Source organism: uncultured Nostoc sp. (genome assembly GCF_937863485.1).
GTDB lineage: Bacteria > Cyanobacteriota > Cyanobacteriia > Cyanobacteriales > Nostocaceae > Nostoc.
The window spans coordinates 13,590-66,637 of sequence record NZ_CALMFY010000213.1 but is presented as its reverse complement, the minus strand read 5'-3'; the positions used below and the strand labels follow the sequence as shown (position 1 = coordinate 66,637).

Sequence of the window (53,048 nt, the reverse complement as noted above, 5' to 3'; positions counted from 1 at the left end):
CTAGGGGTTGTCACTGATTATACTACGACGAGAGTGACAAAAGAGGGTTAAAGTTGAACAGAGAAAAAATCCCGGTACTAACAGAACTAATACCAGAGTTAAATGCTGTAATCCCCGCAACAGTTGGGAATAACGAATAGCCCATTCGCCGATGAATATAAGTTGTTCCGGCTGGCTTCGACGCAGGGAAAAACTGATCAGAGCGATGCCTACGGCGGCAAGCTACGCAACTCCCAAAGCTACAATCAAAAATACTAATAACAGTGAAGCTTTGAGCGCCTGGGTTCCAAATTGGACAAGCTCAATCGGATGCGTCAAATCAGGTAATCCGGGAATACCTTTAGCAGAAGATGACATTAGTTGATTTTTGTAGAATTTGGAGAACCAGACCGATAAAATCTCTTAAAAGTTTCTGGACAAGAGTTTTATTTGATACACAGACAGTTTAAACAAGGGCTGCGTAGGCGTAGCCAGCCGTAAGCATCGCTCTAACCCGTAATTGCTCGACTGCAACTTGGTATAAACATCAAAAGCCCGGTCTTCATGACCGGGCTTTTGAGCAGAAACAATGGGGCTATATTCCCCGAAGGTTAGTTATAGAGGTTCAGTATAATATCGATGCTCTAATAAGTGATACCACCCCGCTGTTATCGATTCCGGAAAATTCGCTAAGAATTTTTGAGTAGCCTTTATCTCCCAAAATACAGCAAGCGACTAGTGCCGCAAGGCGGAAGTCAGCCCCTTCGGGGAAGTCAAAAGTCAAAAGTCAAAAGTCAAAAGGAGCCAGTGCGTTGGGGAGCCAGCGCTAGCTTCTCCCAAAGGGAGAGGCTAGCGCCTGCCGTAGGATGCCCAAAGGGCTGTAGGGGGTTTCCCCCATGAGCGACTGGCGTCCGGCTCTGCCGACTTGTTCGCGCAGCGTCTCCGACAGGAGAAGCAACTGGCGTTCAAAAGTCAAAAGTATTATTGAATAAGCTCTTTAGAGATTTTAAATGGTTGCTCTATTTACGCCGTGGCGTACTAGTGCAGCACGGCATAAAGAACTATCCAGTTGAAAAAACCTAAAAAGCTAACTGTATAAGCTTTCTTGCTTCTTGCGCTATAGCAATCCGATTTGAAATGTGAGAAAATACGGAGATTAAAAGTACGTGTTTATAGGCATTTCAGCGATTTTATCTCTCACGAATGATTTAGGATTGCTGTAGCGCTGTTGGATCATTTTGATTAGCCAGTCTGATTGCAGCCTTCACAGCAAATCCTTTTTGGGTTAAAAATTAATTATCCAAACTCAATATACTCAATAATGGTTCCATCAGGATGCATCGCTCGCATATTAAATCCAGTAGGAACATTGTTAGGTTCCACCAGAATCACTGCACCCTGCTGAATAAGTACTTCTTTAAAATCATTGAGGGAGTCAACGAGAAATGTTGCGTGTGTACTTTTGAATGGAGAGAGTGTTTCAGCTGAACCAGCAATTAAAAGAATAGAACCCACACCTGCGAGTTCTAACTCCGCCTCAGAATATTGAAACCACAACCAACATTTTTCTGTAAAAAGGTTTTCATAGAAAGCGATCGCCTCATCCAACTCTATCGGACTTAGATAGACTCTGGTTAGTACTTTAATAATTTGCATTGCAAACTGTCTATTAGGCAGCTAGTGTATTTTATTTTGCTTATTCGGCAATCATAGTTTACTAAGATTGATCAATAAATAGCCTATCTTCAATTTGAAAAAGGTCTTCAACTCTCTGTTTACCTAGCTCTTGATCACGTTGTTCACTGTCAATCAAAATACATTTCATTTCTACACCTTTAGCTCCACAGAAGTCATCTGTATAGCTATTACCAATATATATACATGCTCAAGCATCAGTACCTAGCTTTAGAGGATGTCTGAAAACTTTTTTGTATACACCAAACGCTTAGAGATCCCTCTAAATTCACACCACTTGCTCATGGAGAGCTAATGCGGTCTTGGGCTTCAAGTAGAGGAGCCAGCCGTGTGGTGTTAGCGCAGCGTACTGCGGCATGGCAACTCTTAGAGAGGCTCCGCCAACGCTTAGAGCGACGTAGGAGCGTCGGCAGTCCGGTCTTCTCCCATTCGTGAGAGGTTAGCGCCTGCCGTAGGATGCCCGTAGGGCTGTAGGGGGTTTCCCCCAGGAGGAACTGCCGAAAGGCTCTGGCGACTTGAGCGGACTGGCGTCAAGTGGCGTGAGACGATGCCTGCCGCCCATAGCGCAGCCTCTTCTCTACCAGAAGCTGCGCCAACGAGTCCGCGTTCGCCTCTGGTCTTGTAGAAAGCATCTGGGGTTTCCCCAAGTGGAGTGACTGGCGTGGGGAGTGGAGGGATCAGCAAATATTTGATACTTCTCAGACATCCTCTCAGGAGTGTGTCAGAAGTCTGTGAGCTAGTACAACACGGCGTAAATAGAGCAACCATTTAAAAATCCTAAAAAGCTCATTCCGTTATACTTTTGACTTTTGACTTTTGAGTTTTGATTTCCGCCTTGCGGTACTAGGGAGCATCCCAATGCAAGCAAATTTACTAATGAAGCGTAGTCCAACTCTACCAGACGCTTTCCGAACTCAGAACCCGCAAGGTAGCCCAAATGTTGCAATTCACTTCATCTGTACAAAACGATTGCTTTGCTTGACTGCATTCCGTACCCTGTAGGAAGGCTCCGCCTACGCAATGACAAATTATGTTTTACACATTTGGGATGCTCCCTGTGGGCTATCTGCTAAACCTTTTTCCCCTGTGCATAAATAAAATAGTTATCTGTCACCTTCACCTCAGCCTGAAAACTTGCTTTTTTTAGCTTATCCTTAAGTTCATCTGGCTGATAAAAAATTTTGAAAATCTGGAATTCTTGACCATTATTTAACTTACGGGTTTTATATATGTTTCCGTCGTCTTCAAGGATATGATTGTTAGCCGTGGATGTCGGTTCAAAAGAAGAGTCAATGATAAATACTTGTCCACCAACGCGAACAGATTGATAAACTTTCGTCAAAAATGAATCGAGTAATTTTGGTGGCACATGAGACAGCCAAAAAGCAAAGAACACTAAATCATATTCAGAATCAGGTTGCCATGTAAATAAATCAATTAAGTGATATTCAACACTCAGTGAAAATAACTTAGAGCGATTAATTGCAATCACTTCTTCAGAGGCATCGATCGCAGTAATTTTTTTACCGATACTTAAAAGCTCCTGCGTCCAGATACCTGTTCCACATGCTAACTCTAAAATATCATCCACCACGCCAATTTGGTGTAATGTATTTTTGATAACAGCTACTTCATTAAACCACCGCTGATTGTTTTCGATACCGCGATCGTAGCGTCCTATCCTATAGAACCACTGATCATATTCGTTGGCTCTAGCACGATAGTACTCAATTTGTTGTTGAAGAATATTATCTATCATCGCCTACTTTGTGATCCGATTGAGTTTAGATTTGACACCAATAGCCATAGCTTTAAGAAAAATTTTTTATTCAGCGAATAAACTTGCTTTTTAGCCTTAACTATGTGATATTTTTATCATTCTCTAATCATACGGTAAACCAATAAACTTGCCGGAGTTATGCCGGAGGTTAGCTGAAGTCTGATATTAATTTACCCTGAAGGCAGAGTGATGATGTTGAATAAGTTCTCTTTAACCCAACTGTTGGGTATGGGTTTTGCCTTCCTCCAAAGGTTCCAACAACAAAGAATCCGCACCTTTTCCCTACTGTTTGCAGTGGGATTTAGTTTAACTTTGGCTGTCTCTGCTTGTTCTCCAAGCGCAAGCAACAATGGCACACAAGAGACAACTAGTCCTAGCCCAGCAGCTAGCGGCACTACAGTTCATATAGGTTACCAGAAAGCGTCAACTGTCCTCTATGCACTGAAGGCGAGAGGGGAATTAGAGAAAGCTTTTGCAGCTTCAGGATCTTCCGTAACTTGGTCAGAATTTCCGGCTGGCCCCCCACTCCTAGAGGCATTGAATGCAGGCAGTATTGATTTTGGTTATACCGGAGAATCACCACCTATATTTGCTCAAGCTGGGGGTGTTCCTTTGGTTTATGTTGCCTACGATCCTTGGAGTCCCAAGGCTGAAGCCATCCTGGTACCCAAGGATTCACCTATTAAAAGTGTGGCTGAACTCAAGGGCAAAAAAATTGCTTTTGCCAAAGGTTCTAATGCTAACTACCTATTGGTGAAAGCACTGGAAAAGGCAGGAGTACAGTACAGTGACATCCAACGAGTAACTCTCACTCCCGCCGATGCTCGTGCTGTCTTTGAGAGAAAAAACGTTGATGCTTGGGCAATTTGGGACCCTTATTTAGCCGCAGCAGAAGCAGCAACAGGCGCACGGACTTTAGCTGACGCGACGGGATTAGCTCCCAATCGTGGTTATTATCTGGCTGCAAAATCTTTTGTTGATGCCAAGCCGGATGCCTTGAAAATAGTTCTAGATCAGGTCAAGAAAGTCAGCAACTGGGCAAAGAATAATCCTGGTGAAGTTGCTAAATTTCTTTCCCCTGCTTTGGGTATAGATGCTCCTGTATTGGAAATAGCAGAAAAGCGGCGTGAGTATGATGTACTTCCGCTCACAGATGAAATAATTACTAAACAACAAGAGGTTGCAGATACTTTCTACAAAATTAAATTGATCCCGAAAGAAATCAAAGTTAAGGAAATTGTTTGGCAAGGCAAAGTGAATAATTCCTAATTCCTAATTCGTAATTCCTAATTTGGGAATTACGAATGATGTTACAAGCTAAATTAACAAGTTAATGATTACGACAGAAATAATGAGACACCAATTCAGTTTTACTGAAAATTGTATGTACCCGCTCCCGACAAGGAACCAACGATCGCAGATATATTCCTCGTACCTCAAGTTTATAATGCCGAGCGATTTAAATACTTTTTAGATCCATATTCAACTATTCGTAAAATCCACAAATTATTTATATGTCAGGCGGTAAATAACAAACCTAACGATGGACTAAATTTTGTAGTATGACCAATCTCAGCGTTAACCTTAACAAAGTCGCTTTACTCAGGAATACTCGAAATTTTGGTAGACCGAGTGTGATTGAAGCGGCTTTTACCTGCATTAAAGCTGGCGCACAGGGAATCACAGTTCACCCACGCCCAGACCAACGACATATCAAGCCCGAAGATGTCGATGCACTGGCGCAGATATTGACTGTTGAGTTCAACATAGAAGGTAATCCCTCACCTGAATTTTTAGAGATAGTCCGAAAAATCAAACCAACGCAGTGTACCTTAGTTCCCGATGCACCTGATGCTTTCACATCAGACCACGGATGGGATCTGGCTACAGATGGCTTTTGGCTCAGACCAATCATTCGAGAGTTAAAAGACCTCGGAGTTCGAGTTAGCTTGTTTATGGATACTGACTTAACTCAAATTAAACGTGCTAAAGAGATTGGAAGCGATCGCATTGAGCTATATACAGAACCTTATGCTACAGCTTTTCGTAATGGCAATGTAGAGTCTGTATTTCAAGACTACCAACAAGCAACACAAAAGGCTCAGGAAATTGGTTTAGGAGTCAACGCTGGGCATGATTTAAATCTACAAAACTTAGAAAAGTTCTGTTCAATTTCTGGCATAATTGAAGTGTCTATTGGTCATGCCTTGATTGCCGATGCTTTGGAGGTAGGACTATTTACTGCTGTGCAAGAGTATTTAAAAATCCTATGTTTGAATTAGATTTAAAAACTTTTCTAAATCCCAAAAGTACTTCAAAAGTTAGTATGCCAGGATCTATAATGGCAAGAAGCTAATTTAAACTCGAAGTAGCAGGAGTCCACTTCTTAAAGCTTCATCCCACAGAGACAATTTTTGAAGTTCTAGCAAAGAAAGAGGTGGATTTACAGGTAGCGGTTGCTCTTGTTGCAGAGATAGTTGCCACCACCCGACATCATGCCACTCACTAAATTTATACCCAACTCTGCAAAATACACCTACAGGTGAAAAACCGATAGCCTCATGCACAGCTACACTTGCTGGATTAGGTAAAGCGATCGCGGCAAAAACGTTGTAAAATCCTTGGAGTTGAAGTAACTGAAAAAGGGAACTATACAAGGCTTTAGCAACTCCTTTTCTGCGATGCTCAACATTTACGTACACAGATGATTCCACAGACCATTGGTAAGCGGCACGAGTCCGGTAGGGAGTAGCATAGGCATAACCTAGAAGTTCACCGTTAATTTGACACACTAGCCAAGGCATTTGCTGTTGATAGTTCTTGATGCGCCCTTGAAATTCCGTTTCACTAGGAGGTTCTATCTCAAAGGAAATCGAAGTTTCTCGAACAACTGGCGCATAAATTGCCAGCATTTTTAAGGCATCACTTTCATTAGCTAGTCTGATTGTAGCCTTCATAGCAGATCCTTTTTGGGCTAAAAATTAATCAAGCGAACTCAACATACTCAATAATTGTTCCATCAGGATGCATCACTCGCATATTGATTCTAGTGGGAATTTTATTCGGTTCCGCTAGAATCGCTGCACGCTGCTGAATAAGTGTTCCTCTAAAATCATTGAGTGAGTCAACGAGAAATGTTGCTTGTGTACTTTTGAATAAAGAGAGGGCTTCATCTGCTACCAAAGATTTCAGGCAATGCATAATTAATTTCTGGAGATATCTGATCCGAACGTGATATTATCGACGCAGATTTATAATATGTAATTTACCTCCTGAAGGCTCCGGCAAAGTATTCTATTTAATCAAAAAATAACTAACTATTTTATGGCTGCAACGAGCAACTTCCAAGATTCCGAAGTCAGACTGTTAAAGATATATAAGTTTGCCCCAGCTTGGGAAAACGAGCAAATAGTGTTTGGTGCTGCACGACCTGGATACACTAACAATAAGGTTCAAAATTGGATACAATTCATGAAGTATCAAGATATCAAGCGAGTTTGCTGCCTTCTTCCTGATCAACAGCTAGCTTATTACTCTGGACTTCTGGATACATACAAACAGGAATTTGGTAATCAGCTAGTTTGTTGGGCACCAATTGCAGATTTCCATCTATCTGATTTAGAAACCCTGACACAGAAAATACTTCCTTTCTTAATCGAAGCAGATAAGCAAAATGAGAAAGTCGTAGTACACTGCTCTGGTGGAATTGGACGTACTGGACATGTATTAGCGGCATGGCTAGTTAGTGTCCGAGGATTATCAAATCAAGCTGCAATAGCTGCTGTGAAAAGAACAGGTAGAAATCCTTATGAGGCTGCGATCGCTGCTGTGTTAAAAGGCAGAAATCCTTGGAAAGTTGTAAAAGAACTTGACGTGCTTCTGAATGATTGCCGTCTAGCAGTGCATACATAATCGGATATTTTGTGGAAGATTTATAGATATGATTTTATTTCAGAATATCTGATAAAGCTGCGACGCCGAATAGCCAGCCGTGGGCATCGCTCTGGGCACAACAACTTATGCTGTCACCATTGGCCTTACTGAATCAGGGGATGCTGGCTCAAAATGTAACACCATAATTTGCTCTGGGCGTAAACCGACAGATTCATAAGTGCGTCCATTGCGATCGCTAAATTCAACCTCAAATGCAGCACCACCAGCTAATAATTCTGCTACTGTGCCAACTTGACCACGGTACAGATTGTATTCAGGTAAATCAACTGTTAGTGCTACTACATTCAGGAACTCAATTCTACTTTTAGTCATCTTGTATCACTTCCAAATGCTTACACAGAATTAAATCATTTAGGATTGCTATAGAGCCTTCCATATTCTCAAAAATCTCATGCAAATAAAAGATTGTATAGTAAGCTATCTCATTGCCTCAAATCATAAATTTTACGAATTTATGTCTTTATATGTTTTCAAAATCCGAGCAGCAAGTTGTTTAAATTGTTCTTCAGTACCTATATTAAGAGGAAACAACTTGAGACGCTCTATTATATGAGGCGCATTCCCTATCAAAGCTAATTTGATATAAGAAAGACGTATTAATGCTACTTCACAAGTAATATAGCTAAAGTTATTTCTACCGCTTTCATTCATCCATAACACTGTAAATTTTATAATTTGGTCTCTATATTGTTCTAAATCTCTTTTAATTTCTCCAATAGTAGAATAACCTGAATACAATAGGTACTCGATTGTATCCGATTCAACCTTTTGGTTTTCTACGAGAGGTAATTTTATTTTGTTAGATATAGCTTGACTTATTTGTTTAACTAAAGGTTCTCTTTGTATAAACTCCTTAATTGACTCTATATCAATTCTTACATTGTTCAAATTATTTTGATTCATACTATCTTCTACCTGAATTTTATACTCCTCAATTGCATTGCGAAGATGTTTAAATTCCTCATCAGCCCCTTCGAGAAGTGCAGCAAGACGGGAAAATCTCCGCTGAATTGGTTGGGGAGGTGAATTTTTGCTTTTGTATCCAAGGTCATGTTCTATCTCAGCCCAAGTATGCTGAAGAATTGAACAGGCAATGCGGTATAGACTCTCTAGCTGGGCAGCAGTAGGCATACTGAACATTTCTTCGCCTGTTGACTATCCTAGCAAGTGTTTGCGATTTATTTATCAGTGATACTTCGCCCATCAATAACCTCGCCACCATTCTACTGAGTTTTCTTTTACTCTCATTCAAATTTTTACAAGAAGTCTATTGACTTCGGGCAAATATATTGAGAAGCTAATAGTTAGTTTTGCTAATTAATTGAAGTGCATCAAACTTGTGACAATACTGACGGGAAAAATAAATCGGTTAGAACCTCCTAGCGAACCAAAACCGCTGATTTTGGAAACTCAGGGACTTACACGCCGTTTTGGTAAGTTAACGGCTGTTAATAACCTGAGCATATCTGTGGAACAGGGCGAAGTATTTGGGCTGCTTGGGCCCAATGGCGCAGGGAAAAGTACAGTGATTAAGATGTTGACAACTTTACTGCCTATCAGTGCAGGGAAAGCAACTTTGGCTGGCTATGATGTGACTCGTCAACCTAATCCTGTGAGACGAGCTATCGGCTATGTCCCCCAGGCGCTCTCTGCTGATGGTAGCCTCACGGGTTACGAAAATCTCTTAATCTTCGCCAAGCTGTATGGAATACCTGCCAAAGGACGCGATCGCCGCATCTATGAAATTCTAGAATACATGGGTTTGCAAGATGCGGCGCAGCGCTTGGTACGAAACTACTCTGGTGGGATGATCCGCAAGCTGGAAATCGGCGTATCAGTTCTACATCAACCCCAAATTTTGTTTCTGGATGAGCCGACTGTTGGACTAGATCCCATCGCTCGAACTCAAGTATGGCAACTTGTGCTACAACTCTGTGCTGATTACGGCACAACTATATTTTTAACAACCCACTTTTTAGAAGAAGCGGACAACCTATGTAACCGAGTGGCGATTATGCAGCAAGGTGAAGTCGTTACCACAGGGACACCAAGCGATTTAAAAGCCTCTTTAGATAAACCAAACGCAACTTTGGATGATGTCTTTATTTACTATACAGGCGACCAGTTAACATCAGGAGTCAACTACCGTGACACAGCCAGAACCAGACGTACTGCTCAACGGTTGGGTTAAAACACCACCTACTCGCCGAGCCAATCTGATCTCTGCAATTAAAGAGCTAATTACGAAAACTCTGGCGATCGCGGAATTGGAAGTGCGTAAACTCCGCCACGATCCCACTGATTTAGTAGTCAGATCAGTGCAACCGTCATTATGGTTGCTGATTTTTGGGCAAGTGTTCTCCAAACTTCGGGAAGTTCCGACAGGAAACTTACCATATTTAGACTTCATGGCTGCTGGCATTCTCGCTCAAAGCGTGTTAAATGTAGCTATTTTCACCGGTGGAATGACACTAATTTGGGAGCGAGATTTAGGAATTGTACATAAATTCCTTGCTAGTCCTACACCCCGTCTAGCAATGGTCTTGGGCAAAGCTCTAGCATGTGGGGTACGGTGCTTATCACAGGTAGCAGTAATTTATGTATTGTCTTTTGTCTTACATGTAAAATTAAATCTCCATCCTCTAGCTTTTGGGCAAGTGCTAGTAATAGTGATGCTGGGAGCGGCTTGCTTTTGTCTTTTTTCATTAATTATTGGCTGTTTGGCAAAAACCAGAGAGCGGATGACCGGAATTGGACAAATGTTAACCATGCCGTTATTTTTTGCCAGCAATGCTATTTATCCGATCTCAATGATGCCCGACTGGTTAAAGTTTATTTCCCACTTGAATCCCTTAACTTATGAGGTTGACGCCTTACGCAGCACAATGCTAGTGGATGGAATCAGCGTTTATGGCTTTGGTTGGGATTTGGCAATTCTCTTATTAACAGTAACAGTCTTGGCGATCATTGGTGGACGACTTTATCCACGCGTAGCAATGTAATCCGTAATGGAACTAGCATCTATGACTTTGGTCGGGATTGTACAATTCTCTTATTAACATTAATAATCTTAGCCATCATTGGTGGAAAACTTGATCCACGGCTGGCGATGTAATCAGGAGAACAACAAGCCCATGACCTTGGATAAACCTACTCAAGGTGCAACTTCCGAAGAATGTGCCGCTAGGGTAATGGACACAGTTCCATTAATGATGCGGTTTATCCGAGCGGATATGCGTGCCCATAGTGCCGCCTTTTTATCTATACCTCAGTTGCGATCGCTGGCATTTATCAACCGCAATCCTGGTGCTTCATTATCTGATTTGGCAGAGCATTTAGGTGTCACCTCTGCCACAGCATCAGCAACCATAGAACGCTTGGTACAACGCGACTTTGTACAACGCATAGCTCATCCTCAAGAGCGGCGGCGGGTGCTGCTCAATTTGACTGAAGATGGAAAACACCATCTGAAGCAATCCCAAGATCAAACTCGTGCTCATATTACCGATCTCCTGAAAGGTCTTACAGAAGAACAAATTTCCAACATTGAAGAAGGCTTAACTCTACTAAAAAATGTCTTCGAGAAAACCGAACTCAAATCCCCATAAATCTGAGGTTGTACAGCACGATCCCTTTGCAGCCCTAAAGTTTCGAGACTATCGGCTATTTACCATTGGACGGCTGGTGCTGTCCATAGGGTCGCAAATGCAAACTGTAGCTATCGGCTGGGAACTCTATGAACGGACTAACTCACCTATCATTCTAGGTGGTGTGGGGCTAGCGCAAGTCTTGCCGATGATTGCTCTCACATTGATTACCGGACATGTGGCCGATCGCCGCGATCGCAAACTCATCATGTTACTGTCAGTGATGTTGCTAGCTCTCTGCTCGCTGGCTTTGGCAGTGCTTTCCTATACTCAAGGTGCAATTTTTCTAATTTACGCCTGCTTAGTATTAACAGGTGTCGCTAGGGCGTTCTCCAGACCTGCTAGTGATGCTCTGATGTGGCAGTTGATACCTGTCAGTGTGTTTACGAATGCAGCTACTTGGAATAGTAGTAGCTTTCAATTAGCCGCTGTGATTGGCCCTACCTTAGGGGGATTCGGCATCGCGTTGCTAGGAAGTGCTACAGGCGTATATGTGCTAGCAGCGATCGCCGCGTTGCTGTGTTTTATTTTAACGCTGGCGATTAAAGAGCAAAAAGGTACTCGCTCAACTGAGCCAATTTCATTCAAAGCCCTGTCAGCTGGTGCTAAGTTTGTTTGGCAGAATCACTTGATTTTAGCAGCGATTACATTGGATATGTTTGCTGTATTGTTGGGTGGTGCGATCGCGTTGCTACCCATCTTTGCCAAAGATATTTTACATGTGGGGCCAGTGGAATTGGGATATTTACAGGCAGCCAACTCCATCGGTGCTTTGACTATGGCGATTACCCTAGCATATTTACCACCGTTACGCAAAGCAGGCCCAGCCTTATTGTGGTCAGTGGTTGGTTTTGGGGTTGTAACAATTATCTTTGGGCTTTCTCGTTCGTTTTGGCTGTCTATGTTGATGCTGACCCTTGGTGGCGCACTGGATAGTATTAGCGTTGTGATTCGCCATACATTAGTTCAAATCAGAACTCCAGATCATTTGCGTGGTCGGGTTGCTGCTATTAATAGCGTGTTTATTAGTGCCTCGAATGAGTTAGGGGGCTTTGAGTCAGGCTTGACTGCTGCATTGTTTGGCCCGGTAATTTCGGTTGTGGGTGGTGGAATTGGTACAATTGTAGTAGTGATTGCTACAGCTATGATTTGGCCGGGAATTCGGAAGTTAGGGGCTTTGCAGGAGTATAAATAGAAGTACTTATCTGTTTATATAAATTGCATTCTATAGGAATCCGATTTAATTTTTGAAAAAATCTAAGTATACGTAGGGGAGCCAGCCGCGTGGGCGGTCCCGACTTGAGCGGACTGGCGTTGTGTTAGAACGGAGTCCGCAACCCACTGGCTCCCCTAGTCATATTTCCAAAATCAAATATGAGTCTTATATCAGCCAAAAAACGCCTTCAAAAGACAGAATTGTTTCAATATAAAAAGGAAAATGGTAGTATCAGATGATGAAGTTATAGCCACTATCAAATCTTACATAGATAACAAAAATTCCACCCCAGCAAGAGATAACAATCAGAATATCGTAGCTTTTGCATAGAGTGGAATTTTTGTTTAGCGAAAGTAGCACATCGCCTAATTAAAAGGTAGAAAAACCCAGAATTTTGGGATAATGTCTAACTTCAATTGCCTTGAAAGTTATGCAATTGGCACTAAGCAATCGGGAAAGGACTGTCACTAGCACCAAAATTTGCTGTACTGCCATTAGTTGGACTACCCAAATTTGAGCTGCCTTCATTTGGAATTCCATACTTAGTAGGGTCAAAGCTGTTAGACGTTGGGATCACAGAGCTACCCAAATTAAAGCTGCCTTCTTTTGGAATACCATACTTAGTAGGGTCAAAGCTGCCTTCTTTTGGAATACCATACTTAGTAGGGTCAAAGCTGCCTTCTTTTGGAATACCATACTTATCAAAGTCGAAGCTGTTAGCCGTTGGGATGCCAAAAGCGCCTCCAGGTGCGAACGGATCGCTGAGATTGCTAGCCTGACTACCACCAAGGGAGTTACCAAAAACAGAATTTGTATCAGATGCCATTAGATTTAATCCTCCTATTAGGATATAAATTTTGCTTCATTAATAAATTTCCAGAAAACACAATTTAGCTTCCTTGGTAGCTTTTTTTGTTTTTTTAATTGCTAATCTTGAGATTTATCGACTGAATTACAGAGTGTTTTGATGAAATTTTGTGAGGAAAAAAACCTGTAATTAACACTCGTTATCTCAATAAATATATAAAACTTAATTTCTTTTTACAATGAAAAATCTTTAGATGCTGATGTCAAATCTTTAGAGACTTTTACTACTGAAATTTGCCGGGAAAAATCATTTAAATTGGTATAAATCGGGCTTGACAAATGGACATAAAAAATCATAATACAATAATGCTACTTTTAAAACTTCAAGAAGCAGATTGTTCACATACCTCAAACAGTGTCTGGAGAAGGGAAGTGGTAAACCTATTCCTTACCTCTTTCAGAATTGCCAACTTAAACTTGTTAAGTTTGCTCCCCACGATGGTGGTTAGCAGCTTGTAATAATAGAGATTCTGCAAATGCGATCGCATTTGCAGATTTCTCACCAGCAGGACTTACGCAAAATCATGATAAAACGAACCGCAAAGGAGAGGCAGCGCGTTGCGGGGGTTCCCCCCGTTGTAGCGACTGCCGTCGCAAAGGACACAAAGGAATAAGAGTTTCAGAGAGTTCTTGCGTAAGTCCTGACCAGTTAACTGCGCTAGTTCTTCCCAGCGAGTGGTTAAATTATCTAAGGTAGTAACTCTTACAACGGTACGCTGCTTGCTCGGCGTTGCCATTGTTGGCTTTTTTACCTTTGCCTTGATTATATAGTTTGCTTATCCACACGGAAATGACGGTCAGCCATTGCAGCAATTAAAAGCTGGTGGGTACACAAGATGTATGACACAATCCTAATTGCTAGCTGATATACGTTAGCTAATGCGAAAAACACAGGTGTTGAACTAACCCTTTGCTATCCAACGCCCAAAAGTGAAAGCACTGGAAACGACTCTTAGAGAGCCTGTCCACTAATACCTATTGACAAAATAAAAGTATGTGTGTACAGATAAACGCCTATTCTAGGCTAAATATTTAAGTCTTATTTTTAGCGATCGCATCAAAACGGAGAGCCTAAATGTTTAATTTAAACAATACCCATATTCTATATTTTACATCAACTCCTTTTACTGGACTGGCGCTCTAGCAATGCGTTGCATGAGTTGTTTAATTAATTTACGTAGTTCAATTGAGTAATAATTTACAGTCGGCAATATTTTTTTGACAGACTGTCATTTAAATGGAAAATTTATTTTTCCAGGATTTTAGAGATTTTTAACTCGCAGTTATATACAAATGTTCTCAAGTAAGTTATTATTCTCATGATGATTTGATAGTAATTATAACTAATAAGGTTATCCATGCTTTTTCCCTTCTTGATTATGTTCCGAGAGGGCGTTGAAGCTGCACTTGTCGTGGGGATCATTGCCAGTTATCTCAAGCAAACTGGACGTACCCATTTGATGAAGTCAGTCTGGATTGGCATCGCACTAGCAACTTTTCTTTGTCTAGGTGCTGGAATTATTTTGCAAATAACCAGTCAGGAGTTTCCGCAGAAAGAACAGGAACTATTTGAAGCGGTAATTTCCATCGTCGCAGTTGGGGTTCTCACCTGGATGGTTTTCTGGATGCGCCGTGCTGCTCGTTCGATTAAAGGCGAGTTACAGTCTCAAATTGAAACTGCCATTCAGTCGGGAGATAAATGGGGTATAGCACTAGTGGGGATGGCATTCTTTGCAGTCCTGCGGGAAGGTCTGGAAACAGTAGTGTTTTTGCTGGCCACGTTTCAGCAAAATTTGGGAATTCAAGCTCCCGTGGGGGCATTGTTTGGATATGCAGCCGCCCTAGCCGTCGGTGTAGGCATCTATCAGGGTGGTATCCGCATCAACTTGAAGCGATTTTTTAAATGGACAGGAGTCTTCATTATCGTGGTTGCTGCTGGACTCTTAGCAAGTGGGGTGAGAGCTTTCCATGAAGCCGGAGTCTGGAATTCACTACAAACAGTAGTATTCGATGCTAGCGGGGTACTTCCTAAAAACGGGTTTCTCGGTTCACTTTTGACGGGATTTTTTGGCTATAACGATACCCCGACTGTCAGCGAGGCGATCGCCTATTTTGGCTATCTAATTCCTACCATGTCGCTGTTCTTCTTAGGGGATAACGCTGGACAGAAGACTACAGCAAGGCATTCCTAGCTACTTGAATAATTTTTAGGAAAATACAACAATGAAAAATGTTTTAAAGTACTCAACAATTATCTGTCTAATTGCCTTGACAGTAGCTGCCTGTGAATCCAACAAATCAGGCGATACTTCCACGAATAATTCTCCAGAAGCTAAGGTAGCCAGCGATACCTTTACTAAAAATTCTCCAGAAACTGCTTTGACTGTGACAGATAAAGGTTGCGAACCCAATCAGCTGACACTAGCATCTGGGGAAAACAACTTTGTGCTTACCAACAAAAGCAGCCAACCTTTAGAATGGGAGATTTTGTCTGGAGTGAAAGTGATTGAGGAAAAGGAAAATATTGCTCCTGGCTTCGTTCAAAAACTCAAAACCAATCTACAACCGGGTGAATATGACATGGCTTGCGGTTTACGCAGCAATCCCAAAGGGAAAATCACAGTCAAAGCAGGAGGAGGAAATTCTGAAGCCAAAGGGACTGTAGATCAAGGACAATTAGTGGGTGCGATCGCCGAATACAAAGTCTACGTCACTAAAGAAACTGACCAACTAGTGGCAGACAACAAGACCTTCACGGATGCTGTGATTGCTGGAGACGTTGCTAAAGCTACGAAACTCTATGCCCCTACTCATGTCCACTGGGAACGTGCAGAACCGATAGCGGAACTTTTCTCCGATCTCGATAAAACTATGGATTCCCGTGCTGATGACTTTGCTAAAAAAGAGGCTGACCCACAATTCACTGGATACCATCGCATAGAGAAAGCTTTATTCCAGGACAAAACTACAAAAGGCATGAAACCCTTTGCCGAAAAGCTACACAAAGATGGACTAGACCTACAAAAGCGCATTGCCACCTTGACCATTGAACCGAAAAATATGGTTGGCGGTGCTGCTGGCTTGATTGAAGAAGTGGCTGCTACCAAAATTTCTGGGGAAGAAGATCGCTACAGTCATACTGACCTCTGGGACTTCAGCGCTAATGTAGATGGTTCCCAAAAGATTGTGGAGTTATTGCGCCCCGTCATCCAAAAAGCCAACCCAGATTTATTAGCGCGTGTGGATACAAATTTCACCAAAGTTAACCAAAAACTTGCTAAATACAAAACCCCTGATGGTGGTTTTGCTACTTACGACAAAGTGAGTGAAGCAGACAAGAAAGACATGAAAACAGCGATCGCTGCCCTTTCGGAAGATTTGTCTCAGTTGCGCGGCACTCTGGGCGTTAACTAATTGATCAAGAATTCCTAGACGAGTAAATTATGTCTATTACAAAGCAACCAAGTTTACGCATTACTCCTAAGCTAGGCCGTCGTGACTTGTTAATCGGCATGGCAGCAGCAGGTGGAATAGCAGCTTTGACGACTTTGGGTTATCGTACTCTTCTGGGAACAACTCTTGACCCATCTGAAGAGGTTGTGCCCTTCTTTGGGTTTCACCAAGCAGGTATTCTTACTCCTACTCCTGCTTCCGGCTTATTTGTAGCATTTGATACAACTGCTACAAATAAAGCTGATTTAGTGCGGTTGTTCAAAACTTTAACTGAGCGCATCCAGTTTCTCATGGCAGGGGGAACACCCAAGCCGCGCGACCCTAAATTTCCACCCAGTGATTCCGGGATTATGGGCCCAGAGATTGCTCCCAATAACCTGACAATCACCATAGCTGTGGGTAACTCACTATTCGACAACCGCTTTGGACTTGGCAATTTAAAACCCAAGCGGTTAGATACTATGGCCAATTTTCCCAATGACCAGCTTGACCCAGATTTATGTCATGGGGATATACTGTTGCAATTCTGTGCCAATACTGAGGAATCGAATCTCCACGCTTTACGTGACATCATTAAGAACTTACCTGACTTGCTCACTTTACGTTGGCAAATAGCGGGGTTTCTGCCGCCGAATACCCACAAAAAACAAGGCAAATCTACGGTGCGTAACCTGCTTGGTTTTAAAGATGGGACGGCAAATCTAAATGCTAGTGACGACAAATTGATGAACCGGATCGTTTGGGTACAGCCAAACATTAGTGAACCTGCTTGGACAGTAGGGGGAAGTTATCAAGTGGTGCGGGTGATCCGCAACTTAGTCGAACGCTGGGATCGTACACCACTACAGGAGCAAGAGACAATTATTGGGCGAAACAAGGAAATTGGCGCACCCTTGGGGATGAAGCACGAGAAAGATATTCCCAATTATGATCAAGACCCTAAAGGTAAACAAATTCCTCTAAATGCTCATATCCGCCTTGCTAATCCTCGCAAATCAGAGTCGAGTTTGATTCTGCGGCGTGGTTTCAATTATTCACGCGGGTTTGACAAATCTGGACATTTAGATATGGGTTTGTTGTTTGTTTGTTTTCAAGCTGATTTAGAGAAGGGGTTTGTGACAGTGCAAAATCGCCTGATTGGGGAACCTTTGGAGGAGTACATTCGCCCTATTGGTGGTGGATATTTCTTCGCTTTACCTGGTGTCAAAGCTGAAGGAGGTTATCTCGGTCAGTCATTACTAGAAGCATCAGCGGTGTAAATTTATCTTTAATTTTTTGCCGATGATTAGTCACTGTAAATAGTAGCGATCGCCTTTGTTGTAGGCTGATAAGAGTTTTCAATTAGTGAAGTCCAGAACATTGTATGGGCAATCCATGAATTGCCTCTAGCACAGATATCTGCTTTCACCCTTTGTAGCTAGAACGAGTTTAGTAGGAAGAATTAATCGTGTCTTGTATCACTGAAAAGGTTTTGGAAAAAAACATGGTTTAGTAACTTGGAATCAAATAAGTAAGTAGGCAAGAATAAATCAAACTAAGTTACGCAATGTAAAATTAATTGAATTGGCTCGTAGTAAGCGGCTCTATCCCTATTTTCAAGGCTAGAGTCGCTTACTACAAACCTTTAATTATTCGTAAAATTATTTAGGTAACTACTTACTTGAAAAAATAGTTTTCGGAAAATCTGTGGTTAATACCATTTCTTTGTGAGGCTGCGCCAAATTTTCTTGGCTTCTTATTTCTTTCTTTCTTTCTTTCTTTCTTTCTTTGTGTCCTTTGCGTCCTTTGCGGTTCGTTCCTCATTTCGTTTGGCGCATCTTCATACAGAATTGGTATAAGTATTTAAACCTCATCTATGTTGAGAACCGTAGTTTTTGCCCTCACCATAAATCCCTCTCCCAAGTAGGCTAGGGTGTACACACAAGTATGACCAGCATAGGTTTCAATTCTAGTAGTTTCGTAGGGTGCGTTATGGACACGCCGAAATAACAAATGCGAACGCCAAATCAACAAATGCGAACGCCAAATCAACAAATGCGAACGCCAAATCAACAAATGCGTTGGCGTAGCCAGCCGTAGGCATCGCCAAATCAACAAATGCGTTGGCGTAGCCAGCCGTAGGCATCGCCGAAATAACAAATGAGTCCGCCGAAATAACAAATGCGTTGGCTAGCAAGAACCGCAGGCATCGCCATGATTGCAACAATTTAGCTTTGTCACGCCAGCGTAACGCACCCTTCTCCTATCGGAGACGCTACGCGAACGGGTTCAGCAGTCGCCTACGGAGGGAAACCCTCCTTCAGCGCTGCTTCACTGCAAATCTTTGCTAGATAAAGTTTTTCCAACTTGTGTGTACACCGTAGCCCAAGTAGGGGGAGAGGGACTTCTTTCCGGCTCCGCTTCTGGCAATATTGCCAGAAGCGGCTGGGGGATGAAGGTTTTTTCTTTTCATACGGAAAGAACTACAGTTTTCAAGGTGGATGTAGTTTAATAATGCTACCGATCAACTTGGGTTCCCACGGCGGTGGTTAGCAGCTTGTGATAACAGAGATTCGGCAAAAGCGATCGCATCACTTGCAGATTTACCACCAGCTAACTGCGCAAGTTCTTCTCGGCGAGTGGTTAAATTATCCAAAGTAGTAACTCTGACAACTGTACGCTGTTCGGCGTTATCATCGTTGGCTTTTTTACCTTTGCCTTGATTAATAGTTAGCTTATCTACGCGGAAATGCCGATCAGCCATTGCCGCAACTAAAGGCTGGTGAGTGACACACAATACTTGATTGCGTTGACTTAATTGGTGTAATTTTTCCGCGATCGCTTGGGCTACTCTTCCCGAAACTCCGACATCAATTTCATCAAATACCATTGTCCCAGCCACATCAACCTGAGAAAAACAAGCTTTCAGCGCCAGTAAAAAGCGGCTCATTTCCCCACCAGAGGCAATTTCTGTTAAAGGTTGTAGTGGTTCTCCAGGGTTGGGACTAAATGTAAAGGTAATTTTATCTGCTCCGGTGGCAGTTGGAGAAGCAGGCACTATCTCAACCTGAAACTTTACCTTTTCCATCGCTAGGGGCTTGAGTTCAGCTATCAAACGTGATTCTAAATTCGCAGCCGCCTTACTCCGCAGTTGAGTTAACTGATTACTTGCTTGGGTGAGTTTCTCAAAACACGCCTTTTCTTGCTGTTCCAAACTTTCGATAGATTGTTCGCTGTCGTTAAGTACCGCTAATTCCCCTTGAATACGTTGGTAATAAGCGATCGCTTCTTTTAGTGTCGGCCCATACTTGCGGCAAATTTGCTTTAATTCCCGAACGCGGAGTTCCACCTCTTCCAACCTGTGGGGATCGGCTTCCAAACCATCCCCATAGGCATTAATTTGCCTTCCCACTTCCATTACCGCAGCTTGCGCGTCTCTTACCAATTCCAATAGGGGTTGCAGTTGGGTGTCGTATTCCACCATGTCATTTAATGTTGCCTCACTGTCTCCCAATAAATCTGCTGCGGCTGGGATTTCATTATCGTTTTGATACAAAGCCTGATAAACTTTGTAACTCATCTGTTGCAAATCGACGACGTGATTCAGACGTTCCCGTTCTTGTCCCAACTGTTCCAATTCATCAGGTTCAGTCAGATTGGCTGTTCCCAGTTCCTGCACTTGATAGGTGAGCAAGTCGAATTGTTGCAACCGTTCCCGTTCTGATGTCCGGCGTTTTTCTAGTGCTAAATGCGCCTGTTGGTAAATGCTGAAGCTGGTGGCAACTTTATGACGTTGCTGCATCAAGCAGTCGCCGCCATATAAATCTAACCAGTCCCGGACTTGGGCAGATTGTCCCACTTGTACCGTTTGACCTTGGGCTGTGATTTCCACTAAGCGATCGCGCATTCCGCCCATAATCTGCCGATTTACCAACACGCCATTCACCCGCGATCGACTGCGGACATTACTAGCAGTGGCTGTGATTTCTCGGCTAATGACTACGGAATTTTCATCAAGTAAATCTATTTCCTGTTCACTCAACCAAGCTGCTAGGGGGGCGTTTGAGGTGAAAGTAGCTTCTACCATTGCCCGACTTGTCCCCGTACGAATCACTCGACTAGAGACTTTGCCACCCAAAGCGGCATCAATGGCATCCAAAATAATCGATTTTCCAGCGCCGGTTTCACCTGTCAATACATTTAGTCCCGCGTCAAATTCCAATTCCAGTTGGTCAATTAGGGCAAAGTTTTCAATTCGCAGGCAAAGCAACATCAAACCAAATTCTCCGTTAGGACAGATGCCGGATACTTCTAACTTACAGGACAATAAGTATGATATTTCAGCAACTAGCAATACCTACTACTATTGAACTAGTATGCCCATTTAAGTGTAGCAAACGACTGGGAACTGGAAAAAAATTATTTTAATTCCAATGCCCTGTTTGCCCCATACTTCGGCAACGCTCAGTACAAGTGCCCAATGCTCAAGCCTGAACATATTGTTACAATACTTAATGTGATCGTTCTGACTGGTGGCCTTCTTCATGATTGTTAAGACACTTCCCCCTAGTTCCCGACCGATTCAGGAGGACAGTCGCAACGGCACAAATCGCCGAGGCGAACTGGACGTTATTGATGTAGTGCCAGAAGAAAATGGTACACAAGGCTTGGTTGTCCAATCGCCAGAACTTTCAGCCGCCCAACAGCTAAGGATAATAGCCCAACCTCAGACGCTTTACGATCCCGTGGGCATAGCGGCGCATTATCAAAACAGAAAAGTGCAAGTTATCCGACGGATTTTCGCCGTCTTGGGGCCGACTCTATCCTTTGCTTTTGGGTTGTGGTCGGATAGCAAACGGGGAATTGTCGTCAAAAATAACCGCCGCCGAGCCACTCAGCTACGAGTCTTGCTGACCCAACTGGGGCCTGCTTACATCAAAATTGGACAAGCTTTGTCCACCAGACCGGATCTGGTTCCTCCCGTATACTTAGAAGAATTAACTAAGCTACAAGACCAATTACCGCCTTTTGCCAACGAAATTGCTTACCAGTTTATTAAAGAAGAACTTGGTGCCCCTCCAGAAGAGGTTTACGCCGAACTCTCACCCCAGCCAATTGCTGCGGCTTCATTGGGACAAGTCTATAAAGGTAAGCTAAAAACTGGTGAAGAAGTCGCTGTTAAAGTCCAACGCCCCGATTTAAGAGAGGGGATCACAATTGACTTGTATATTTTGCGTAACCTCGCCGCCTGGGCGCAGAAAAAGATCAAGCGGGTAAGAAGTGACTTAGTTGGTATTCTCGATGAATTAGGCGATCGCATTTTTGAAGAGATGGACTACATCCATGAAGGTGAAAATGCCGAAAGATTTTTCGAGTTATACGGTCACATCAAAGACGTATATGTACCGCAAATTTACTGGGAATATACCAATCGTCGTGTGTTGACGATGGAATGGATTAACGGCACGAAATTAACCCAGACAGAAGAAATTAGCGCCCAAGGGATAGATGCTCGTTATCTAATTGAAGTGGGTGTCCAGTGTTCCCTACGCCAACTGCTAGAACATGGATTTTTCCACGCCGATCCCCACCCTGGTAATTTGTTAGCAACAACCGATGGCAAATTGGCTTATCTCGACTTTGGGATGATGAGCGAGATTAAGCCAGCACAGCGTTATGGTTTAATTGAAGCGATCGTCCACGTCGTCAACCGCGACTTTGAAGGATTAGCAAAAGACTACGTTAAATTAGATTTCTTATCACCAGAAACTGATTTAACACCAATTATCCCAGCTTTTGCCAGAGTCTTTGCTGATGCCCAAGGAGCCAGCGTAGCCGAACTTAACATTAAAAGCATTACCGATGAACTATCGGCTTTGATGTATGAGTATCCTTTCCGCGTACCGCCCTACTACGCTTTAATTATTCGCTCTCTGGTGACGCTTGAAGGGATTGCAATATTTATAGATCCCAACTTTAAAGTCCTCAGTGAAGCTTATCCCTACGTTTCTAAACGCCTGTTAACAGACCCAGCACCGCAATTAAGAACATCATTGCAAGATTTGCTATTTAAAGATGGCAGATTTCGCTGGAATCGCTTAGAAAACTTGTTACTTAATGCGCGTAAGAGTCAAGACTACGACTTTGATTTAGTGCTGAATCAGGGGATAGAATTTCTGTCATCTGAACGCGGTGCTTTCATTCGTGACAAACTGGTAGATGAATCTGTTAACGGACTTGATGCTTTAGGTAAAAATATTTTGCATAACTTTACCTATCTGCTGCGAGAACGCGTTGGGTTGACAGCAGTTAATGAAACTCCGGCGGCGACAGTTGAGCAACAACAAACCTTAGAGCATATTAAACGTATATTGGGTATTCTCCGAGAAACACGAGGCTTTGATCCAGTACAACTTGCGCCCCAAATTGCCCAGTTATTGGTAAATTCTGATGTCCAACGTTTGGGTCAACAAATTGCCAGCCGCTTCACGCAAAAGGCTGTAGCCAGGTTAATTCGGCAATTATTGGCATCCTAGTAAAAATTATGAGTTAAAAACTTTTTTTAACTCATAAATCATTCACTCTAGCAACTATATAACCCAACTCTTCCAGCTTTTCTAAGACCTTAGTTGCACTTTGAGTATAGATATACAGATTTACTGGACAAGTAATACAGTCCAATGGTCATAAAGCCTGAAACCCCCAAGATTTCATATATACTGTAGCAGCGGCTTGCTGGCACGGCTATCTCACGCATCAGTAATGTGCTTTTAGATTGAAATACAGAAGTTACGCATAAAAATTACTGTTTTCTAAGACGTTGGCAATATGCTTTTAGAGTGAAACACATTGAGAAATCTTAAGTAATCCGCAGTTGCCTCCTCTGAATTTTCGATTAGCAGCAGATGTCCTGCCTTTGGTAATCGGATCACTTGGCTTGCGGGAATACAGCGTTGCAGCCGATCAGCTCCACGAATGTCGTAGATTTTGTCTTCTGTGCCCCAGATAGCAAGGGTCGGAAGCTGAGTTGATCGCCCCTGACACAGAACGTCATCGTACAGGTTCACGATGTCCCAAATCTGTTGATAGTGACGGTTACGAGTGATGTAGTCGTTCACTTTCTCTGTTTTAACAGAATCAGGGATGGTGGGAGGTGTGACAAACAGCAGGCTAATTTCCAGGTCAAACTGTTTTTTGGTGATTGGAATAAAGGGGTTTATGCCGTCAAAGATGGAATTTCTGAAGCTATTTGCCCAATCAGTCACACCTAAAGGTGAACCGATAAAGGCAAGGTACGCAACTGTTCCGGGTAACGCTGGCTGTAAAGGGTAGCGATCGCTCCCCCCATCGAACTCCCTGCCACATCAAATCTGGAGCGAATTCCTAACTGATTCGTTAACTGGTGCAGCAGTGCAACCTGATTCTCCAGGGCATAGTCCCTCGTTGTGAACCCAGTGCTGTTACCGTAGCCTGGTAAGTCGGGAGCGATCACCCAATAGCCCGCCTTAGACAACTGACACATCATATTGTTCCACTGCTCTTTGCTGGCAAATAGTCCATGCAGCAGTAAGATCGGTTGTCCGGTACCGACCTGGTTGTAGGACAACGTTCCATTGCTAATAGGGACGGAACGGGTGATGATCGCGCAACCGGAAGCAGACGCTGGGCTATTCACAGCAGCGTAACCCACCAATCTACATAGCACCAGAATAACGAAGATCAGCCGGAGGATGAGTTTTTTCATGGTTATTTTTAGTTCTGGAGCATAAACCTGCACCCAAGGATACATGATTTATCTGACAGACACCCGCACTGGAGGCTATGATATCATCACCGATTTTACTGTTGGAGATGATACTAGGGACTGACAAAAAATAAATTATCCAAAATTATTTGTACATTTGTAGGGGATCTTCGCCTTGCGCCCCTACGTTCGCGGAGCGTCCCGCAGGGATGGGATGTTTTTTTAACTGGAAGTCCCCTATCTTCATTTCTAAGGCAGAATTCCGACTCAGCCAATCTCAGGATACTAGACTCGATTCCGACTTGTTCCGACTTGGTACTAATGCTACAACAGCAGGCGATCGCTTTGTCTACAATCAAAGTACGGGTAACCTATTCTTTGATAAAGATGGAGTTGATGGTATAGGACAAGTTCAAATAGGACAAGTTCAAATAGCCCAATTCTCGAATAACGCACTGCTTAGTAATGCAAATATTACTGTAATTAGACTTCTTGCATGAATCAAAAGCCCTCACCCTAAATCCCTCTCCCAAGCTTGGGAGAGGGACTTTGAAATTGGCTCCCCTTCTCCCAATTTTGGGAGAAGGGGTTGGGGGATGTAGCTCGCTTCCCGCAGGGTGGGCGAATTTTGCATTTGTGCAAGAGGTCTATTGCCTAACGGGAGCTAACTATAGCAAGCATTGGTACATTACCCAGCAATAGACAGATAAACTGTTGCTGGGTCACGATGCAATAAATACACACTTAGGGGTGCTGTGGCTTTATAGGCAATACAATTAATTGCAAACTTTTAACTTTCCTCTTGGAGATAGCCATTTTTATCGCGTTTGAGGCTTTCTTCTAAGGCTTGAATTTGTTCACGACGAGCTTCCAATTCTAAGGAACGTCGCGCTAAGTCTTGGTTTTGCAACGTCAGGGATTGTCGCCAATGTTCTGCTCGTTCAGCTTCCTGCTGCAAAAATTCCGGGGTAATGCCGATGGTGAGGTAGCTTTGTACCAGATGGAGTACCCAGTTGGTGGCATCTTCTAGTATTTCAATGTCGCCTGTAGGGGAAAGTTCCACTAAAACAAGCAAGTTTTCACTCATGATCTTTCCCTTTCCCAGCAGAATAAAAGCCTCTTCTGGAATTATCGCCCACAAGTTATCAGCTTCTTGACGCGCCAACAAGCGTAACTGGTGCTGGTCTAAAAAATCGTTTTTACGCACCTGGGCTAGATATAGCATGAGAGTCGCTTCGCTCCAATTCAAAATTCAAAATCACCGTTGGCGCAGCGTTTGCGATCGCAGAAGTTCTGATCTAAGGAAGCCTTAGCTTCGACTTCTCTGGAGTAACGGAAACGTCCCCGGTTCCACTCAAAATTAAAAAATGATTTTTAATAAAAAACAAGGACAAAATTGATATTTGGAATAAATTTAATTGGTAATGGGTGATTGGGAATTAATAACTTTCCCATTACCCATTACAGTTATCCTAAGCCATGTAGGTGACGCATACAGCAATCCCTTCAAACGATGCCTACGGCAACGCCTTAAGGCGTACGCGCAAAATTTCAGCTTGCTTCTGTGCTTCTGCTAAGGCATCCCGCGCTCCTTGTACTACGTCGGCTCTAGCTCTATCCACAAAACTAGGATTGTTTAATCTGGTACTCAGGGATTGAACTTCGGCTTCAGCTTTACTCAGGCTTTTCTCTAGTTTGGCACGCACAGCTTCAATATCCACTACACCGCTAAGAGGAATTAGCACTTGTATTGTACCAATCACACCAGCAATCGCATTTTCTGGTTCTTGTGATTGTTCTAATTCTCTCTGCGGGAAAAAGCGTCTCCATAACTTAAGTCTCGCTTGAGCAGTTAGTAAATTTTGGCTAACAAACCAAGCTGTGTAACTAAAACCAACTATTTCAAAGAAAGTTCCGACGATGGGAGTATCATCAATGGCATTCCCTACAGCTAAACCCAATCTACCTAAGAAAATCGCCAAAATAACTAAGCCAATTGTCTTCAAACCACTCTGAGGTTTTTTAGCAGCAACAGTTTGGTTTTCTTGCTTGTCAGTAATGCTTAAAGTCTCAACCTTAGCCAAATCTTTAATATAAGACTGTCCAGCAGTGAGAATTTCCCGCTCCTTCTCACTTTCAGTTTGCAAATTCGCTGTCACTTTTACCCCTGGCTTAATATCCGCTTCAGCACGCAAATTCCGAATTGTGCGGATAGTCGCAATTAGCAATTCAAACTGTTCTTCCAAAGCTGGATTAATCAAGTTTACATCTACCTGGGGATAGATTTGTAACGGTAAAGTTTGCCGAGAATCTGCTGGTTGTTGGGTGAGAGTTTGCCAAATTTCCTCGGTAATATGAGGCATAAAGGGATGAAGCAGTTTCATAATCCCTTCCAGTACGTAGCCGAGGGTTTGCTGTGCTACCCGCCGCGATGCTGGATCGGCATCTGCTTGCAATCTGGATTTCACCAGTTCAATATACTGATCGCAGAAATCGCCCCAAATAAACTCGTACAGTCCCTTTGCTGCTTCCCCTAAACCGTAGTTGTCGATGAAATTGGTAGTTTGTTTGACAACTTGATGATACCGCGAGATAATCCAGCGATCGCTCAATTCGGTAGCGACTGGGTTCCCCAGTTGTTGCGGTGTCTGTCCATCCAAATTCATCATCACAAACCGGGCAGCATTCCACAACTTGTTTGCAAAGTTGCGGGATGCCTCTACCGATGCTGATTCATCCTTTTTGCGATCGTACTCCAACCGGATATCTTGACCCGCACCAGCCACTTCCCTAATTAGGGTGTAGCGCAGGGCATCAGTACCATATTTGTCAATTAATAACAGTGGGTCAATACCATTACCTTTGCTTTTTGACATCTTCTGACCTTTTTCATCCAGCACCAAGCCGTGGATGTAAACTGTTTGGAAAGGCATTTGCTGCGTAAAATGCCCAGCCATCATGGTCATTCTAGCTACCCAGAAAAAGATGATGTCAAAGCCTGTTACTAAGGTAGTAGTCGGGTAATAAGTTGCTAAATCCTGAGTTTGTTCCGGCCAGCCCAAAGTTGAAAACGGCCAGAGTCCAGAAGAAAACCAAGTATCTAGCACATCTGGGTCTTGTTCTAATTTGACATTTTCGCCAAATTGTGCTTTACCTTTCTCCCAAGCTTCAGTTTCCGATTTCGCCACCACAAACGGCGTGTTATCGGTAATTTGCCCATCCGTTTCACTGACAGCGTACCAAGCAGGAATTTGGTGTCCCCACCATAATTGGCGAGAGATACACCAATCAGTGAGTTTTACTAGCCAATCACGATAGACCTTAGTCCAGCGTTGGGGGACAAACTCTGGAGAAGTTTGCTGGTCGAGGAATTCTAAGGTTTTGTCAGCGAGGGGGCGAATTTTGACAAACCATTGAGTTGAGAGGAGGGGTTCAATGGGTACTTTACCGCGATCGCTGTAGGGAACGGTATGCTTATAATCTTCTATCTTCACCAAAAAGCCATCTGCCTCTAGGCGAGAAACCACATTCTTTCTAGCAACAAAGCGGTCTTGTCCTTGAAACTCAAGAGCATTGGCGTTGAGAGTACCGTCTTTATTCATAATGTTGATCAACGGCAGATTGTGACGCTTACCCATGTCAAAATCATTCGGGTCATGGGCGGGAGTTATCTTTACGCAACCCGTGCCGAAAGTGGGATCAACAAATTCATCGCCAATGATCGGAATTTCTCGGTGTAGAATTGGCAGAGTTACAGTTTTGCCGATGAGATGTTTGTAGCGATCGTCATTGGGATTAACTGCTACAGCCGTATCGCCCAGCATCGTTTCTGGTCGAGTTGTCGCCACTTCCACATAACCAGAACCATCGGTGAGGGGATAGCGGAAGTGCCAAAGATTTCCATTAACCTCTTGATTTTCCACTTCCACGTCAGACACAGCCGACTGAGAAGCTGGACACCAGTTAACTAAATATTCACCACGATAAATTAAGCCTTCCTCGTAAAGACGAGTAAACGCCTCGACAACAGCTTTAGATAAACCCTCATCCAGGGTAAACCTTTCCCGTGACCAGTCCACCGAGACACCCAAGCGTCGTAGCTGATTCAGAATCGTTCCCTCAGACTCCGCCTTCCATTCCCAAGCGCGTTCTAAGAATTTCTCGCGCCCCAACTCGTAGCGAGTTTTTCCCTCTGTCTTGAGTTGCTTTTCCAGCATACTATGCACAGCAATGCTGGCGTGGTCAGTTCCGGGTAGCCATAAGGTATTGCGCCCCTGCATCCGGTGGTAGCGCACGAGGGTATCAATCAACGAACTTTCAAAAGCGTGACCCATGTGCAAACTGCCGGTGACATTCGGTGGCGGGATGACGATGCAGTAGGGTTCGCCGCCTTTGTTGGGGTCAGCTTTGTAAACTTGGTTGTCTTCCCAGAATTTTTGCCACTTGGCTTCAGTGGAAAAGGGATCGTAGAGACTGGGGAGATTGGGAATGGTTGCGGTCATGCGGGGAAAACTAGGTATGGAAGGACTTTAATAAATTTTGCCATAGGGTTGGAGAGGGTTTATATGGAAACGAACCGCAAAGGACGCAAAGGACGCAAAGGAAGAGGAGGAAGGTAAGATGAGGCAACCAAGTGGTCAGATAGAAAACCTAGCTTATAGGGTGATTGGGGCAGCGATTGAGGTACATCAGGTATTAGGAGCGGGGTTTTTAGAGGAGGTTTATCACAAGGCGCTCAGAGAAGAATTTCTGATGCGCGAGATACCTCATAAGTTTGAGCATCCAGTAAAAGTACACTACAAAGGTCGTCCAGTAGGCGAGGGAAAATTAGATTTTTTGGTTGGAGACTCTCTAATTGTTGAATTGAAAGCTGTCCAAAATTTAACCCCCATTCACGAAGCCCAAGTCCTCTCCTACCTTAAAATGACTCATTACCCTCTAGCCCTTCTCATCAACTTTAACGTCCCTCTCCTCAAAGACGGCATCAAACGCATCATACTTTCTTCTTAATCTTCTTTGCGCTCTTTGCGTCCTTTGCGGTTCGTTAACCAAAATCCATGAAACAAACCATATCTCCTTCCCCTTGGACATACATACCCACCCTCTACTTTGCCTCCGGCATCCCTTACGTCATCATCAACACAGTTTCCGTAATCTTTTACAAAAAACTCGGAATAGATAATACTCAAATCACCTTGTGGACAAGTTTTCTCTATCTACCTTGGGTCATCAAAATGTTTTGGGGCCCAATTGTCGATATTTACTCTACCAAACGCAAATGGATACTTTACACCCAATTTGCCATGTTCTGCTGCTTGGGTTTGATAGCCTTCTCCTTACAACTGCCAAATTTCTTTTTCATCTCCCTCGCAACATTAACAATAGGAGCATTTATTTCTGCAACTTATGATATTGCTACAGATGGCTTCTATCTGCTGGCTTTATCTCCTGAACAACAAGCCTTCTTTGTCGGTATTCGCTCACTGTTTTATAGACTTGCTGTAATCTTTGGCTCTGGAATATTAGTAGTTTTAGCAGGTCAGCTTGAAGTATCTCTCAATAACATTCCTTTAAGCTGGACAATAGCTATTGGCTTCTCAGCTTTAATTTTAGCAATCGTGTTTATTTTCCATCGTCTAATTTTACCCTCACCTGAATCAGATAATTGGCAACAAATACAAGCTAGGGAAAATATACCCTTTTGGTCAATCATTAGCTCATATTTTGCTCAAGAGAAGATTATAGCCATTTTAGCATTTATCTTACTCTACAGATTTGGCGAAGCAATGCTTGTTAAGATAGCCTCTTTATTTTTATTGGACAAACCAGACGTAGGGGGCTTAGGGCTATCAACATCAGATGTCGGGTTAGTCTACGGGACATTTGGGGTAATATCCCTGATTTGTGGAGGAATTTTAGGAGGTTTGTTCATTTCTAAATATGGATTAAAAAAGTGTCTGTTTCCTATGGCTTTAGCTTTGAATTTACCTGATATATTTTATGTATATATGGCTTACACCAAACCTTCGCTAACATTAGTGTATCCCTTGGTTTCTTTAGAGCAATTTGGGTATGGGTTTGGATTTACCGCTTTTAGTGTTTATTTAATGTATATTTGCCAAGGCGAATATAAAACTTCTCATTTTGCTATTTCCACTGGCATCATGGCTTTAGGAATGATGCTACCAGGCTTAATTAGCGGTTATTTGCAAAAAGCATTTGGCTATCCATTATTTTTTATCTTAGTATGTTTGCTGACGATTCCTGGAATGATTGCTCTCTTTTTTATACCTTTAAAATCAGAACCGAAGCGTCAGAATAATTAACATTATTACAGATCATGAGTTATGTTTTGGGAATAGATGGCGGCGGTAGCAAGACTGTTTGTGTCTTGATGGATGATTTGCGTCAAGTGCTAGGTCGTGGTGAAGCAGGCCCATCTAATTATCAGAGTATAGGTATCGAAGCAACTTTACAATCTATTCAATCTGCAATTCAGAATGCAGTTGAGACAACAATAATTACAAATACCCTGAAGATTAATGCGATATGCCTGGGTTTAGCAGGTGTAGGTCGTGCAGCAGATATCAAAGTAGTAAAAGGTTTAGTGCAAGAGTTGCAGAATAATAAATCTCTGCCTATTACTTGGGCATTACAGCCAGCGAATATTGTAATTTGTAACGATGCTTTAATTGCTTTAGTCGGTGGAATTGGTCAGCCAGTAGGAGTTGTGGTTGCAGCAGGTACTGGTTCGATAGTTTTTGGGCGAAATCATCAGGGACATACTAAGCGAGTCGGAGGCTGGGGGTACATTTTAGGAGATGAAGGTAGCGCCTATAAAATTGCGATCGCTGGTATGAACGCAGCATTAAAATCTGCTGATGGACGTGAGATGTCAACGAGTTTGATAGAAGGTTTCAAACAGTATCTTGATTTAGAAAGTATAGAAGATTTAATAGAAGTAATATATCGCCGAGAATGGGGAGTCAAACAGATAGCTGCTTTAGCACCAATTGTAGATTTTGCAGCAGCGTCAGGTGATATAGTAGCGAATATCATCATTGATGATGCTGTAAAAGAGTTAGTAAAAGCTACATCTACAGTAATTGATGCAATTTTTAGTGCTGACTCAGTTTTAGAAGTAGTTACAACAGGAAGTGTGTGGCGGGGGAAATGCAAGATCCATGAAAGATTTGCAGCATCAATTGTTAAGAAGTTTCCTGAAGTAAAGGTGATTTTTCCGAGGTATGAACTTGCTTATGGTGCTGGTTTGTTAGCGTTGCAGACAACTCAAATTTGACGGGCTACTAACTGTTAAGCAAAGAAAGCAATAATAGGAGTTTTCAGTTTGCAAATATGCGCCCCAAGAAAGTTATTATTTCAGACCAAGCTGCGGTGGTAGCACTAGAATCATAACGATAACCGTCGTCGCGCATGAATGTATGTTCTGCTTCATACAAGAAAACTTGGTGAGGTATGTTAGCATTCTCAATTGCTTTTATTATGGTTTGACGATCGCTATCTGGTATATGAGGGTCAAGAGTACCAAATACCATTAGCATCTCGCCTTTGATTTCACTTACTCTCTGGATTGTATCGGCTACCTCTTTACCTAGTTTGCCACTGGGAATACCAGTAGGGTAACAGCAGACACAAGCCCGAATTTCGCTTTGAAATGCGGCGCGGAAAGCTAAATGTCCACCAATACAAAAGCCGAAAGTGCCTATTTGATTTGGAGAAACCGCACTCTCTGCTTTCAGAAATTCAATCACCGCAAGGCAATCGGCATCATAATCAGCTACAGAGGTTCGACGTGCATCGTCATTACCCCGCATCCGTCCAAGATCGTCTGGCTCAATTACTAAGCCAACTGGCTCAATTCGGTGAAAAATTTCTGGGGCTGCTACTACATAGCCGTATCCTGCTAAGTAGTTAGCTAGACGAATCATTGGATCACCTAACTGATAAATATCACTGTAGAAGACAATACCAGGGTATTTTCCTGCTGCTTTGGGAGCCGCTACATAAACACGCATTAAGCTGCCATCTACTCTTAATTCAACATTGCGCTTAGTGATTTGCACTTTTTTATCTCCGTGTTACGCTTGCTGTCATTAGCTTCTACACTGTAGCGCCGCAGTATCCGGTTACTTTAAACCCACAATTTGGCGTTTTTCTGCCATGACTGCGATCGTTTAATATCCCCAGTGAAGTTTATTGCGATCGCCTTAATACTGAATAACTAAGTATTAAATTTTATAAAGTAAGGAATTGGGCTATTTAGATCGTCTGTGATATGAATCAAAAAAATATTCTTACTTGGGGTGATGTAGCTTACGCTTCCCGAATTGCAACTGTAGGATCAAAGCAGGAATGGGAAGCATTAGAACTGATTTGGCAAGCATGGGAAATAATAATCCAAGCTGGACTTACAACTTATTCTAATAAACCTGAATTTTTGCAAGTGATCATACGCTTTGTTGCTCTTGTAAGTTTTTACCTAGAATTATTAAACGAGGATGATTGGCAATACTATGTTTATTATTACATGAGCAAGTGGATTAGAGCTATTAGAATGGCTGATGCTTCTCTCCAATACATAATCGAATGTGTAGATAGTTTAGCTTTACCCCTAGTGCCAAACTCAAAATTAGATAGCTTACTTTTATATTCTATAGATATTGCTTTACAGGAAATTATACAATTACTAATAGACAATCTTGACAGTAATTCAATGTTATTTAAAGCAGGACAGGGAATTAAAGATCAACAATTTGAAGAAGAATATGATTTCCAAAGAACAGATGCTGAACTAATTAGTGAAACTATATTAGTGGAAAAAATAATTAAATCATCTGAGAAACATGAAGATTTTTATGAAGATAACCAATTTTTAAAATATGAAGTCGCAATTATAGAAATATTTGAAAATCAAGAAAATATGGATAAAATATACCTATCAGACACAGATTTTATAAGTTTTGATAATTCTGGTCATTTTGATGATTTTGAGCAATCACAACAAGTTATGGATGCTGCTAATCAAGTATTCAGGTTTTTCTCTTCATATAAATTAAAACCTAAGCATTCTATTAAGCGAATTTATGAGGAAACTGGGTTTAATGAAACAGAGTTAGAACGCTGGAAACGTACAATTAATCGCAAAAAGCAAATAATCTTATATGGTTCTCCTGGAACAGGAAAAACCTTTATTGCTGAACACCTTGCAAAACATTTAATAGGTGGTAGTGATGGCTTCTCAGAATTGGTGCAATTTCATCCCGCATACTCTTATGAGGATTTTATTCAAGGTATACGTCCTCAAAGCCAAGATGGACAATTAACATACCCTTTGCTTCCAGGCAGTTTTCTAAAATTCTGCAAAGAAGCAGAGGATCATCAAGGAACTTGTGTTTTGATCATTGATGAAATAAACCGCGCTAATCTCGCACAAGTTTTTGGTGAATTAATGTATTTGCTTGAGTATCGAGATAGAGAAATTCCATTAGCTGGCGGTAACAACTTTCGTATCCCAAAAAATGTCCGCATTATTGGGACAATGAATACAGCAGATAGGTCTATTGCCAATATAGATCATGCGCTACGCCGCCGCTTTGCATTTATTGAACTTCGCCCAAACTATGATGTGCTGCGAAGTTATCACCGAAAAAGAGGTTTTGCAGTAGAGGGATTAATTAACATTTTACAGCAATTAAATCAGGCGATCGCAGATAAAAACTACGAAATTGGTATTTCATTCTTTTTAACAGACAACCTACGTGAAGATATAGAAGATATATGGCGCATGGAAATTGAGCCATATTTAGAAGAATACTTTTTTAACCAGCTAGAAAAAGTAGATCAGTTCCGCTGGAATAAAATTAAAAATAAACTATGGATATAAACCCAGCACAACCAATAATTATTGACATTACAGAATACGAAAGTAAATCATTTCAGTGTGGTGAAATACCCTATCCAGCCGGGGTTGAGTTATACGAGAAATACAAAACACAAGTAGATATAGAATTTCCTACCTATACAACGAGACAACATTGGAAACTCAAAGCTAAAGGATGGGTAGGTTACATTCCTGTAACTCCTGAATTGCATCTAAAAATAAATCCGAAAGTGCCTATCCAAAACCTCTTCGGAATGCTGGAATATGCCTACAATTTAAAAGGGTTTCGCTTTCTCGAAGGGCTGATGGATTGTAAATCTCTAGAGAATTTTTATAATAATCTGGCTCATATCTTAGCCGATAAAGTTTTAGAACGGTGCCGCAAAGGATTATATCGTACTTACTTGCCTAAAACACAGCAGCTTTCTTATGTGCGGGGAAGGCTAGATGTGCGACAGATAATTCAAAAGCCGTGGAATGTTAAACTTAAATGCGATTACGAAGAACATACGGCTGATATTAAAGAAAATCAAATCCTGGCATGGACACTTTATATCATTGGTCGTAGCAGTTTATGTTCAGAAAGAGTATCACCAACAGTACGAAAAGCTTATCACGCTTTACAAGGATTAGTAACGCTGCAACCTTGTAGCGCAGAAGATTGTATCGCCAGACAGTATAATCGCCTCAATCCAGACTATCAACTATTACATAATTTATGCCGATTCTTTTTAGAAAATAGTAGTCCTAGTCATGAGAGGGGAAATCACAAAACCCTACCCTTTCTCGTCGATATGGCACATTTATATGAACTTTTTGTTGCAGAATGGCTTCAGAAAAACACGCCACAAGGCTATTTTATCAAACAACAACATCCAATAGAAATTAGTCAGAATCGGCACTTCAGTATAGATATATTACTGTGTGATGCTGCTACTGGTAAAACAATAGCGGTTTTGGATACAAAGTATAAAACCCCGGAACTCGCAGAAAATACAGATATTCACCAGATGATCAGCTACGCTAACACAACAAAATGCAAGCAAGCCTTTTTGATATACCCCAAAGACTTGACACAGCCACTAGATATTAAAAGTGGCGAAATCAGAGTCAACAGCCTCACCTTTTCCCTAGATGATAATCTTGATCGCGCAGGTCAAACCTTCTTAAAAAACCTTTTTCTCTTAATCGCCTCAGAACTCACACGGATAATTAGTAAAGGGGATAGATGACATTCGCTTGTGGCGAAGCACCCATCCCCGAATAGCTGCCCAGAGAATGAACCTGGAATCCTATAGTCCGGTATCTAATCATCCCAGTATCGGCTTAGATATGTCGATTGTCACTGGGATAGATACTGATTTCCGAAATACCTACGAAAAGATTGTTACACAATTACTCTTTTTTACCCTTACTTCCGCCTCCCATCGTCAACAGCGCCGTTCCGTAAGCTGCTTCTGTATATACTGACGCTACTACAGGAACCTGCAAATGACGCGCCCTAATTGCAGTCCAAATATCATTCGCCGCGCCACCGCCAGCAGTGTAAACACGGCTCAACTTGTCTGCGCCCATTTGCTGTAATAATTCATACCCTCGCGCTTCTATGCGGGCAATGCTTTCTAACAACCCATGCAAAAATTCCACTGGATCATCTGGGCGTGGTTCCAAACGTGGGGGTAGATTGGGATCATTAATCGGAAAGCGATCGCCTGCTTTCAATAATGGATAATAATCTAACTCACTGGCTTTTGATGCATCAATCTCCCGGCTAAAGCTTTCTAACTCAGCGTTTGTGAAAAATTGCTTAAGTACTGCACCCCCAGTATTAGAAGCACCCCCAGTCAGCCACAAATCACCCAACCGATGGCTGTAAATCCCATATCTGGCATCTTCTACACGGGTACGACTTAATAACTTTAGTACCAATGTTGAACCAAGGGAAGTCACGGCTTCACCAGGTAATTTTGCCCCACTGGCGAGAAAAGCGGCAATACTATCAGTTGTACCTGCACATACCTGACAATCACGGCACAAACCGAACTTATCGGCAATTTCAGGGCGTAATTTTGCAATGGGAGTCCCAGGAGTTAAAACTTTGGGTAGCTGTATCGGTATTTGCAGCTTTTCTAACCATTCTGGGTATTTCAACTCTTCTACGTCATAACCCAGCTTTAAAGCATTGTGGTAATCGCTAATCCCTAAATACCCATGTAGGAGAAACGCCAGCCAATCTGCTTGATGCAGGAAATATCTAGCTTCGCTAAAAGAGGGTAATTGCCTCATCCACAAAAGTTTGGCGAGGCTGGAGGTGGCACTCAACACGGTATGATTGGGGGGTGCTATGCTCCTCAAATGCTCTAGCACCAATGATCCCCGCGCATCGTTATACAACAATGGTGCATCTATTGGATTGCCAACAGCATCGACTAGCAAGACGGTAGAAGAAGTACCATTAATTGCGATCGCTTTAATTTTTCGCCGCAATTGGTCAGGTATTTGTTCCACCAGCACAAATAAAGCTTGCTGCCAAATTTTTGGCATAACAGAGGCTGGTGAATCCTGGAAGGGATATCGCACCTGTGCCTGGATATAAGAAGCTTCCTCGTCAATTACCACACCGCGGGCGCCAGATGTGCCGAAGTCGATACCCAAATACAAATTCATAATTTTTATCAATCCCGGATTTATCCGTGGAGTCAATCCAAAATCCAAAATCTAAAATCCAAAATTGTCTGACCAATAACTGCTTTTGTTGCATCTTGTAACAAGATATTCCCCAATCTTGGCAAAACAAGGAAAAGTAGTAAACGAACTGTTCAAAATCTATTCAGGTTAGGAGGTTTTCAGCCATGCCTATCTTAGATACTCTGTACATTGCTCAGATATCTTCCATCTCAGATACTCAAGTCTACATCGCTCTAGTTGTGGCGCTGATCCCAGGAGTTCTAGCTTGGCGATTAGCCACAGAACTTTACAAATAACGCTACGATGTGACACAGTTAAAAAGCTAATAATCCTGGCAGTACGGGGTGCAATTTCCTTTCTTCTTGTGGCTTTATGCCATAAATAGCTAGGAAACTGGCACTTACGTAAGCCAGGTTATTTTTTAACTGCTGCAACACTTGTAGTTATTTCAAAAAAATGAAGTAATATGACAGCTAAATCAAGCAGTAATTAGCGCCAGAACGCTTTTACAGTGCTTCCCTTCATTAAACGAGGTTATTTTTTAGCATCATGAACGCGATTCAACCCTCCAAACCACCGTTACAACCTATACAAAAACGCCGGGTCACTCCTCGACCAAAGCGGCATCTTCGTCAACGTTCTTACCAGGTGATGGCACTGGAAAGCACAGCCAAAATAGCGGTTAATCTTGCCGTTACAGCCGTTGCAGCATCTGCATTAGCACAACTTTTGCCTTATCATTGGTTACAGCAAGAAAAGTTGCGAGAAATTGGTACTGAAGTCAAGCTGATGGAAGGACATGTGAATGGTTTGCAGGCGAAATTTGGCCGTAACTTCGATCCTCAGCAAACTAAAACTATTATGCAAGAACAAGGATACCGATTTGATCCCAGCCAGCGTCGGGTCGTGTTGATGAATCAGGATCGCCGAGAAGATGAACAAACTGAGTCATCACCCTAAGACAAATCGCGAATTTGGGATTATTCAGGTTTCTTGTGATTCAGGCTACGGATAAACCGGGTGTTAATTTATATTATTGCTAATAAATAATGGTTAATAGCTAATTTTTGAATAGCTATGTAGTTATCATCTATTAGTCATTAGCGATACAGCGTCACTAAATTTCAATTCAAAATTTAATCAATTATTTTGAATTTTGAATCCTCCAGAAGAACTCATCTACCAATTAGGACGTTGATTCAGATAGCAACTCGTTTAGCCAATTTTTGAGTTGTAAACGCAAGCGACAACCAGTAATATCCTTACTGTTGTCGATAGAGGGCAGTTGAGTGAGGGCGCGACGATAATCAGCGATCGCACAATTCCAGTCGCCCCAAAGATGGTAAGTCCTGCCGCGTTCAGCCCAGATATGACCTTCTAGTTGACCCAAAAGCAGTGCTACCTCAAAATTCTCAATTGCCTCCTCATATTGCCCCAAGTCACGCCAGGTAATGCCTCGGTTAATCCACGCCCGGACATGGCGAGGATTAAAATTAATTGCTTGATCGTAGTCCGCAAGTGCTGCTGCTAATTCTCCACAAGCAGCGTAGTAATTTGCCCGATTATTATAAGCACTAGCCAAATTGGGATTGATTTTGAGGGCAGTATTATAGTCGGAAAGCGCTTTTTGCTTTTCACCACTTTGGAAATAAATTAGCCCCCGGTTGTTGTAATCAACCGCATTGTGCGGATGGCGGGAAATTAGTTGGCTTAAAAGTGCGATCGCCTCAGTATAATCTCCTTGTTGAGCCGACTTCAAAGCACAAGAGCGTAAGTAGCTATCCCCTAAAGTAGATTCGCTGCGATCGTTCATCCTCTGCTCTTGAAAATTTATTGTATAATTTAAAACATATTTGTATTGCTTACTTTGCTGGTCATCGTCAGCTAAAAATGAGTGAGTATTCATCTTTTCCTACATTAAATCAATGCTTTTGGAAATAAAATTATAGTTTTTTACTGCTAGTGGTTTTACCACTGTGTCTATTTCTAAGGTATTTAGGGTTACATTAAAGCTATCTCAAGAGAGAACTTAACTTAGCCGCATAAGAGAAATTTACGCCCTAAATAAACAATTGCTCCTCAAACCTAATCATGGATACTTGATCCCGAAGTTAAATTCCAGAAATAGCAGATGTTAATCTCAAAGACTAGTCAAGTAGTGAGAGCGACAAATTGGTAGAATGCCAACAAGCCGTTCATTAAACAGGGGATGAGCAGGATAAGGGATAAGGGGAATCTGGAAGAGAACAATTAATACCCAATGCCCCATGCCCTGTTTGGCCAATGCCCCATCCTCTGGATTCAATTTTTAAGTTTTGAGAAATTTTCCGATGACAACTGCAATTTCCTATCCCAATGCCCCTGATTTAGCAACCGATGATTATATTGTTATCGGCTTGGCAACCTGCTTCGTCAAAGAAGATGGAGAAGTTTATCAAATCGAAGTTATAGAACCGATTCCCTCCGCGGCTTTGGAAGCGCTTTTAAAGGGCATCCCTACCTCCTATAAGCTGGCTCATGCAACAACTTTGGGATCTGTGCTGGATGGCGATTCACAACTGTTGCCAGATGGCTTCCCAGAGTCGGCTCAGTTTGGAGAGGAATTTGTGCCACGGGCATTTGCAGCAGCTCGTACCTACAAGCGTCGTGAATCTGCAAAATCTCTGATTCCATTAGGTACAAACTACACTGAGTTTAAGTATTCCATTGAGCGGAAAAGGGTGTTAAACGCCGCTAGAGTTGTCACTAAAGAGGACAACGTTAAACAGCATTCTCACACTCACAAAGTTCTTTAAGTAATTATGCTAAAACTCTACGGCAGTACTAGGAGTCGAGCGTCAATTGTTCACTGGTATTTAGAGGAACTAGGAATTCCCTACGAATTTGTCAAGCTCGATATGCAGGCGGGTGAACATCTCCAGCCTGCATATTTGGCAATTAATCCAGTTGGTAAAGTTCCAGCAATTGTTGATGGAGATTTTAAACTTTGGGAATCTGGGGCAATTTTGCTATATCTTGCTGATAAGTACGGTAAAACTTCAGTTTCAGCAGAGGAACGTGCTGTATTTTCCCAATGGGTGTTGTTTGCCAATGCGACCCTTGGGCCAGGAATTTTTGTAGAAGCAAGTCGGGATCGGGAAATGCCCCGCTTGTTAACTCCATTAAATGAAATTTTCAGTAAGCAACCTTTTCTGCTGGGTAATGAATTCACTGTTGTCGATGTGGCAGTGGGGTCTATTCTGAATTACATTCCCATTATGCTGAAGCTAGACCTCAGCTCCTACCCGGCGGTGTTGAATTATATGAAGCAGTTATCTGAGCGTCCAGCATTTCAAAAAAGTATTAGCGGACGGTCTTGATTGTAGCTGTTTTCAATGCAGTGAAATACAAATTGTTCGTAGGGGCTAGATATGTCATTGGTGCAGGACTTACGCAAAATCATGATAAAACGAACCGCAAAGGGCGCAAAGGACACAAAGGAATAAGAGTTTCAGAGAGTTCTTGCGTAAGTCCTGTGGTGTTAACTTAAGCCAAAAGCCTTTTCAAACCTCGTTTCCAGCCCCTGGCTGGAAATGCTGTTTATTGCGGTGTCGCGAGTCAGGAAGGCGGAGCCTAAGAGTATGCATTCCTAGTCTCCGACTAGGAACGAGACAATCTCTAAAAGCTATTTATAGACTGGTTTTAACGTTAAGTTGACACCAATGGATAGCGATGCGCCCCTATCCTGTATTACATCCAAACAAAAAAAATCACAAAACTTATTTTGGGTGGGCATTGCCCACCATACAAATCTTTTAACGATAATTTGTAAATTGCAAAGCTACTGGGTAATCTTCTTGTTTCAGCCGCTGCATGACTACTTGTAAGTCATCTTTAGATTTGGCAGAAACCCGCACAACATCCCCTTGGATTGAAGCTTGTACCTTTTTGAATTCGTCGCGAATCAATTTGGAAATTTGTTTGGCGATTTCCTGACTGATGCCTTTTTTGAGTTTGATTTCTTGACGGACGCGATTACCACTAGCTGATTCAACTTTGCCAAAATCAAAGATTTTCTGGGAGAGGTTACGCTTGGCGGCTTTTTCCCGCAGGATGGTGTGTACAGAATCTAAGGTAAACTCGCTATCAGTACTAACGTTAATACTTTCTTCGACTAACTCGACAGTAGTTTGAGTGTCTTTGAGGTCGTAACGACCTTTGATGTCTCGGATAACTTGATCGACAGCGTTAACCAACTCTTGTCGGTCAAAGTCGCTCACAATGTCAAAGGAAAAAGTAGAAGCCATAAAACATTTTGGATTTTAGATTTTGGATTTTGGATTGGGTATTGGGAAAACTTTTTCCCAGTCCCCAGCCACAACTCCCCAATTAACTAGTAGCTTGGATGATGCTCAAGAAAAAGAGAGTGGCAGAGCCAAGGATGCCAATGCCAAACATCAGCGATCGCAAAAGGGGTATATTCAAAATATAAAAAATTGAGTATAGCAAACGGGCCACCACAAAGGCGATCGCAGCCAGTTGTGCTGTAGAAGAATTTACACCAGTTACATATGCCATCAAGGCCGCTGCCGCAAACACCATAAACGCTTCAAAGGTATTCTGATGTGCCCAAGTAGCTCGTTGGGCGTATGGTGGCAATTTCTCAAACATAGCACGAGGAGTAGAAAACATTTCATACCCAATCTGTGCACGGGCATAAGCTACCACCAAAAATGGTAAGTAAATCAGAACGGCAGCAGCAGCGATCGAGTACAAAAAAATTATCATTACTTATTAGTTATTGGTTATTAGTCATCAGTCATCAGTCATCAGTCATCAGTCATTAGTCAAATATAAAAGACAAATGACAAAAGACAAATGACAAATGACTAATCAAAGTAGAAGAGGGTCACTACTTTTCTTTGTTCTTCTGCATCTTGACAAGTTTGTAACAGGGTACCACTGTCGTGAAATGCAAAGCAGATCAGTTGCTGGCAACGAGAGACAATTTCCTTGTTGCACAGGTAACTAGCTTCAGCAAGTGACAGATTATCATTACTGGAATTTTCCACTAGATGCATTACCTGTTCTAGTTGCTGGCGCGATTCCAAAGGCTGGCGTTCCAGGCTTTGGGGTAGAATCACCGTTAACAAATTCGGATCAGCCCGCGTTGCTCCCTTGATGGCAGCTGAATTTGTACCTGTAGCACCTGAAGTAATGATGCGATTACCCGATAAAACTAGGGCATATGTCATCATTTCAATAAGATTCTGATGCGTAATCGGGACGTGACGAGAACCCAGCAAGGCAATTCTTTTAGAACCCGTTTGCTGGATTGTCGCCAGTTCCTGCGCTAATGTATCGAGGTTAATAAGGTCTGTTGATTGGCTCAAAGATAGACATAATCCGATTAAACGACCCAGATATTTTACCAAACAGCGTGTAGATGCGAGGCGAACCTGAGTTAGACTTTGCTACAATTTTTCGATTGTTTGGATTACTTGGTCACACCAAGCCAGCCAATGTGTTTCATAAGTAATGCCATTCAGGAGAGTCAAATACTGAAATTTTGCTGATTCTGGGAGTTCTTGCGGATTCTGAAAGCATTCTTGTTCTAAATCCTTGTACGTAGATAATTTTTTTAAGTGGGCTTTTCGGTGACGCTCTAGCTCTGCCAAGATCATCTGGTTAGAAGCAATATGCCCAGCAAAAATTTTAACAAGCAAATCATCTTTAATCGGTGTGGGTTCACAAGGTTGAGCAATCCACTCTTTGAGCTGCTGTTCTCCCAAGTCTGTAACCTTGTAGAGCTTTTTATCTGGGCGTCCTGCTTGAACAATTGACTCGGAACTAATCCATCCTTGATCTTCTAGCTTCGACAACTCCCGATAAATCTGCTGGTGACTTGCTGACCAGAAAAAGCCTACAGAGCCATCGAATCGTTTTGCTAAATCATACCCACTACAAGGCGCGTCAACCAGAGCAGCTAATATTGCGTGCGCTAATGCCATAATTTTGAATTCACCACTTGACATATGCAACTAATTGCATAAAATGTTTATATGCAATTAGTTGCATATTAAGCTAAAACAGCAAGGAGTAATAGATGCCTCAAGTAATACAGGGACGATTTACAGCCGAGATTAATCAACCCTTTGTTGTGTTTCTGATTGGAATGCGAATTAATAAATTCTTCGCTTTTTCCAAATGGATTCCCACAGCTAGGGCAATGTCGCCCATGCTACGAAGCCTTAATCAGAATCCTGAAAAAGGGTTTTTAGGAGGAGAAACTTTTGTTTACTGGCGAGGAGTGGGATTGATTCAGTATTGGCGATCGTTCGAGGATTTGGAGCGTTTTGCCAGAAATCCAGCTGATGCACATCTAGAAGCTTGGCAAAGGTTTAATCAAGCCATTGGTGCTGATGGCAGTGTCGGCATTTGGCACGAAACTTATTTAATCGAACCGGGAAGATATGAGGCGGTTTATGGGAATATGCCTGTGTTTGGATTAGCTGCTGCAACTAAGCACGTCCCAGCTATGGGGCGGAAAGAGACAGCACGCCGTCGCCTGGGAGGTGACAGCGAGCCAGCTGTGCCTTCGCCAATAATACAGCCCTCTAACTGATGACTGAGCATTGATGCTCTTGAATTGTTTGAGTTGATCAGCCTAAGACAATGCTGCTGCCGGAGTTAAACCCAGTTTAGATAACAGGCGGTCAATGTCAAAATGCTCAGACATCAATTGGCGAATGCACTGAACTTTAATCGGCTCGTGGAGTCGGACTTGCCCGAAAGTGCGGTCAACAATTTCTACAGTGGTGAGGGTGTCTAAGTCAACAGATAAAATCGGGATTTCTAGTTCTTCAGCGCGACTGAGAATGAACGGCGGCGGTGGTAGTTGTCCGGTGAGAATTAAACATTGGGTAGAGGTTTCCAAAGCAGCTTGCTGAATTTCCACGCGATCGCCTCCTGTTACCACTGCCATATTCCGGCGTTTGCGGAAATACTTCACAGCGGAGTTGACATTCATCGCTCCAATTGCCAGACTTTCCACCAACAAATCTAGGCGATCGTTGCCACAGAGAACATCAGCCTTTAACTGCTTGACTAGTTCGCCAACACTGACACTGCGGAGCAAATCGCTGTTCGGCAGCATTGCTAGCACCGGAATCCCCTGCTGTTCCAAAAATGGGCGCAAGAGAGTGTCAACCGCTTCTAGTTGGGTGAGTGGGATATCATTGATCACAACTCCAATCAAGCGATCGCCCACACGCCCTTTAGCAGCCAATAGCGCCTCAACCGAAAGCAACGATTTATAGCGGGTTACTAACAGCACAGCAGCATCCAAGACTTCAGCCATTTGCAGCAAAGACAAGTCAAACAAATTGCCTTCGGACAAATCACCAGGCCCCTCCAGTAACACCAAATCTCCTTGGGACATTTGCAAATATTGCTGTGTTAGGGACTGTTGATAATCGGTTTTGTCTTCCCCCCGCAAGCGCTTTTGCACATTTAGTTCATCCAAAGCCAGCATTGTAGGTGCAACACGGTTTTCCGGCAAATTGAGGCTAAGAGCGATGAACTGGACATCTTCCTCAATTACGGTTCCACTAGACAAATTCAAACACGTACCGAGCGGTTTACCGTAGGAAATATCTAGTCCTTTTTGCTGTAGCTGATGAGACAAACCCAGAACAGTTGCAGATTTACCGCTGTAAGTCTCGGTTGATCCAATCAGCAAATATTTAGGGGATTTTGGCACACATGCACTCCTAATTTCAAAAGTCAGAAGAACCCAGCTAGGTGTTTCCTAATTCTAGTTCCTTCTGGCAAAAGCTCTCGCTCTCACAAGTTAAGGTTTCCCAGAATTACCTTCTAATTGAACAAGCAGGGAGCAAGTGCTGAAGAGACTCTATAGGTGGGAGAAAGGGTGCGGTGGAGAGGAATTTTCCCCCTGCTGCCCCCTGCTCCCTGCCCAATTATTTGTAGAATATCGGGGCTGGGGCAGAAGGAAGATATCTATGTTATCCGTATTTTGATCAGAAAATTGCTTTGACAAATATGAATTATAGATGAATATAAACTTGTCAATAGTAATATTCAGTAATTTTTAAATTTACGATTAATCTGGTTGACTTATATGAAACTTATATGGCAGTATAAATACACAGGTTTCTGGCACATAGTTTCAGAAATTCTACAGGTTATAAAGGAAATTTAGTCAGCTTTGAGGATTGCATTATCCCCAAATAAAAAACCTGTTAATAATAATTACTTAACATGATGTGCTGAAGTAGAGGAATTTTAAAAACTCTAGATTTTAGTTTGACTAAGCGCTCTCAATTTTTTTAATTGAGATTGCAATAACGTTTTTAATTATTCACTTTCATGATATTGAAGTGAAGTGGATTTTTGTGAATAAATAACACTTAAAAAGATGAAACTATCTACCACTGAATTAAATTCTGTAGAAACCCAATTTATACTTAACATTTTTTTTGAACTTCAAGATAGTTTGGTTAAAGGTTGGCAAGACTTTAATACAAGTGACAACCTCAAGATACTTAACGGATTTTTTGAATTTCTTTTAAGGGCTGGATTCGACGAAAGTGAGTACAGGAAAGCAATACCTAACCCTGCTTATGACAATGGTGCTAAATTGATTGGTAAACCTTTCTTGGAAACGGCAAGTAAATTTGAAGTTTATTTTGATGAAATTTTTCCGGGAAGCTTTTCTGAATCAAAAGAAGCACAAAAGGAAGGTTTTGATGTTCGCTTCTTTAAGCTAAAAGCTTTTTATCACAATAAACCTTTGTGTCTATTTTTACTCAAGTTTCCTCATTTTCATGAGAAGTTTGGCTTTCCACTATCACCAGAATTAGAAATTTTAGAATTGTATTGATTGCAGAAAAGACCCAGCGTCAGTCAAAAATCCTGAATCTGGGTCAGCCCCTTCCCTACGGGACGCTCTTGCATTCGGGGAAGTCAAAAGTCAAAAGTCAAAAGTCAAAAGTCAATTAAATAGTTGACAAAAAAAGCTGCGATCGCACTAGATGATCCTCCCAACGCTTCTTTGAAAATGTAGCAGGGGAGGATCTAATACTTAGCTTCAAGCCACAAGTTGTAAAGAGCGCACTCGCGGCATAATTTCTTGGGCAAAGCGCGTCATTTCTTGGGCAAAGGGATTGAATTGCAACATAAAAGTCTCAATTCCGACATCAACAAAATCTGCAACTCTTGTAGCCACCGTGTCGTAGCTCCCAACCAGCCCTGCTGCTGTGCCACCATTGCCGCCAACAGCTGGATTTTTGGCAAAGAGTTGGAACATCACGGCTTCTGGATCAACTCCCTTGGCAACACTTAATTTCAAGTGTTCTTCTTGCTTCTGGAGTGCCATAAGTCGCTCAAGTTCTGCTTGGGCTTCGGCATCGGTGGAACGAGCAATCACAAAGGCTGATAGACCAAAGCGCACTGGTTTGGGTAGCGATCGCGGTCTACTTAAAACTTGTTTAATCACCTTGCGGACATCCTCAATCGGTTGACCGTTAATGAAGTAGATATCTGCCTGTTCAGCAACTAATATTTGCGCCGGATCAGATGCCCCTCCAAGGTAGATGGGAGGATGCGGTTGGGCGATGGGAGTGGGCCGAAAACTCAAATCCTCTATTTTGAAGTATTCGCCTTGGAAGTTAATCCTCTCGCCACTCCAGAGGGATTTGACAACCCGTAACCACTCACCCGAATAGCGGTAGCGCTCATCGTGAGGTGGGAAGGGAATATTAGTGCGCTCCATCTCTGGTTTAAACCAGGCACTGATCAAATTTATCGCAAAACGTCCACCACTGATGGCATCAATGCCTAACGCCATCTTCGCCAAAACTGCTGGATGGAATAGCAGGGGTTTAATTGCAGCGATGATCTCAATTCGTTCTGTGGCTTCAGCCAAGGCTGCACATGCCGTCCAGGTTTCTAACTGTTCTAATTCTAGACTGCGGGGGTTGGCGATGTGCTGCGCTACTAAAGTACTGGCATATCCCAAACGCTCTGCTTCTAAAATAAGCGATCGCGTGCGCTCATAACTTGCATTCACAGGTTCCTCTGGGGTGTTGAGAGGGCCAAAATTGCCACCAACAGGCGCCCAAATCCCATAACGTGGTTCTGACATAGTTAACTCCTAGTAAAAAGTTAGTTACAAATTCCCGAACCGAGTATTAATTAGTTCTGGGGATCTAAATCCCTGTTACAAAACTGAATTACAAATTACGAATTATTTAATTGAGTCCTAAAGAATCCCTTAAAGTGTTGCCTGTATATTCTTTACGGAATAACCCACGTTTTTGTAATTCCGGTATCACTAAATCGACAAACTCATCAAAAGAGCCGGGAAGATAAGCAGGCGAAATCACAAAACCATCCCCAGCCTGTTCGTGAAATAGGGCTTCTAGTTTGTCAGCAATTTGAATAGGAGTACCAACTAGTTGCGGTACAGCTAGACTTCTCCCATAAATTTTGCCTAAATCTCTCAGCGTTATAGTTTTATCTAAACTCAGTCTTTGAACTACAGCTAACAGTTTTTGATAATCTTGAGCTTCAACTTTTTCCACAGATTGATCTAAAGAATATTGCGACAGATCAACGCCTAAATGATTCGACATAGTTAATAAACCAGCCATAGGATGTACTAACTCATTGTGGAAAGCTTGCTTTTCTTGAGCAATAGTTTCTGTCTCACCTACAAATGGCATCACCGCAGGTAGAATTTTACAGGTGTCTGGCTTGCGCCCATATTTAGCCATACGAGTTTTAATATCTTGGTAGTAGGATTTCATGGCTGTGGAATTGGGACTAATTTCAAAAATTAATTCCGCCCATTTTGCAGCAAACTCTCTACCTTTATTAGAAGCACCAGCTTGAATAATCACCGGACGACCTTGGGGAGAGCGAGGCACAGTCAATGGTCCCCGTGACTTCAACCATTGCCCCACATGATGAACATAATTCACCTTGGAGGGGTCAGCAAAGATGCCGTTTTCCTTATCCAGAACTAATGCCCCTTCTTCCCAGCTACCCCAAAGTTTGCAGGCGACTTCGAGAAATTCATTCGCGCGATCGTACCGGAGATCGTGTTCTAGATGCTCGTCGAAGCCAAAATTACCTGCTTCACTAGCCCTACTTGAAGTTACTACATTCCACGCAGCCCGCCCTCTGCTGAGGTGGTCGAGGGTGGCAAATCCCCGCGCCAGGTCGTAGGGTTGATAGTAAGTAGTAGAACGGGTAACACCAATACCAATATGCTTGGTAACAACTGCCATAGCAGTAGCAAGCACTAGTGGATCTAGCCTGAGTGCCCCTTGAGCGCCATATTTCAGACTCTCGGTAAAACTACCACCATAGGTATCGGGCATTGTTAAAGAGTCAGCGAAAAACACCAAATCGAACTTGCCACGTTCTAATACACGGGCAATATTCTGATAATATTCAGGTTCGAGAAAGCCTAACTCAGTTCTGGGATGACGCCAAACGGCATGAGAGTGAACAACTTGTGAAGCAAGTAAGAAACCCGCTAGATGTATTTGTCTCATCTTAAAAGCTCCTGTCTTTTTTCCAACCTTTTTCTGAAAAATAGACTGATTGTAAAAATATGAATTTAATATTTGGAAACACAGATAAACACTCAGACTCCTCTTTGTGTCCGTCTGTGGTTTAATCTCAAGAAATAATCTAGTTTTGTAAAATCAGGGTTTAGTAAACCCACAGTCTTGGGCTAGTTGAAGGAGCGTCTTGGCTCTTGCGTAACTCGGATCACAGGGAGACTGTGGGTGGTTCATTGCTCTGGAGTTACTGCCAACGCAAATCCAAATTCTGTAGCATGGTTCAGCCATAGCTGGCTTTACTCTTGTACTAGGGGCTTTTAACATTTGACTCGGACTTAGGGCGTGAGCATTTGGGTTAATTAATTAACCTATCGATACTACGGTAAATTGGTCAATAAGTCGTAGTATCGTAACTGAGTATGAACATCTCACAGATAGCGAGAAAAAGCAAGAGCATTGACATTCTCTTCGGCAAGATCGAATTTTGAAAAACTGTAGTGTTTAGTGAGGAAAATCTCAATGATTATCGATCCCTCCCAGAACGATCCACGAAATACCTATCAATTACTTGTTGGTTCAGTGGTTCCCCGACCGATCGCTTGGGTGTCAACGATCGCCAGCGATGGTACGCCCAATGTCGCACCTTTCAGTTTTTTTATGGGCGTGACAGCTAGCCCACCCACTCTAGCCATCTCCAGCGGTCTACGACGCGGATCTAAAAAAGATACTTTAGCGAATATAGAGCAGTCGGGTGAACTAGTCGTTAACATAGTTGTTGAAGAATTGGGGGAACAGATGAACGCTACCAGTGGAGACTTTCCGCCAGATGTGGACGAATTTCAAGTAGCGGGACTAACTCCTGCTCCCTCAAAACGAGTGCGTCCGCCACGAGTCGCTGAATCACCCATTAATATTGAGTGTGTGCTGAAGCAAGTAGTTTATCTAGGCAATGAAGGTAGCCAATCGGGATTAATTATTGCTGAGGCAGTGCTGTGGCATATTCGGGACGATTTACTTACACCACAAAACACAATTGATGTCGCCAAGTTACACGCGATCGGTCGCCTGTCGGGCAACTGGTATACTCGTACTCAGGATTTGTATGAGATTATTCGCCCGACTTAAAGAATATTCGCAAGATGAGTTTTTTGGAGATAGATTTTTTACAATTTCACGCCCGAATTCTTAAAGAGGCGGAACTTCCACAGTTAACTGAGCTTTGTATTGCGTGTACAGATTTTTTCCAGCTTGTAGAGCAACAACCAGGCTCAGAGAAAACTGCAAGAGAAATTTTGCAGGAGCGTCCGTCAAATTTACCGATCAGCCACAAGATAGTGTGGGGATTTGAGAAAGATTTTAAGCTTGTTGGTGTTGTAGAGATACTCCGAGATTATCCTCATAATTGATTAGAATATTCAAATTAACTACTTAATTATATAAATAGCGGATAAAAATCAGCTGCGATCGCAGCCGATTTTTGTTATTTTAAAAAGTATTTAATTCCATCTAAAAAAACTTGGTGATTGAAAGTCCAAATAAATAGCGTAGTGGCGAAAGCAAGCTACGCCTAGCATCAAATATAGGAAAAGAACTCACTTGGAGGGTGAATGCAATTGATGATGCCATTGCAGATGAATTAGCACTACCAAGTATTGCGATCGCTTCCGGCAGACTGGAAGCGATCGCAGTGAAAAGGATTCAAGACTTTCCTCAAAAACCCAACACCTGCATTGATTTTTCAAGTACTTCTTTGGGGCGAAATGGTTTCGTTAGATATAAGTCTGCACCAACCTCAATTCCTTTTTGTTTATCAAATTCCTGTCCCTTAGCTGTCAATATCACAATGTAGATGTCAGTCATTTGCAGGTCGTGTTTAACAATGTGGCAGACTTGCAGACCATTCATTTTAGGCATCATTACATCGAGAAAAACCAGGTTTGGTTTTTCAGTTTTAATAGTTTCGAGAGCTTCTTCTCCATTTCTAGCAGTTAAAAGTTCAACCCCTTCATCTTCTAATGCTTCTAGGGCTTGTTCCATCAAAATCAAGATATTGGGTTCATCGTCAACAATCAGAATTTTCTGGGTCATAAGGATTGGGGATTGGGAATTGGGAATTGGGCACTTGTACTGAACGACTTGTGCCGAGCGTACTCCTACGGGGAAGCAAGCTACGCGTAGCGTCTCCAAGAGTTGTCGAGGTAAGTCGAGGTAAGCCGTAAAGCCTGCGGCTATAGCTACGCCCTAAGCGCCAGCCTCTCCAAGAGTTGTATTGGGGATTAGAAGAATTCTTTGCCAGTCCCCAGTCTCTAGTAGCAGCGATTACTGTTCTGACAGCATAATAAAAAATACATTTTCCAACTCTTTCTCAAAGCGTAGGGTTTTCACCAAATCAGCTTCTTGAGAAAACATAGAATCGATGATGATCATGTCAGGTTTGGCTGACAAGGCTTTATGGATGCATTCTTGCGGATTCGAGGCTTCAATCACGCTGTATCCCTGAGTTTGTAGTACATCTGATAGGGTTTTTAAGGCTGATGCATTTTTATTTACAACCAATACCTTTTTACTAGAAGTGCCCTGGTAAAGCAGTGAGCCAATTTCGTTGAGGAGTTTCTCTGTGTCAATGGGCTTGGTGAGATAGCGATCAATGCCAATGTGGTAGCCCCGTTCCTTGTTTTCAATAATTGACAGAATAATGATCGGAATGTCTGCGGTCTGAGGATCATTTTTGAGAACAGCTGCCACATCAAAGCCGTTGATTTGGGGTATCATCACGTCCAAGAGAATCAGATCGGGACGGGCTATTTTGATTTGATGAATTGCATCCATACCGTCTTTCCCTTCCCGAACGTTGTAGCCTTCATTTTCCAGTTGTTGACGGAGCAGTTCTCTAATGTTGGCATCATCATCTACAACCAAGATGGTTTTACGGTTTTGGTTCAATACAGCGTCTCTGGTGATGACGTGTTCTTTGAGTTGTTTGACTAGCGTATCCAGATTCAGATTAGTAGTACCTTCTTGATCGCAGGTGTAGGTGGGAATAATGAACGAGAATATGCTGCCGTTACCTGGTTCACTCTCAACCCAGATTCTACCGCCATGATGATCGACGATTTGTTTACAGATGGGCAGTCCTAACCCTGTGCCTTTGGGCTTGTCGGTGAGGGTGTCGCCTACTTGGCGGAATTTCTCAAATACTTTCGGCTGGTCTTCAAGTGCAATACCAATGCCTGTGTCAATTACGCTGATGCAAACACCGTCGTTTCCTTGTTTGACGCGGCAGGTGACACAACCAGATTCACTAAACTTAACCGCATTGGAAATCAGGTTGATTAAAACTTGCAGCAGACGGTTGCGATCGCCTACGATCTGAGGCAGTCCAGGTTCAATCTCGCAAACCAACTGCAAGCCATTGGTTTCAAATAACCCTGCGGTGGAATTGCTTGCCCAATTGAGTAATTCGCTGGGATCAATGGGCTGCATCTGCCATTCCACCTTACCTGCTTCCATCTTGGCGATGTCCAGGACATCGTTAATCAAAGACGTGAGCCGTTCTGCTTCCGATACAATAATGTTGAGATTGTCACCCACCCGCTTGATGGTTTTCTGAAGCTTGCGGTCTTCGGTAGAAATTATTGGGAACACATCAGTTTCTAGCTTTTCTTTAATGATCGATGCAAAACCGAGAACAGAAGTCAGCGGCGTCCGCAGCTCGTGGGAAACCGTTGAGATAAAGTCGGTCTTCATCTGGTCGATTTTCTTTTCTGCCGTCACATCCCGAATCAGCAGCGCCGAACCAAAGCAGGCAGCAGCTTCCTGATCTGTCGTCTTTTTGAAAATGGCGGTCGCCACAGCCTGACCAATGCGTTCCTTCGTCAGTGGAACTTCGGCAGAGAACACCTCTTTGGGATGGGACTGAGTTCGTGCAACCAGGTCTGTTAAACCAGAGATCGGCAGTTCTCGGTAGTGACCGTTGAGGGCGGTAGCTGTCAATCCATACATGCCTAAAAAGGCAGGATTGAAGTGGGTGATTTGTCCTGCGGTGTCTGCCACCAACAGACCATCTGCTAAGTTATCTAAAATGGCATTTAATCCCTGCGCTTCTGCTAAGGTATTTTGCAGGGCAGCTGTCCGCTCTACAACTCTGGCTTCCAGTTCTTGATTCAGTTGCCGCAAAGCGATTTCTGCTTGTTTGCGGGCAGTGATGTCGGTATTAATTTCTAGCACCGCGCAGGGCTGACGGTCGACGTCCCGTTGTAACGTCCATCGGCTCTCGACGGTAATCAGGCTGCCATCATGGGTGAGATGTTGTACTTCTCCTTCCCAATTACCTTGCTCTAATAACTCTGCGATAATTTCTTGTTTTGGTTTTGGAAAGGTTTTTTTAATAAATGCGTGAATGTATTGGCCTTTCACTTCTTCACGTGTCCAACCGTAGAGAGTTTCGGCACCTTGATTCCAGTACAAGATTTTCTCGCTCATGTCGCGGACGATGATCGCATCGCTGGAATGATTCAACATATCCAATAAACGTTGATTTTCAGCTTCTGCCTGCTTGCGATCGTGAATATC

General features: G+C 42.6%; 51 protein-coding genes and 2 pseudogenes. 25 read left to right on the top strand and 28 right to left on the bottom strand.

What is annotated here, in order from left to right:
- Positions 1-45 precede the first annotated feature (45 nt).
- The 4 genes and pseudogenes from Q0541_RS28590 to Q0541_RS28575 all read right to left on the bottom strand — a co-directional run.
- Positions 46-357, bottom strand: a pseudogene (locus Q0541_RS28590) (hypothetical protein); the annotation flags it as partial.
- Positions 358-1,275: 918 nt separating this feature from the next.
- Entirely contained in the window at positions 1,276-1,635 is a 360-nt protein-coding gene (locus Q0541_RS28585; protein ID WP_298919264.1) for a VOC family protein, read from the bottom strand.
- Positions 1,636-2,061: 426 nt separating this feature from the next.
- A complete protein-coding gene (locus Q0541_RS28580; protein ID WP_298919262.1) occupies positions 2,062-2,358 on the bottom strand; it encodes a hypothetical protein in 297 nt (98 codons plus the stop codon).
- 385 nt (positions 2,359-2,743) lie between these two features.
- Positions 2,744-3,433: a class I SAM-dependent methyltransferase gene (locus Q0541_RS28575; protein WP_298919260.1), complete on the bottom strand. Its 690-nt coding sequence runs from the start codon at positions 3,431-3,433 to the stop codon at positions 2,744-2,746.
- Positions 3,434-3,646: 213 nt separating this feature from the next.
- Between Q0541_RS28575 and Q0541_RS28570 the strand changes: the two genes are divergently transcribed.
- Positions 3,647-4,723 (top strand): sulfonate ABC transporter substrate-binding protein, encoded by a 1,077-nt coding sequence (locus Q0541_RS28570; RefSeq protein ID WP_298919280.1) that lies wholly within the window; start codon positions 3,647-3,649, stop codon positions 4,721-4,723.
- A 293-nt stretch (positions 4,724-5,016) separates the two neighbouring features.
- Positions 5,017-5,736, top strand: coding sequence for a pyridoxine 5'-phosphate synthase (locus tag Q0541_RS28565; RefSeq protein WP_298919258.1), 720 nt, complete (start codon positions 5,017-5,019; stop codon positions 5,734-5,736).
- Positions 5,737-5,811: 75 nt separating this feature from the next.
- On the opposite strand, the gene Q0541_RS28560 is transcribed toward Q0541_RS28565, so the two are convergent.
- Together Q0541_RS28560 and Q0541_RS28555 are read right to left on the bottom strand one after the other, a co-directional pair.
- Entirely contained in the window at positions 5,812-6,411 is a 600-nt protein-coding gene (locus tag Q0541_RS28560; RefSeq protein ID WP_298919256.1) for an arsinothricin resistance N-acetyltransferase ArsN1 family B, read from the bottom strand.
- Positions 6,412-6,439: 28 nt separating this feature from the next.
- Positions 6,440-6,655, bottom strand: a complete 216-nt coding sequence (locus Q0541_RS28555) for a hypothetical protein (protein WP_298919254.1) — start codon at positions 6,653-6,655, stop codon at positions 6,440-6,442.
- Positions 6,656-6,826: 171 nt separating this feature from the next.
- On the opposite strand from Q0541_RS28555, the gene Q0541_RS28550 reads away from it, so the two are divergent.
- Entirely contained in the window at positions 6,827-7,366 is a 540-nt protein-coding gene (locus tag Q0541_RS28550; RefSeq protein ID WP_298919278.1) for a dual specificity protein phosphatase family protein, read from the top strand.
- A 105-nt stretch (positions 7,367-7,471) separates the two neighbouring features.
- Here Q0541_RS28550 and Q0541_RS28545 read toward each other — a convergent pair whose 3' ends face one another.
- A complete protein-coding gene (locus Q0541_RS28545; protein ID WP_298919252.1) occupies positions 7,472-7,720 on the bottom strand; it encodes a DUF4926 domain-containing protein in 249 nt (82 codons plus the stop codon).
- Between the two features lie 132 nt (positions 7,721-7,852).
- Entirely contained in the window at positions 7,853-8,539 is a 687-nt protein-coding gene (locus Q0541_RS28540; RefSeq protein ID WP_298919250.1) for a hypothetical protein, read from the bottom strand.
- Positions 8,540-8,747: 208 nt separating this feature from the next.
- Between Q0541_RS28540 and Q0541_RS28535 the strand changes: the two genes are divergently transcribed.
- From Q0541_RS28535 to Q0541_RS28520, 4 genes are all read left to right on the top strand, one after another.
- Positions 8,748-9,599: an ATP-binding cassette domain-containing protein gene (locus tag Q0541_RS28535; RefSeq protein WP_298919248.1), complete on the top strand. Its 852-nt coding sequence runs from the start codon at positions 8,748-8,750 to the stop codon at positions 9,597-9,599.
- Positions 9,556-10,410 (top strand): ABC transporter permease, encoded by an 855-nt coding sequence (locus Q0541_RS28530; RefSeq protein ID WP_298919246.1) that lies wholly within the window; start codon positions 9,556-9,558, stop codon positions 10,408-10,410. The genes Q0541_RS28535 and Q0541_RS28530 overlap by 44 nt, the downstream gene beginning before the upstream one ends.
- Before the next feature lie 132 nt (positions 10,411-10,542).
- Positions 10,543-11,016: a MarR family transcriptional regulator gene (locus Q0541_RS28525; protein WP_298919276.1), complete on the top strand. Its 474-nt coding sequence runs from the start codon at positions 10,543-10,545 to the stop codon at positions 11,014-11,016.
- Positions 10,982-12,250, top strand: coding sequence for an MFS transporter (locus Q0541_RS28520; protein WP_298919244.1), 1,269 nt, complete (start codon positions 10,982-10,984; stop codon positions 12,248-12,250). The genes Q0541_RS28525 and Q0541_RS28520 overlap by 35 nt, the downstream gene beginning before the upstream one ends.
- 463 nt (positions 12,251-12,713) lie before the next feature.
- Here Q0541_RS28520 and Q0541_RS28515 read toward each other — a convergent pair whose 3' ends face one another.
- The gene (locus tag Q0541_RS28515; RefSeq protein ID WP_298919242.1) at positions 12,714-13,097 is read right to left on the bottom strand and encodes a hypothetical protein; all 384 of its coding nucleotides are present in this window, start codon (positions 13,095-13,097) and stop codon (positions 12,714-12,716) included.
- Between the two features lie 553 nt (positions 13,098-13,650).
- Positions 13,651-13,976, bottom strand: a pseudogene (locus Q0541_RS28510) (hypothetical protein); the annotation flags it as partial.
- 520 nt (positions 13,977-14,496) lie between these two features.
- Between Q0541_RS28510 and efeU the strand changes: the two are divergent.
- From efeU to efeB, 3 genes are read left to right on the top strand one after another with little or no spacing between them, the layout of a single operon-like run.
- Positions 14,497-15,330, top strand: a complete 834-nt coding sequence (efeU, locus tag Q0541_RS28505; protein ID WP_298919240.1) for an iron uptake transporter permease EfeU — start codon at positions 14,497-14,499, stop codon at positions 15,328-15,330.
- Between the two features lie 31 nt (positions 15,331-15,361).
- Positions 15,362-16,552, top strand: coding sequence for an iron uptake system protein EfeO (gene efeO, locus Q0541_RS28500; protein WP_298919238.1), 1,191 nt, complete (start codon positions 15,362-15,364; stop codon positions 16,550-16,552).
- 29 nt (positions 16,553-16,581) lie between these two features.
- Positions 16,582-17,850, top strand: coding sequence for an iron uptake transporter deferrochelatase/peroxidase subunit (gene efeB, locus Q0541_RS28495; RefSeq protein WP_298919237.1), 1,269 nt, complete (start codon positions 16,582-16,584; stop codon positions 17,848-17,850).
- Positions 17,851-18,433: 583 nt separating this feature from the next.
- Here the strand turns inward: efeB and Q0541_RS28490 are convergent.
- Entirely contained in the window at positions 18,434-18,730 is a 297-nt protein-coding gene (locus Q0541_RS28490; protein ID WP_298919235.1) for a hypothetical protein, read from the bottom strand.
- A 364-nt stretch (positions 18,731-19,094) separates the two neighbouring features.
- Positions 19,095-20,843 carry a DNA repair protein RecN gene (gene recN / locus Q0541_RS28485; RefSeq protein ID WP_298919275.1) on the bottom strand — a complete coding sequence of 583 codons (1,749 nt, stop codon included), beginning with the start codon at positions 20,841-20,843 and terminating at the stop codon, positions 19,095-19,097.
- Between the two features lie 271 nt (positions 20,844-21,114).
- Here recN and Q0541_RS28480 point away from each other — a divergent pair, with 271 nt between their 5' ends.
- On the top strand, positions 21,115-23,106 hold the full coding sequence (locus Q0541_RS28480; protein ID WP_298919233.1) for an AarF/ABC1/UbiB kinase family protein: 1,992 nt from the start codon (positions 21,115-21,117) through the stop codon (positions 23,104-23,106).
- 276 nt (positions 23,107-23,382) lie between these two features.
- Here Q0541_RS28480 and Q0541_RS28475 read toward each other — a convergent pair whose 3' ends face one another.
- On the bottom strand, positions 23,383-23,835 hold the full coding sequence (locus tag Q0541_RS28475; protein WP_298919231.1) for an alpha/beta hydrolase: 453 nt from the start codon (positions 23,833-23,835) through the stop codon (positions 23,383-23,385).
- Between the two features lie 2 nt (positions 23,836-23,837).
- Positions 23,838-24,314 carry an alpha/beta hydrolase gene (locus tag Q0541_RS28470; RefSeq protein ID WP_298919228.1) on the bottom strand — a complete coding sequence of 159 codons (477 nt, stop codon included), beginning with the start codon at positions 24,312-24,314 and terminating at the stop codon, positions 23,838-23,840.
- A 209-nt stretch (positions 24,315-24,523) separates the two neighbouring features.
- On the opposite strand from Q0541_RS28470, the gene Q0541_RS28465 reads away from it, so the two are divergent.
- Positions 24,524-24,814: a hypothetical protein gene (locus Q0541_RS28465; protein WP_298919226.1), complete on the top strand. Its 291-nt coding sequence runs from the start codon at positions 24,524-24,526 to the stop codon at positions 24,812-24,814.
- A gap of 290 nt (positions 24,815-25,104) precedes the next feature.
- On the opposite strand, the gene Q0541_RS28460 is transcribed toward Q0541_RS28465, so the two are convergent.
- Together Q0541_RS28460 and Q0541_RS28455 are read right to left on the bottom strand one after the other, a co-directional pair.
- Complete coding sequence (locus tag Q0541_RS28460) at positions 25,105-25,539, bottom strand: hypothetical protein (protein WP_298919224.1); 435 nt, start codon at positions 25,537-25,539, stop codon at positions 25,105-25,107.
- A 292-nt stretch (positions 25,540-25,831) separates the two neighbouring features.
- Entirely contained in the window at positions 25,832-28,816 is a 2,985-nt protein-coding gene (locus Q0541_RS28455) for a valine--tRNA ligase (RefSeq protein WP_298919222.1), read from the bottom strand.
- Between the two features lie 118 nt (positions 28,817-28,934).
- Between Q0541_RS28455 and Q0541_RS28450 the strand changes: the two genes are divergently transcribed.
- The 3 genes from Q0541_RS28450 to Q0541_RS28440 are packed head-to-tail and all read left to right on the top strand — an operon-like array spanning position 28,935 to position 31,614.
- Positions 28,935-29,324, top strand: a complete 390-nt coding sequence (locus tag Q0541_RS28450) for a GxxExxY protein (RefSeq protein WP_298919220.1) — start codon at positions 28,935-28,937, stop codon at positions 29,322-29,324.
- Positions 29,325-29,371: 47 nt separating this feature from the next.
- The gene (locus tag Q0541_RS28445; RefSeq protein ID WP_298919218.1) at positions 29,372-30,640 is read left to right on the top strand and encodes an MFS transporter; all 1,269 of its coding nucleotides are present in this window, start codon (positions 29,372-29,374) and stop codon (positions 30,638-30,640) included.
- 14 nt (positions 30,641-30,654) lie between these two features.
- A complete protein-coding gene (locus Q0541_RS28440; RefSeq protein ID WP_298919214.1) occupies positions 30,655-31,614 on the top strand; it encodes an N-acetylglucosamine kinase in 960 nt (319 codons plus the stop codon).
- Between the two features lie 43 nt (positions 31,615-31,657).
- Here the strand turns inward: Q0541_RS28440 and Q0541_RS28435 are convergent, their stop codons facing one another.
- Positions 31,658-32,398 (bottom strand): dienelactone hydrolase family protein, encoded by a 741-nt coding sequence (locus Q0541_RS28435; protein ID WP_298919212.1) that lies wholly within the window; start codon positions 32,396-32,398, stop codon positions 31,658-31,660.
- Between the two features lie 212 nt (positions 32,399-32,610).
- Here Q0541_RS28435 and Q0541_RS28430 point away from each other — a divergent pair, with 212 nt between their 5' ends.
- The gene (locus Q0541_RS28430; protein ID WP_298919210.1) at positions 32,611-34,218 is read left to right on the top strand and encodes an AAA family ATPase; all 1,608 of its coding nucleotides are present in this window, start codon (positions 32,611-32,613) and stop codon (positions 34,216-34,218) included.
- Positions 34,209-35,447: a restriction endonuclease gene (locus Q0541_RS28425; protein ID WP_298919208.1), complete on the top strand. Its 1,239-nt coding sequence runs from the start codon at positions 34,209-34,211 to the stop codon at positions 35,445-35,447. The genes Q0541_RS28430 and Q0541_RS28425 overlap by 10 nt, the downstream gene beginning before the upstream one ends.
- Positions 35,448-35,610: 163 nt before the next feature.
- On the opposite strand, the gene Q0541_RS28420 is transcribed toward Q0541_RS28425, so the two are convergent.
- Positions 35,611-36,882: an FGGY-family carbohydrate kinase gene (locus Q0541_RS28420; protein WP_298919205.1), complete on the bottom strand. Its 1,272-nt coding sequence runs from the start codon at positions 36,880-36,882 to the stop codon at positions 35,611-35,613.
- 227 nt (positions 36,883-37,109) lie between these two features.
- Between Q0541_RS28420 and psaM the strand changes: the two genes are divergently transcribed.
- Both psaM and Q0541_RS28410 read left to right on the top strand, forming a co-directional pair.
- Entirely contained in the window at positions 37,110-37,199 is a 90-nt protein-coding gene (psaM, locus tag Q0541_RS28415) for a photosystem I reaction center subunit XII (RefSeq protein WP_040630342.1), read from the top strand.
- 253 nt (positions 37,200-37,452) lie between these two features.
- Positions 37,453-37,863, top strand: coding sequence for a hypothetical protein (locus Q0541_RS28410; protein ID WP_298919203.1), 411 nt, complete (start codon positions 37,453-37,455; stop codon positions 37,861-37,863).
- A gap of 226 nt (positions 37,864-38,089) precedes the next feature.
- On the opposite strand, the gene Q0541_RS28405 is transcribed toward Q0541_RS28410, so the two are convergent.
- Positions 38,090-38,809, bottom strand: a complete 720-nt coding sequence (locus tag Q0541_RS28405; protein WP_298919201.1) for a tetratricopeptide repeat protein — start codon at positions 38,807-38,809, stop codon at positions 38,090-38,092.
- Between the two features lie 424 nt (positions 38,810-39,233).
- Here Q0541_RS28405 and Q0541_RS28400 point away from each other — a divergent pair, with 424 nt between their 5' ends.
- Together Q0541_RS28400 and Q0541_RS28395 are read left to right on the top strand one after the other, a co-directional pair.
- Positions 39,234-39,698 (top strand): hypothetical protein, encoded by a 465-nt coding sequence (locus tag Q0541_RS28400; protein ID WP_292738383.1) that lies wholly within the window; start codon positions 39,234-39,236, stop codon positions 39,696-39,698.
- A 6-nt stretch (positions 39,699-39,704) separates the two neighbouring features.
- A complete protein-coding gene (locus Q0541_RS28395) occupies positions 39,705-40,262 on the top strand; it encodes a glutathione S-transferase family protein (protein WP_298919197.1) in 558 nt (185 codons plus the stop codon).
- Positions 40,263-40,697: 435 nt separating this feature from the next.
- Here the strand turns inward: Q0541_RS28395 and Q0541_RS28390 are convergent, their stop codons facing one another.
- From Q0541_RS28390 to Q0541_RS28375, 4 genes are all read right to left on the bottom strand, one after another.
- Positions 40,698-41,189 (bottom strand): YajQ family cyclic di-GMP-binding protein, encoded by a 492-nt coding sequence (locus tag Q0541_RS28390; protein WP_273767944.1) that lies wholly within the window; start codon positions 41,187-41,189, stop codon positions 40,698-40,700.
- Between the two features lie 82 nt (positions 41,190-41,271).
- A complete protein-coding gene (locus tag Q0541_RS28385) occupies positions 41,272-41,670 on the bottom strand; it encodes an MAPEG family protein (protein WP_298919193.1) in 399 nt (132 codons plus the stop codon).
- A 101-nt stretch (positions 41,671-41,771) separates the two neighbouring features.
- On the bottom strand, positions 41,772-42,275 hold the full coding sequence (locus Q0541_RS28380; protein WP_298919191.1) for a DNA recombination-mediator protein A: 504 nt from the start codon (positions 42,273-42,275) through the stop codon (positions 41,772-41,774).
- An 81-nt stretch (positions 42,276-42,356) separates the two neighbouring features.
- Entirely contained in the window at positions 42,357-42,893 is a 537-nt protein-coding gene (locus Q0541_RS28375) for a PadR family transcriptional regulator (RefSeq protein WP_298919189.1), read from the bottom strand.
- A 95-nt stretch (positions 42,894-42,988) separates the two neighbouring features.
- On the opposite strand from Q0541_RS28375, the gene Q0541_RS28370 reads away from it, so the two are divergent.
- The gene (locus tag Q0541_RS28370; RefSeq protein WP_298919188.1) at positions 42,989-43,507 is read left to right on the top strand and encodes a DUF4188 domain-containing protein; all 519 of its coding nucleotides are present in this window, start codon (positions 42,989-42,991) and stop codon (positions 43,505-43,507) included.
- Between the two features lie 42 nt (positions 43,508-43,549).
- Here Q0541_RS28370 and Q0541_RS28365 read toward each other — a convergent pair whose 3' ends face one another.
- Positions 43,550-44,644, bottom strand: a complete 1,095-nt coding sequence (locus Q0541_RS28365) for a phosphotransacetylase family protein (RefSeq protein WP_298919185.1) — start codon at positions 44,642-44,644, stop codon at positions 43,550-43,552.
- A 675-nt stretch (positions 44,645-45,319) separates the two neighbouring features.
- Between Q0541_RS28365 and Q0541_RS28360 the strand changes: the two genes are divergently transcribed.
- Entirely contained in the window at positions 45,320-45,784 is a 465-nt protein-coding gene (locus tag Q0541_RS28360) for a hypothetical protein (protein ID WP_298919183.1), read from the top strand.
- A 207-nt stretch (positions 45,785-45,991) separates the two neighbouring features.
- Here the strand turns inward: Q0541_RS28360 and Q0541_RS28355 are convergent, their stop codons facing one another.
- Both Q0541_RS28355 and Q0541_RS28350 read right to left on the bottom strand, forming a co-directional pair.
- The gene (locus Q0541_RS28355) at positions 45,992-47,047 is read right to left on the bottom strand and encodes an LLM class flavin-dependent oxidoreductase (RefSeq protein WP_298919181.1); all 1,056 of its coding nucleotides are present in this window, start codon (positions 47,045-47,047) and stop codon (positions 45,992-45,994) included.
- Between the two features lie 106 nt (positions 47,048-47,153).
- Entirely contained in the window at positions 47,154-48,464 is a 1,311-nt protein-coding gene (locus Q0541_RS28350; protein WP_298919179.1) for an LLM class flavin-dependent oxidoreductase, read from the bottom strand.
- 531 nt (positions 48,465-48,995) lie between these two features.
- Here Q0541_RS28350 and Q0541_RS28345 point away from each other — a divergent pair.
- A complete protein-coding gene (locus Q0541_RS28345; protein WP_298919177.1) occupies positions 48,996-49,601 on the top strand; it encodes a flavin reductase family protein in 606 nt (201 codons plus the stop codon).
- A 14-nt stretch (positions 49,602-49,615) separates the two neighbouring features.
- Positions 49,616-49,882 (top strand): hypothetical protein, encoded by a 267-nt coding sequence (locus Q0541_RS28340; protein WP_298919175.1) that lies wholly within the window; start codon positions 49,616-49,618, stop codon positions 49,880-49,882.
- Between the two features lie 304 nt (positions 49,883-50,186).
- On the opposite strand, the gene Q0541_RS28335 is transcribed toward Q0541_RS28340, so the two are convergent.
- Together Q0541_RS28335 and Q0541_RS28330 are read right to left on the bottom strand one after the other, a co-directional pair.
- On the bottom strand, positions 50,187-50,564 hold the full coding sequence (locus Q0541_RS28335; protein ID WP_190894307.1) for a response regulator: 378 nt from the start codon (positions 50,562-50,564) through the stop codon (positions 50,187-50,189).
- 231 nt (positions 50,565-50,795) lie between these two features.
- Positions 50,796-53,048: ATP-binding protein (locus Q0541_RS28330; protein ID WP_298919168.1), on the bottom strand; the 2,253-nt coding region annotated here is incomplete at its 5' end.

Bases quoted from the DNA above. Each gene is read 5' to 3' on its own strand.
- Q0541_RS28385 (WP_298919193.1), bottom strand. From the start codon at position 41,670: ATGATAATTTTTTTGTACTCGATCGCTGCTGCTGCCGTTCTGATTTAC.
- Q0541_RS28370 (WP_298919188.1), top strand. From the start codon at position 42,989: ATGCCTCAAGTAATACAGGGACGATTTACAGCCGAGATTAATCAACCC.
- efeO (WP_298919238.1), top strand. From the start codon at position 15,362: ATGAAAAATGTTTTAAAGTACTCAACAATTATCTGTCTAATTGCCTTG.
- Q0541_RS28575 (WP_298919260.1), bottom strand. From the start codon at position 3,433: ATGATAGATAATATTCTTCAACAACAAATTGAGTACTATCGTGCTAGA.
- Q0541_RS28360 (WP_298919183.1), top strand. From the start codon at position 45,320: ATGAAACTATCTACCACTGAATTAAATTCTGTAGAAACCCAATTTATA.
- Q0541_RS28480 (WP_298919233.1), top strand. From the start codon at position 21,115: ATGATTGTTAAGACACTTCCCCCTAGTTCCCGACCGATTCAGGAGGAC.
- Q0541_RS28525 (WP_298919276.1), top strand. From the start codon at position 10,543: ATGACCTTGGATAAACCTACTCAAGGTGCAACTTCCGAAGAATGTGCC.
- Q0541_RS28375 (WP_298919189.1), bottom strand. From the start codon at position 42,893: ATGGCATTAGCGCACGCAATATTAGCTGCTCTGGTTGACGCGCCTTGT.
- Q0541_RS28515 (WP_298919242.1), bottom strand. From the start codon at position 13,097: ATGGCATCTGATACAAATTCTGTTTTTGGTAACTCCCTTGGTGGTAGT.
- Q0541_RS28350 (WP_298919179.1), bottom strand. From the start codon at position 48,464: ATGAGACAAATACATCTAGCGGGTTTCTTACTTGCTTCACAAGTTGTT.
- Q0541_RS28335 (WP_190894307.1), bottom strand. From the start codon at position 50,564: ATGACCCAGAAAATTCTGATTGTTGACGATGAACCCAATATCTTGATT.
- Q0541_RS28355 (WP_298919181.1), bottom strand. From the start codon at position 47,047: ATGTCAGAACCACGTTATGGGATTTGGGCGCCTGTTGGTGGCAATTTT.
- Q0541_RS28345 (WP_298919177.1), top strand. From the start codon at position 48,996: ATGATTATCGATCCCTCCCAGAACGATCCACGAAATACCTATCAATTA.
- Q0541_RS28390 (WP_273767944.1), bottom strand. From the start codon at position 41,189: ATGGCTTCTACTTTTTCCTTTGACATTGTGAGCGACTTTGACCGACAA.
- Q0541_RS28405 (WP_298919201.1), bottom strand. From the start codon at position 38,809: ATGAATACTCACTCATTTTTAGCTGACGATGACCAGCAAAGTAAGCAA.
- Q0541_RS28520 (WP_298919244.1), top strand. From the start codon at position 10,982: ATGTCTTCGAGAAAACCGAACTCAAATCCCCATAAATCTGAGGTTGTA.
- Q0541_RS28570 (WP_298919280.1), top strand. From the start codon at position 3,647: ATGTTGAATAAGTTCTCTTTAACCCAACTGTTGGGTATGGGTTTTGCC.
- Q0541_RS28425 (WP_298919208.1), top strand. From the start codon at position 34,209: ATGGATATAAACCCAGCACAACCAATAATTATTGACATTACAGAATAC.
- Q0541_RS28460 (WP_298919224.1), bottom strand. From the start codon at position 25,539: ATGCTATATCTAGCCCAGGTGCGTAAAAACGATTTTTTAGACCAGCAC.
- efeB (WP_298919237.1), top strand. From the start codon at position 16,582: ATGTCTATTACAAAGCAACCAAGTTTACGCATTACTCCTAAGCTAGGC.
- Q0541_RS28555 (WP_298919254.1), bottom strand. From the start codon at position 6,655: ATGCATTGCCTGAAATCTTTGGTAGCAGATGAAGCCCTCTCTTTATTC.
- efeU (WP_298919240.1), top strand. From the start codon at position 14,497: ATGCTTTTTCCCTTCTTGATTATGTTCCGAGAGGGCGTTGAAGCTGCA.
- Q0541_RS28470 (WP_298919228.1), bottom strand. From the start codon at position 24,314: ATGAAAAAACTCATCCTCCGGCTGATCTTCGTTATTCTGGTGCTATGT.
- Q0541_RS28540 (WP_298919250.1), bottom strand. From the start codon at position 8,539: ATGCCTACTGCTGCCCAGCTAGAGAGTCTATACCGCATTGCCTGTTCA.
- Q0541_RS28440 (WP_298919214.1), top strand. From the start codon at position 30,655: ATGAGTTATGTTTTGGGAATAGATGGCGGCGGTAGCAAGACTGTTTGT.
- Q0541_RS28410 (WP_298919203.1), top strand. From the start codon at position 37,453: ATGAACGCGATTCAACCCTCCAAACCACCGTTACAACCTATACAAAAA.
- Q0541_RS28565 (WP_298919258.1), top strand. From the start codon at position 5,017: ATGACCAATCTCAGCGTTAACCTTAACAAAGTCGCTTTACTCAGGAAT.
- Q0541_RS28560 (WP_298919256.1), bottom strand. From the start codon at position 6,411: ATGAAGGCTACAATCAGACTAGCTAATGAAAGTGATGCCTTAAAAATG.
- Q0541_RS28545 (WP_298919252.1), bottom strand. From the start codon at position 7,720: ATGACTAAAAGTAGAATTGAGTTCCTGAATGTAGTAGCACTAACAGTT.
- Q0541_RS28450 (WP_298919220.1), top strand. From the start codon at position 28,935: ATGAGGCAACCAAGTGGTCAGATAGAAAACCTAGCTTATAGGGTGATT.
- Q0541_RS28420 (WP_298919205.1), bottom strand. From the start codon at position 36,882: ATGAATTTGTATTTGGGTATCGACTTCGGCACATCTGGCGCCCGCGGT.
- Q0541_RS28455 (WP_298919222.1), bottom strand. From the start codon at position 28,816: ATGACCGCAACCATTCCCAATCTCCCCAGTCTCTACGATCCCTTTTCC.
- Q0541_RS28395 (WP_298919197.1), top strand. From the start codon at position 39,705: ATGCTAAAACTCTACGGCAGTACTAGGAGTCGAGCGTCAATTGTTCAC.
- Q0541_RS28445 (WP_298919218.1), top strand. From the start codon at position 29,372: ATGAAACAAACCATATCTCCTTCCCCTTGGACATACATACCCACCCTC.
- Q0541_RS28430 (WP_298919210.1), top strand. From the start codon at position 32,611: ATGAATCAAAAAAATATTCTTACTTGGGGTGATGTAGCTTACGCTTCC.
- recN (WP_298919275.1), bottom strand. From the start codon at position 20,843: ATGTTGCTTTGCCTGCGAATTGAAAACTTTGCCCTAATTGACCAACTG.
- Q0541_RS28340 (WP_298919175.1), top strand. From the start codon at position 49,616: ATGAGTTTTTTGGAGATAGATTTTTTACAATTTCACGCCCGAATTCTT.
- Q0541_RS28585 (WP_298919264.1), bottom strand. From the start codon at position 1,635: ATGCAAATTATTAAAGTACTAACCAGAGTCTATCTAAGTCCGATAGAG.
- Q0541_RS28465 (WP_298919226.1), top strand. From the start codon at position 24,524: ATGGGATGTTTTTTTAACTGGAAGTCCCCTATCTTCATTTCTAAGGCA.
- Q0541_RS28400 (WP_292738383.1), top strand. From the start codon at position 39,234: ATGACAACTGCAATTTCCTATCCCAATGCCCCTGATTTAGCAACCGAT.